The 55,575-nt window shown below is 73.4% G+C and carries 58 protein-coding genes (2 of these 58 only partly in view); 26 read left to right on the top strand and 32 right to left on the bottom strand.

Going from position 1 to position 55,575, the window contains the following annotated elements:
• From DZA62_RS19540 to DZA62_RS19530, 3 genes are all read right to left on the bottom strand, one after another.
• Positions 1-342: the 5' portion of a molybdopterin-dependent oxidoreductase gene (locus DZA62_RS19540; RefSeq protein WP_116950581.1), read on the bottom strand. The gene continues 258 nt to the left of window position 1, outside the view; 342 of the gene's 600 nt are visible here — the first part of the coding sequence; the start codon lies at positions 340-342; its stop codon lies beyond the left edge, outside the window.
• Positions 343-448: 106 nt separating this feature from the next.
• On the bottom strand, positions 449-1,477 hold the full coding sequence (locus DZA62_RS19535; protein WP_116950580.1) for a DNA polymerase IV: 1,029 nt from the start codon (positions 1,475-1,477) through the stop codon (positions 449-451).
• Between the two features lie 63 nt (positions 1,478-1,540).
• Positions 1,541-2,437: a hypothetical protein gene (locus tag DZA62_RS19530; protein WP_157987773.1), complete on the bottom strand. Its 897-nt coding sequence runs from the start codon at positions 2,435-2,437 to the stop codon at positions 1,541-1,543.
• A 108-nt stretch (positions 2,438-2,545) separates the two neighbouring features.
• Between DZA62_RS19530 and DZA62_RS19525 the strand changes: the two genes are divergently transcribed.
• The 10 genes from DZA62_RS19525 to DZA62_RS19480 all read left to right on the top strand — a co-directional run bounded on the left by DZA62_RS19525 (position 2,546) and on the right by DZA62_RS19480 (position 13,082).
• Complete coding sequence (locus DZA62_RS19525; protein ID WP_116950578.1) at positions 2,546-2,929, top strand: VOC family protein; 384 nt, start codon at positions 2,546-2,548, stop codon at positions 2,927-2,929.
• A 628-nt stretch (positions 2,930-3,557) separates the two neighbouring features.
• Positions 3,558-4,604 (top strand): LacI family DNA-binding transcriptional regulator, encoded by a 1,047-nt coding sequence (locus tag DZA62_RS19520; protein ID WP_116950617.1) that lies wholly within the window; start codon positions 3,558-3,560, stop codon positions 4,602-4,604.
• Between the two features lie 82 nt (positions 4,605-4,686).
• Complete coding sequence (locus DZA62_RS19515) at positions 4,687-5,991, top strand: extracellular solute-binding protein (RefSeq protein WP_116950577.1); 1,305 nt, start codon at positions 4,687-4,689, stop codon at positions 5,989-5,991.
• A gap of 12 nt (positions 5,992-6,003) precedes the next feature.
• Positions 6,004-6,966, top strand: coding sequence for a carbohydrate ABC transporter permease (locus DZA62_RS19510; protein WP_116950576.1), 963 nt, complete (start codon positions 6,004-6,006; stop codon positions 6,964-6,966).
• Positions 6,963-7,796, top strand: a complete 834-nt coding sequence (locus DZA62_RS19505) for a carbohydrate ABC transporter permease (protein ID WP_198663965.1) — start codon at positions 6,963-6,965, stop codon at positions 7,794-7,796. The genes DZA62_RS19510 and DZA62_RS19505 overlap by 4 nt, the downstream gene beginning before the upstream one ends.
• Positions 7,797-7,798: 2 nt before the next feature.
• Positions 7,799-8,872, top strand: a complete 1,074-nt coding sequence (locus DZA62_RS19500; protein WP_116950575.1) for a glycoside hydrolase family 130 protein — start codon at positions 7,799-7,801, stop codon at positions 8,870-8,872.
• Between the two features lie 17 nt (positions 8,873-8,889).
• The gene (locus tag DZA62_RS19495; protein ID WP_116950574.1) at positions 8,890-10,887 is read left to right on the top strand and encodes a hypothetical protein; all 1,998 of its coding nucleotides are present in this window, start codon (positions 8,890-8,892) and stop codon (positions 10,885-10,887) included.
• Positions 10,888-10,908: 21 nt separating this feature from the next.
• Entirely contained in the window at positions 10,909-11,370 is a 462-nt protein-coding gene (locus DZA62_RS19490) for a hypothetical protein (RefSeq protein WP_116950573.1), read from the top strand.
• Positions 11,371-11,938: 568 nt separating this feature from the next.
• Positions 11,939-12,358, top strand: a complete 420-nt coding sequence (locus DZA62_RS19485) for an MmcQ/YjbR family DNA-binding protein (RefSeq protein WP_116950572.1) — start codon at positions 11,939-11,941, stop codon at positions 12,356-12,358.
• Positions 12,342-13,082 (top strand): class I SAM-dependent methyltransferase, encoded by a 741-nt coding sequence (locus DZA62_RS19480; protein WP_116950571.1) that lies wholly within the window; start codon positions 12,342-12,344, stop codon positions 13,080-13,082. The genes DZA62_RS19485 and DZA62_RS19480 overlap by 17 nt, the downstream gene beginning before the upstream one ends.
• A 478-nt stretch (positions 13,083-13,560) precedes the next feature.
• On the opposite strand, the gene DZA62_RS19475 is transcribed toward DZA62_RS19480, so the two are convergent.
• Genes DZA62_RS19475 through argC form a run of 9 tightly spaced genes read right to left on the bottom strand, consistent with a single transcriptional unit; the run spans position 13,561 to position 21,602 of the window.
• Complete coding sequence (locus tag DZA62_RS19475) at positions 13,561-14,064, bottom strand: O-acetyl-ADP-ribose deacetylase (protein WP_116950570.1); 504 nt, start codon at positions 14,062-14,064, stop codon at positions 13,561-13,563.
• Positions 14,065-14,074: 10 nt separating this feature from the next.
• Positions 14,075-15,475, bottom strand: coding sequence for an argininosuccinate lyase (gene argH / locus DZA62_RS19470; RefSeq protein ID WP_116950569.1), 1,401 nt, complete (start codon positions 15,473-15,475; stop codon positions 14,075-14,077).
• Positions 15,476-15,485: 10 nt separating this feature from the next.
• Positions 15,486-15,785 carry an argininosuccinate synthase gene (locus tag DZA62_RS19465; RefSeq protein WP_116950568.1) on the bottom strand — a complete coding sequence of 100 codons (300 nt, stop codon included), beginning with the start codon at positions 15,783-15,785 and terminating at the stop codon, positions 15,486-15,488.
• Positions 15,782-16,297, bottom strand: coding sequence for an arginine repressor (locus DZA62_RS19460; RefSeq protein ID WP_198663964.1), 516 nt, complete (start codon positions 16,295-16,297; stop codon positions 15,782-15,784). Before DZA62_RS19460 ends, DZA62_RS19465 begins: the two co-directional genes overlap by 4 nt.
• Positions 16,294-17,226, bottom strand: coding sequence for an ornithine carbamoyltransferase (gene argF, locus DZA62_RS19455; protein ID WP_116950567.1), 933 nt, complete (start codon positions 17,224-17,226; stop codon positions 16,294-16,296). The genes DZA62_RS19460 and argF overlap by 4 nt, the downstream gene beginning before the upstream one ends.
• Positions 17,223-18,530, bottom strand: coding sequence for an acetylornithine transaminase (locus DZA62_RS19450; RefSeq protein ID WP_116950566.1), 1,308 nt, complete (start codon positions 18,528-18,530; stop codon positions 17,223-17,225). The genes argF and DZA62_RS19450 overlap by 4 nt, the downstream gene beginning before the upstream one ends.
• A complete protein-coding gene (argB, locus tag DZA62_RS19445) occupies positions 18,527-19,408 on the bottom strand; it encodes an acetylglutamate kinase (RefSeq protein WP_116950565.1) in 882 nt (293 codons plus the stop codon). Before argB ends, DZA62_RS19450 begins: the two co-directional genes overlap by 4 nt.
• Entirely contained in the window at positions 19,405-20,565 is a 1,161-nt protein-coding gene (gene argJ / locus DZA62_RS19440) for a bifunctional glutamate N-acetyltransferase/amino-acid acetyltransferase ArgJ (protein ID WP_116950564.1), read from the bottom strand. Before argJ ends, argB begins: the two co-directional genes overlap by 4 nt.
• A complete protein-coding gene (argC, locus tag DZA62_RS19435) occupies positions 20,562-21,602 on the bottom strand; it encodes an N-acetyl-gamma-glutamyl-phosphate reductase (protein WP_116950563.1) in 1,041 nt (346 codons plus the stop codon). Before argC ends, argJ begins: the two co-directional genes overlap by 4 nt.
• 61 nt (positions 21,603-21,663) lie before the next feature.
• Here argC and DZA62_RS19430 point away from each other — a divergent pair, with 61 nt between their 5' ends.
• The gene (locus DZA62_RS19430) at positions 21,664-22,641 is read left to right on the top strand and encodes a protein kinase family protein (RefSeq protein WP_198663963.1); all 978 of its coding nucleotides are present in this window, start codon (positions 21,664-21,666) and stop codon (positions 22,639-22,641) included.
• A gap of 108 nt (positions 22,642-22,749) precedes the next feature.
• Here DZA62_RS19430 and DZA62_RS19425 read toward each other — a convergent pair whose 3' ends face one another.
• From DZA62_RS19425 to DZA62_RS19405, 5 genes are all read right to left on the bottom strand, one after another.
• A complete protein-coding gene (locus tag DZA62_RS19425; protein ID WP_116950562.1) occupies positions 22,750-23,568 on the bottom strand; it encodes an SDR family NAD(P)-dependent oxidoreductase in 819 nt (272 codons plus the stop codon).
• On the bottom strand, positions 23,568-26,060 hold the full coding sequence (gene pheT, locus DZA62_RS19420) for a phenylalanine--tRNA ligase subunit beta (protein WP_116950561.1): 2,493 nt from the start codon (positions 26,058-26,060) through the stop codon (positions 23,568-23,570). The genes DZA62_RS19425 and pheT overlap by 1 nt, the downstream gene beginning before the upstream one ends.
• A complete protein-coding gene (pheS, locus tag DZA62_RS19415) occupies positions 26,060-27,178 on the bottom strand; it encodes a phenylalanine--tRNA ligase subunit alpha (protein WP_116950560.1) in 1,119 nt (372 codons plus the stop codon). The genes pheT and pheS overlap by 1 nt, the downstream gene beginning before the upstream one ends.
• Before the next feature lie 84 nt (positions 27,179-27,262).
• Entirely contained in the window at positions 27,263-27,802 is a 540-nt protein-coding gene (locus tag DZA62_RS19410) for an MOSC domain-containing protein (protein ID WP_116950559.1), read from the bottom strand.
• On the bottom strand, positions 27,802-28,317 hold the full coding sequence (locus DZA62_RS19405) for a PPOX class F420-dependent oxidoreductase (protein WP_116950558.1): 516 nt from the start codon (positions 28,315-28,317) through the stop codon (positions 27,802-27,804). Before DZA62_RS19405 ends, DZA62_RS19410 begins: the two co-directional genes overlap by 1 nt.
• A 35-nt stretch (positions 28,318-28,352) precedes the next feature.
• On the opposite strand from DZA62_RS19405, the gene DZA62_RS19400 reads away from it, so the two are divergent.
• A complete protein-coding gene (locus DZA62_RS19400; protein WP_116950557.1) occupies positions 28,353-29,198 on the top strand; it encodes a TIGR03619 family F420-dependent LLM class oxidoreductase in 846 nt (281 codons plus the stop codon).
• A 4-nt stretch (positions 29,199-29,202) separates the two neighbouring features.
• Here the strand turns inward: DZA62_RS19400 and vapC are convergent, their stop codons facing one another.
• The 6 genes from vapC to infC all read right to left on the bottom strand — a co-directional run bounded on the left by vapC (position 29,203) and on the right by infC (position 32,141).
• Complete coding sequence (gene vapC, locus DZA62_RS19395; RefSeq protein WP_116950556.1) at positions 29,203-29,601, bottom strand: type II toxin-antitoxin system VapC family toxin; 399 nt, start codon at positions 29,599-29,601, stop codon at positions 29,203-29,205.
• Positions 29,598-29,810 carry a type II toxin-antitoxin system VapB family antitoxin gene (locus DZA62_RS19390; RefSeq protein ID WP_116950555.1) on the bottom strand — a complete coding sequence of 71 codons (213 nt, stop codon included), beginning with the start codon at positions 29,808-29,810 and terminating at the stop codon, positions 29,598-29,600. The genes vapC and DZA62_RS19390 overlap by 4 nt, the downstream gene beginning before the upstream one ends.
• 15 nt (positions 29,811-29,825) lie before the next feature.
• Positions 29,826-30,635 (bottom strand): TrmH family RNA methyltransferase, encoded by an 810-nt coding sequence (locus DZA62_RS19385; protein ID WP_116950554.1) that lies wholly within the window; start codon positions 30,633-30,635, stop codon positions 29,826-29,828.
• Between the two features lie 133 nt (positions 30,636-30,768).
• Complete coding sequence (gene rplT, locus DZA62_RS19380) at positions 30,769-31,149, bottom strand: 50S ribosomal protein L20 (RefSeq protein WP_116950553.1); 381 nt, start codon at positions 31,147-31,149, stop codon at positions 30,769-30,771.
• Between the two features lie 58 nt (positions 31,150-31,207).
• Entirely contained in the window at positions 31,208-31,402 is a 195-nt protein-coding gene (gene rpmI / locus DZA62_RS19375) for a 50S ribosomal protein L35 (protein ID WP_116950552.1), read from the bottom strand.
• A 19-nt stretch (positions 31,403-31,421) separates the two neighbouring features.
• Positions 31,422-32,141 carry a translation initiation factor IF-3 gene (gene infC, locus DZA62_RS19370; RefSeq protein ID WP_198663962.1) on the bottom strand — a complete coding sequence of 240 codons (720 nt, stop codon included), beginning with the start codon at positions 32,139-32,141 and terminating at the stop codon, positions 31,422-31,424.
• Positions 32,142-32,366: 225 nt separating this feature from the next.
• On the opposite strand from infC, the gene DZA62_RS19365 reads away from it, so the two are divergent.
• On the top strand, positions 32,367-32,714 hold the full coding sequence (locus DZA62_RS19365; protein ID WP_116950550.1) for a DUF1844 domain-containing protein: 348 nt from the start codon (positions 32,367-32,369) through the stop codon (positions 32,712-32,714).
• 76 nt (positions 32,715-32,790) lie between these two features.
• Here DZA62_RS19365 and DZA62_RS19360 read toward each other — a convergent pair whose 3' ends face one another.
• The gene (locus tag DZA62_RS19360; RefSeq protein ID WP_157987772.1) at positions 32,791-33,396 is read right to left on the bottom strand and encodes an SseB family protein; all 606 of its coding nucleotides are present in this window, start codon (positions 33,394-33,396) and stop codon (positions 32,791-32,793) included.
• A 180-nt stretch (positions 33,397-33,576) separates the two neighbouring features.
• Here DZA62_RS19360 and pknB point away from each other — a divergent pair, with 180 nt between their 5' ends.
• The 3 genes from pknB (at position 33,577) to aroF (ending at position 37,764) form a co-directional block, all read left to right on the top strand.
• Positions 33,577-35,688, top strand: a complete 2,112-nt coding sequence (gene pknB / locus DZA62_RS19355; protein WP_116950548.1) for a Stk1 family PASTA domain-containing Ser/Thr kinase — start codon at positions 33,577-33,579, stop codon at positions 35,686-35,688.
• 28 nt (positions 35,689-35,716) lie between these two features.
• Positions 35,717-36,589: a deoxyribonuclease IV gene (locus tag DZA62_RS19350; RefSeq protein ID WP_116950547.1), complete on the top strand. Its 873-nt coding sequence runs from the start codon at positions 35,717-35,719 to the stop codon at positions 36,587-36,589.
• 119 nt (positions 36,590-36,708) lie between these two features.
• Positions 36,709-37,764, top strand: coding sequence for a 3-deoxy-7-phosphoheptulonate synthase (aroF, locus tag DZA62_RS19345; RefSeq protein WP_116950546.1), 1,056 nt, complete (start codon positions 36,709-36,711; stop codon positions 37,762-37,764).
• 10 nt (positions 37,765-37,774) lie between these two features.
• Here aroF and DZA62_RS19340 read toward each other — a convergent pair whose 3' ends face one another.
• The 5 genes from DZA62_RS19340 to DZA62_RS37635 form a co-directional block, all read right to left on the bottom strand.
• Complete coding sequence (locus DZA62_RS19340) at positions 37,775-38,680, bottom strand: sulfite exporter TauE/SafE family protein (protein ID WP_116950545.1); 906 nt, start codon at positions 38,678-38,680, stop codon at positions 37,775-37,777.
• A gap of 294 nt (positions 38,681-38,974) precedes the next feature.
• Positions 38,975-40,009, bottom strand: coding sequence for a threonine aldolase family protein (locus tag DZA62_RS19335; RefSeq protein WP_116950544.1), 1,035 nt, complete (start codon positions 40,007-40,009; stop codon positions 38,975-38,977).
• Between the two features lie 53 nt (positions 40,010-40,062).
• Positions 40,063-41,187, bottom strand: a complete 1,125-nt coding sequence (locus DZA62_RS19330; protein WP_116950543.1) for a YeiH family protein — start codon at positions 41,185-41,187, stop codon at positions 40,063-40,065.
• Entirely contained in the window at positions 41,184-41,327 is a 144-nt protein-coding gene (locus tag DZA62_RS36425; protein ID WP_198663961.1) for a hypothetical protein, read from the bottom strand. The genes DZA62_RS19330 and DZA62_RS36425 overlap by 4 nt, the downstream gene beginning before the upstream one ends.
• 98 nt (positions 41,328-41,425) lie before the next feature.
• Entirely contained in the window at positions 41,426-41,500 is a 75-nt protein-coding gene (locus tag DZA62_RS37635) for a putative leader peptide (RefSeq protein WP_408619179.1), read from the bottom strand.
• A gap of 324 nt (positions 41,501-41,824) precedes the next feature.
• Here DZA62_RS37635 and DZA62_RS19325 point away from each other — a divergent pair, with 324 nt between their 5' ends.
• From DZA62_RS19325 to DZA62_RS19300, 6 genes are all read left to right on the top strand, one after another.
• The gene (locus tag DZA62_RS19325; protein ID WP_157987771.1) at positions 41,825-42,361 is read left to right on the top strand and encodes a winged helix-turn-helix domain-containing protein; all 537 of its coding nucleotides are present in this window, start codon (positions 41,825-41,827) and stop codon (positions 42,359-42,361) included.
• A gap of 162 nt (positions 42,362-42,523) precedes the next feature.
• Complete coding sequence (locus DZA62_RS19320; RefSeq protein ID WP_116950541.1) at positions 42,524-43,561, top strand: sulfate ABC transporter substrate-binding protein; 1,038 nt, start codon at positions 42,524-42,526, stop codon at positions 43,559-43,561.
• 98 nt (positions 43,562-43,659) lie between these two features.
• Positions 43,660-44,403, top strand: a complete 744-nt coding sequence (cysT, locus tag DZA62_RS19315; RefSeq protein ID WP_408619177.1) for a sulfate ABC transporter permease subunit CysT — start codon at positions 43,660-43,662, stop codon at positions 44,401-44,403.
• The gene (locus DZA62_RS19310) at positions 44,396-45,223 is read left to right on the top strand and encodes a sulfate ABC transporter permease (protein ID WP_116950539.1); all 828 of its coding nucleotides are present in this window, start codon (positions 44,396-44,398) and stop codon (positions 45,221-45,223) included. Before cysT ends, DZA62_RS19310 begins: the two co-directional genes overlap by 8 nt.
• Positions 45,220-46,221 (top strand): sulfate/molybdate ABC transporter ATP-binding protein, encoded by a 1,002-nt coding sequence (locus tag DZA62_RS19305; protein WP_116950538.1) that lies wholly within the window; start codon positions 45,220-45,222, stop codon positions 46,219-46,221. Before DZA62_RS19310 ends, DZA62_RS19305 begins: the two co-directional genes overlap by 4 nt.
• Positions 46,218-46,742 (top strand): NAD(P)H-dependent oxidoreductase, encoded by a 525-nt coding sequence (locus DZA62_RS19300; protein WP_116950537.1) that lies wholly within the window; start codon positions 46,218-46,220, stop codon positions 46,740-46,742. Before DZA62_RS19305 ends, DZA62_RS19300 begins: the two co-directional genes overlap by 4 nt.
• Here the strand turns inward: DZA62_RS19300 and DZA62_RS19295 are convergent.
• Positions 46,699-49,548: an ATP-binding protein gene (locus tag DZA62_RS19295; protein WP_116950536.1), complete on the bottom strand. Its 2,850-nt coding sequence runs from the start codon at positions 49,546-49,548 to the stop codon at positions 46,699-46,701. The two genes, DZA62_RS19300 and DZA62_RS19295, sit on opposite strands and share 44 nt — an antisense overlap.
• Positions 49,549-49,664: 116 nt before the next feature.
• Here DZA62_RS19295 and DZA62_RS19290 point away from each other — a divergent pair, with 116 nt between their 5' ends.
• Together DZA62_RS19290 and DZA62_RS19285 are read left to right on the top strand one after the other, a co-directional pair.
• Positions 49,665-50,006, top strand: coding sequence for a VOC family protein (locus DZA62_RS19290; RefSeq protein WP_116950535.1), 342 nt, complete (start codon positions 49,665-49,667; stop codon positions 50,004-50,006).
• Between the two features lie 32 nt (positions 50,007-50,038).
• A complete protein-coding gene (locus DZA62_RS19285) occupies positions 50,039-50,638 on the top strand; it encodes a glyoxalase (RefSeq protein ID WP_116950534.1) in 600 nt (199 codons plus the stop codon).
• Here the strand turns inward: DZA62_RS19285 and DZA62_RS19280 are convergent.
• Positions 50,635-51,996, bottom strand: a complete 1,362-nt coding sequence (locus DZA62_RS19280; protein ID WP_198663960.1) for a class II 3-deoxy-7-phosphoheptulonate synthase — start codon at positions 51,994-51,996, stop codon at positions 50,635-50,637. The genes DZA62_RS19285 and DZA62_RS19280 overlap by 4 nt on opposite strands.
• 144 nt (positions 51,997-52,140) lie before the next feature.
• Between DZA62_RS19280 and DZA62_RS19275 the strand changes: the two genes are divergently transcribed.
• Positions 52,141-53,355 carry a pyrophosphate--fructose-6-phosphate 1-phosphotransferase gene (locus DZA62_RS19275; RefSeq protein ID WP_116950533.1) on the top strand — a complete coding sequence of 405 codons (1,215 nt, stop codon included), beginning with the start codon at positions 52,141-52,143 and terminating at the stop codon, positions 53,353-53,355.
• A gap of 113 nt (positions 53,356-53,468) precedes the next feature.
• Positions 53,469-55,535: an acyltransferase family protein gene (locus DZA62_RS19270; RefSeq protein ID WP_198663959.1), complete on the top strand. Its 2,067-nt coding sequence runs from the start codon at positions 53,469-53,471 to the stop codon at positions 55,533-55,535.
• Here DZA62_RS19270 and DZA62_RS19265 read toward each other — a convergent pair.
• On the bottom strand, positions 55,524-55,575 hold the 3' portion of the coding sequence (locus tag DZA62_RS19265) for a penicillin-binding transpeptidase domain-containing protein (RefSeq protein WP_198663958.1). It continues 2,024 nt past the right edge of the window; the window shows 52 of its 2,076 coding nt (coding positions 2,025-2,076); its start codon lies off the right edge, out of view; it ends in the stop codon at positions 55,524-55,526. The two genes, DZA62_RS19270 and DZA62_RS19265, sit on opposite strands and share 12 nt — an antisense overlap.

The raw sequence follows: 55,575 nt of genomic DNA, 5'->3' as shown, positions 1-55,575 counted from the left end.
CCCGTAGCTGTGCGCGAGGGCGTAGTCGGCCGTCGTCTCGACGTCCTCCATGAGCAGGTCGAGCGACACCCCGCGCCACGAGGTGCCCAGCTTGGACCACTTGGTGACGCAGTGGATGTCGACCGTCGGCTCCTCGGCCGGCAGTTCCTGCAGCTCGTCCCACGTCCACCGGTACTCCTGGCCGGTCTCGCTGGCGATGACGAACTCCCACCGGTCCAGCGGGATGTTCGGCGTCGGCCCGGCGGACAGGACCGGGAAGTCCTCGGTCAGGTACTGACCCGGCGGCAGCTGGACGTCGTCGTCGCGCCGTCTCCTCCGGAACCCCGGAGACACGATCCCCATCGTTCCACCCCGTTCCCTCGCGCCTGCAGTGCGCGCCCACCCCACCCTGCGGACATGGTCCTCTCACCTAGGTCAAGAGTCCAGAGCATTCGAGATGTCGAATGTGTCAACCACCGAACTCGGCACGAACACCCAGGAGCCGGACGGGCCGGCGATCGGTGAACCGGCCCAGCGCCACCAGCGCCGCCGCGGCGAGCACGTCGCCGTCGCTGGTGGGCTCGGGCAGCTTGTGGCCGTGCGTCGAGGTGAAGAACGGGGCGTAGCGGACCTTGACGACGACCCGGACGGCCGGCCGCCCCTCGGCGACGACCTCATCGGCGACCTCGCGCGCCAGCCGCACCACCTCGCGCTCGACCTCGTTCCAGTCCTCGACGTTGCGCTGGAACGTGAACTCCTTGCCGCGGGATCGCGCCTGCCACGGCTCGCCGGTGACCCGCGCTGACGCGACGCCGCGCGCGACGCGCACCAGCCACGGGCCGATGGTGGGGCCGAACCGCGCGGCGACGGTGTCGGGGTGCGTGGTGGCGAGGTCGCGGACGGTGCGGATGTCCATCTCGGCCAGCTTCCTGGCCGTCTTCGCGCCGACGCCCCACAGTGCGTCGGCCGGGCGGTCGCCGAGGACGTCGAACCAGGAGTCGTAGGTGAGCGTGGCGACGCCGGCCGGCTTGCCGAACCCGGTGGCCAGCTTGGCCTGCAGCTTGTTCTCGCCGATGCCGACGGTGCAGTCGAGCTCCGTGGCCTCGCGGACGCGGCGCTGGATGTGGCGGGCGACGCCCTCGGGGTCGGCGTCGCCCGCCTCGCCCGCGTCGATGAACGCCTCGTCCCAGCCCAGCACCTCGACCGTGCCGAACTCGCGCAGCGTCGCCATGACCTCCTCGGACACCGCCTCGTAGGCCGGCTTGTCGACCGGGAGGAAGACGGCGTCAGGGCAGCGCTTCAGCGCGGTGCGCAGCGGGAGGCCGGAGTGGACGCCGAACACGCGCGCCTCGTACGACGCGGTGGCCACGACGCCGCGCTTGGACGGGTCGCCGTCGCCGCCCACGACCACCGGCCGGCCGGCCAGCTCGGGACGGCGCAGCACCTCGACAGCAGCGATGAACTGGTCGAGGTCGACGTGCAGGACCCAACGGGACACAGCGTCATTGTGTCCGGCCGCGCCGACAACGTGCGGGACGGCGGGCGGACCGGGCGGCGCGGCTCAGCGGCCGGCGGGGTCGCTGGGGTCGTCGGCCGGGTGATCCTCGGGGTCGCCGGTGACGTCACTGGTGGGGTCGTCGGTCGCGGCGCGCCAGACCTCGCCCGGCGCCTGCTGCTCGTCGTCGTCGCGCTGGTCGTCGCGCTGCTCGTCGTGCGCCTCGGCGGCCGGGCGGGCCCCGCCTGCGACATCGGGCTCGGCGTCCGCGTCGGCGGGGCGGCCGGCCCTCGCGACGGCGGCGCCGTGGGCGTCGTACTCGACCTCGCCGGCGGGCTCGGCCGTGGCGTCGGCCGTCCCCGCGACCGGGAACCGCGAGGCGTCAGCGGGGTGGTCGTCGTGGCGGGCCGGCGCGCCGCCGAGGAAGTCGCGGATGCGCTGGCCGTACGCCGTTGCCTTGGAGGGGTCGACCGGGAAGGTGACGTCCTCGACGATGCGGGCGACGGTGTCGCGGACCTTCGTCGTGCCGGCGCTGGTGGCGGCGCCGCCGAGGAGGGAACCGACCTGGTCCTGGACCGACGTGATGGTGTCGCCGACGAACTCGCGGATGCCGGAGTCGTGGACCGGGCAGCGCGGCAGCGCCGACTTCACCGGGCGGACCAGCCGCTGCCGGCGTCGCCACGCCGGATCGTGCAGGTAGGACTGGCCTTCGACCGCGTACCGGCAGATCAGTCCCTCGACAGCCAGCGCGTCGAGGTCGTCGGACATGGCGGTGGTGGGGTGTTCGTCGAACCGCAGCGGCCACAGCCGCCCGTTGACCACCGCGGCGTTGTCGACCGCGCGGCCCTCGTCGTCGAGGACGGACGGCAGGTAGGCCCAGGTGTAAGCAGCGGTCAGCGGCAGCCGGGCCACCCGCTCGTCCTGGACGTCGCCCGGCTGGATGGTCCTGGGACTGTGCGCCATGGTCGGCTCCTTCATCGGCTCACGTCGGCTGCCTCGAATCTACGTCAGCCCGGGCTGCCGGGAACGGGTCTAGGCTCGTCGTAGGAGCACTCTGAGGGGGCGGTCGTCATGACCGGACAAGTCGTGCACTTCGAGATACCCGCCGACGACCTCGATCGGGCCCGCGAGTTCTACCGCGCCGCCTTCGGCTGGGACATCACCCCGATGCCGGAGGTCGACTACACCATGGTCTCCACCACTCCCACCGACGAGCGGGGCGCGCCGAAGGAGCCCGGCGCCATCAACGGTGGCATGTTCACCCGCGACGCCTCCCGGCCCGGGCCGATCGTGACGATCGGTGTGGACGACATGGACGAGGCGCTCGCGACCGTCGAGCGGCTCGGCGGCACCGTCGTGGTCCCGAAGGCCGAGGTCATGCAGATGGGGTTCGCGGCGTACTTCCGCGACAGCGAGGGCAACGTGATCGGCCTCTGGCAGGCCGGCGCTCGCTGACGTCATCGGCCGGCGTTCGCCGGCCGGGTGGTCGGGTGGCCGGCGGTTCACCTGCCCGGTGGGCGGCGGCCGGATGACCGGATGGCCGGTGTTCTGCGGCCGCTGGCGGAGACCGCCGGTACCGACGCCGACGGCGCACGCGCGTCCCGGGACCGAGCCGCGTTCTACGTACGAGGGTTCCGGCGTACGCCGCCGACGCACGGGGCGGCTCACCTGCCGACCGGCAGCCGATGCAGGTGACGGTCCGCCGAGCCGGGTCACGCGGTCGCATCACGAGGAGCACTTGCGCGTCGCCAGGGCGCGCAGATCTGGTGCGGACCGGCATCGGGCGGCGGCGTGATCATTCCGGTCCGAAGGCGCCGGAACGACCGCCACGGGCGACCAGGCAGCCAGGCGACCGCGCGACCGGGCAGCTGGGCAGCCGGCACGCGACCGGCCGGCTGGCCGGCGACCAGGCGGCCGACGAGCCGGCGGCGGGCACGCTGCCGGGCAACCGGGCGAGAGCGAGGAGGGCCAGCCCGGCGAGCGACCGGACGGCCTCGCGAACGGTGCGCTCTTGCGGGACTCACCTAAACCGGTATAGCCTCCGATCCTAAACCGGTTTAAACCGCCAATGGAGGCGCCGCCGATGCCCGCCGAACGACCCCGACCCACCATCGCCGACGTCGCGGAGAGAGCAGGCGTCAGCAAGGGGCTGGTGTCGTTCGCGCTGAACGGCAGGCCAGGAGTGTCGCCGCAGACGCGGGACCGGATCCTCGAGGTCGCCCGCGAGCTGGGCTGGCAGCCGAGCCTGCGGGCCCGGGCGCTGTCGGTGAACCGGGCGTTCGCGCTGGGGCTGGTCATCACCCGCGACCCGGAGATCATCACCGGCGACCCGTTCTACCCGTCGTTCATCGCCGGGGTGGAGCGCGAGCTCGCCCCGGCCGGGCAGGCGCTGGTGCTGAGCGTCGTCCCGGACGAGGAGGCCGAACTGGCCGCCTACCGGAAACTGGTCGCCGACCGCCGGGTGGACGGCGTCTTCATCACCGACCTGCGCCACGACGACGCCCGCATCGAGCTGGCCCGCGAGCTGAACGTCCCCGCGGTCACGCTCGGCCACCCCGAGACGCCGTCGCCGTTCCCGGCGGTGTCCATGGACGATCGCGCCGGCATCGAGGCCGCCGTCGACCACCTGGTCCGGCTCGGGCACCGGCGCATCGCGCACGTCGCCGGACCGGCCCGCATGCTGCACGGCAGCCGCCGCCGGCGGGCATTCGAGGACGCCATGGCGCGCGCCGGCCTGCCGGCCGACCTCGTCGTCGAGACGGACTTCCGGGCCGCCGACGGCGCCCGCGCGACCCGCGACCTGCTCGCCCCGCCCGACGCCCCGACCGCGATCGTCTACGCGAACGACCCGATGGCGATCGCCGGGCTCGGCTTCGCGCAGCGAACCGGGCTGCGTGTCCCCGACGACCTCTCGATCACCGGCTTCGACGGCAGCGACGTCGGTGAGCACCTCTTCCCCGCCCTCAGCACCGTGGCCACCGAGGCGGCCGGCTGGGGCGCCGTCGCCGCACGGGTGCTGCTGCGGTCGATCGCCGGAGAGGAGCCCGGCGACACCGACCTGCCGCCCGCGCGGTTCGTGCCCCGCGAATCGACCGCACCCGCCCCTCCGTCGCCTCCGGCGAACGGCTGAGGCGCTCCCTCGCGGCACCCGCCCGCACCGAACCCACACCGGGCCGCGCACTGACCGGCCCGGACGACAGAAGGAGACGACCGTGCAACGACGCACCCGAGTCACCGCCGCCGCGCTGACCGCGGCCGGCCTGCTCGCCGTCACCGCGTGCGGTGGCGACGACGACGCCTCCACCGGCGGGGGCGACGGTGGTGACGGCGGCCGCGGCGACATCACCATCTGGTACTCGAACAACGAGGCCGAGGTCGCGTGGGGCGAGCAGATGGTTCAGGCCTGGAACGCCGAGCACCCCGACGAGCAGATCGAGGCGCAGGAGATCCCGGCCGGCGCCAGCAGCGAGGAGGTCATCGGCGCCGCCATCACGGCCGGCAACGCGCCCTGCCTCATCTTCAACACCGCGCCGGTCGCGGTCCCGGACTTCGAGCGCCAGGGCGGTCTGGTGTCGCTGTCGAGCTTCGACGACGGCGACGACTACGTCGCGGCGCGCAGCGGCGACATCGCCGAGCAGTACCGGTCGGCGAACGGCGAGTACTTCCAGCTGCCGTGGAAGTCGAACCCGGTGATGATCTTCTACAACAAGGAGATGTTCGCCGCGGCCGGCCTCGACCCGGAGAACCCGCCGCTGGGCACCTACGACGAGTTCCTCGAGACCGCCCGCACGCTGGTGTCGTCCGGCGCCGCGCCGAAGGCCATCTGGCCGGCCCCGACCAGCGAGTTCTTCCAGAACTGGTTCGACTTCTACCCGCTCTACGCGGCCGAGACGGGCGGCGCTGCCTTGGTCGAGGACGGCTCGGCGACGTTCGCCGACGACGCCGGGCGGAGCGTCGCGGAGTTCTGGAAGTCGCTGTACGACGAGGGCCTGGCCAGCCGCGAGACCTATCAGGGCGACTCGTTCGCCGACGGCCAGGCCGCGATGGCCATCGTCGGCCCGTGGGCGATCAGCGTCTACGGCGAGAACATCGCCTGGGGCGCCGCCCCGGTCCCGACGTCCGCCGGCACCGCCGCCGACCAGACCTACACGTTCAGCGACGCCAAGAACATCGGTCTCTACACCGCCTGCGAGAACCAGGCGACGGCGTGGGACGTCCTGAAGTTCGCCACCGGCCAGGAGCAGGACGGCCTGCTGCTGGAGCTGACCGGTCAGATGCCGATGCGCCAGGACCTCCCCGGCACCTACCCGGACTACTTCGCCGCCAACCCGGCCTACGAGGCGTTCGGCGACCAGGCCGCCCGCACCGTCGAGGTCCCGAACATCCCGAACGCCGTCGCCGTGTGGCAGACGTTGCGCGACGCGTGGTCGCAGTCGGTGATCTTCGGCGAGGGCGACCTCCAGGAGTCCCTGCAGGGCGCCGCCGACGAGATCGACGGCCTGGCCGGCCAGTCCTGACGGCGGCCGGACATGACGGTCGTCGACACCGGCGCCCGGGCGGGCGGCGCCGCACCGCCGCCCGCCGGACGCCGCGGGCGCCCCCGCGACCGGCGGCGGCGCCTGCTGGGCCGGAACCCGTCCGGCCTGCTGTTCAGCACGCCGTACCTGGCGTACGTGCTGGTCGTCTTCGCGGTCCCGCTGGGCTTCGCGGTGTGGATCTCGTTCCACGACTACTTCTTCGCCGCGCCCGGCGCCGACGTCGACCGGCCGTTCGTCGGGCTGGACAACTACACCGACGTCCTGACCGACCCGGACGTCCGGCGCTCGTTCGTCAACATCGGCATCTTCCTGGTCATCAACGTGCCGCTGACGGTGGTGCTGTCGCTGGTGCTGGCGACGCTGCTCAACCAGGTGGTCCGCGGCCGGGTGTTCCTGCGGGTCAGCTTCTACGTCCCGTACGTGACGGCGTCCGTCGCGGTCGTGGGCGTCTGGCTGTTCCTGTTCAGCGGCGACGGGCTGGTCAACGAGGTGCTCGGGCCGCTCGCGCCGGACCCGCCGTGGCTGATCAACTCGTTCTGGGCGATGCCGTCGATCGCGTTCTTCGTCACCTGGAAACAGCTGGGCTTCTACATCCTGCTGTACCTGGCGGCGTTGCAGAACGTGCCGCGCGAGCTGTACGAGGCGGCCGCGACCGACGGCGCCGGGCGGCTGCGGACGTTCCGGTCGGTGACGGTTCCGGCGGTGCGGCCGGCGACGGTGCTGGTGGTGCTGCTGTCGACGATCATCGGCGCGAACCTGTTCACCGAGCCGTACCTGCTGACGGGCGGCGGCGGGCCGAACGGGGCGTCGGCGTCGCCGGTGCTGATCATGTACCAGCGCGGCATCGAGCAGGGCACGCCCGGCGTGGCCGCGGCCATCGGCGTCGTCCTGGTGCTGCTGGTGCTGCTGGTCGCGTGGCTGCAGCGGCGCTTCGTCGGGGGTGGTGAGTCGTGAGCCGCCGGTCGTCGGCGCTGCGCTACGTCGTGCTCGGCATCGGCGCGCTGGCCTTCCTGTTCCCCTTCTACTACATGGTGATCGGCTCGCTGCAGGCCGAACCGGACCCGACGCCGGGCGGCGCGTTCCCGGACCCGTCGAACCTGACGCTGGACAACTACGCCGCCATCGACGGGCGCATCGACCTGCTGCAGGGGCTGGTGAACTCCGGCATCTTCACCGGCGGGGTGATCCTCGGGACGGTCGTCTTCGGAGTGCTGGCCGGGTACGCGCTGGCGGTGCTGCAGTGGCGCGGCCGGGGCGCGACGTTCGCGCTGGCGCTGCTGGTGCAGGTGGTGCCGTTCCAGCTGCTGATGATCCCGCTGTACGTGCTGATCGCGCGCGACTACGGGCTGGCCGACAGCTACCTCGGGATGATCCTGCCGTTCGCGATCAACTCGACGGCGGTCATCGTGTTCCGGGCCTACTTCCTGCAGCTGCCGCGTGAGCTGTTCGACGCGGCCGCCGTCGACGGCGCCGGCGACCTGCGCACGCTGTGGAGCGTCGCGCTGCCGCTGGTCCGGCCGGTGCTGCTGACCGTCGTGCTGATCACGTTCATCGGGCCGTGGAACGAGTTCCTGTGGCCGTTCCTCATCACCAAGGACCAGTCGATGCAGCCGCTGGCGGTGTCGCTGGCCAACTACATCAGCAACGTGGCGGCCTCGGCGGCCAACCCGTTCGGCGCCGTGCTGGCCGGCGCCGTCGTGCTGGCGGCGCCCGCCGTCGTTCTGTTCATCGTCTTCCAGCGCTACTTCACCAGCACGAACATCGATTCCGGCGTGAAAGGCTAGGCATGCCCGTCTCCACCGCGATTCCGTACACGCTGACCCGGCTGGGCGTCGTCATGGCGCCCGAGGACGGCAACCCGCTCGAGGCCGAGGGGGTGCTCAACCCGGCGTCCGGCCGCGGCCCGGACGGCGTGCTGTACCTGCTCCCCCGGCTGGTCGCGGCGGGCAACGTGTCCCGGGTCGGCCTCGCCCGCGTGGTGACCGACGACGACGGCGTGCCGGTCGGCGTCGAGCGCGAGGGCGTCGTCCTCGAGCCGGACCGGGCCTGGGAGCACGGGGTGGCGCACGGCGGTGTCGAGGACCCGCGGGTGACGTTCGTCCCGGCGCTCGGGCTGCACGTCATGACGTATGTCGCGTACGGGCCACTCGGACCGCGAACCGCGCTCGCGGTGTCGGACGACCTGCGGACGTGGCGGCGGCTCGGCCCGGCGCTGTTCGCGTACGACGACGACCTCGACATCGACCTCAACCTGTTCCACAACAAGGACACCGTGTTCTTCCCGACGCCGGTGACGGCGCCGTCCGGGGTCGAGAGCCTGGCCGTGCTGCACCGGCCGATGTGGGATCTCGGCGAGATCCGTCCTGGTCAGGGCGTCGTGCTGCCGCGCGGCGTCACCGACGACCGGCACAGCATCTGGATCTCCTACGTCCCGCTGGCGGACGTGCTGGAGGACGTCGGCGCCCTCGTGCACTGGCGTGAACACCGGTTCCTCGCCGGGCCCGAGCACCCGTTCGAGGAGCTGAAGATCGGCGGCGGGCCGGCGCCGCTGCGCGTCCCCGAGGGCTGGCTGCTGCTGCACCACGGCGTCACCGGTGTGCTCGCGTCGGGCGTCGACCAGCAGCAACGGGTCAACTACGCCGCCGGCGCCCTGCTGCTCGACGCCGACGACCCGTCCGTCGTGCTGGCCCGGACGGCGCAGCCGCTGCTGGCGCCGGAGACCGACGACGAGCGCAGCGGCATCGTGCCCAACGTCGTCTTCCCGACCGCGATCGAGGAGATCGGCGGCGCGCACTTCGTCTTCTACGGCATGGCCGACAGCAAGATCGGCGTCGCCCGGCTGGACCGTACCGACCTCTGACCGAAGGGAGAGCCGCGATGAAGCGGACCTCGTGGACGGCGGCGCTGGCCGCACTGGCACTGGGCTCGGGCGGCCTCGCCGCCGCGGCCGCTCCGCAGACCGACGCGGCCGCGTCGCTGGCCAACACCGCGCACCTGGACTTCCTGCTCGACCACGCCTCCCCCGCCCCGGTCGGCGGGCACACGACGTACCGCCTGGCCGAGGAGCCGGAGCTGACCTTCCCGTGGACGTACGCCGACGCGCGGGCGAGCGGGACGTTCGAGCGGATCGGCGGCGGGTCGCTCGACCCGGCGACCGGGCACTGGTCCCAGGGCGCCTACAACGCCGACGACGTGTCCCGCGCGGCCGTCGTCTACCTGCGGCACTGGCAGCAGACCGGGTCGCAGGCCAGCCAGGAGAAGGCGTACGAACTGCTGCGATCGCTGGCCTACCTGCAGACGTCCAGCGGGCCCGACGCGGGCAACGTCGTGCTGTGGATCCAGCCCGACGGCGTGCTCAACCCGAGCGCGGAGCCGGTCGAGCTGCCCGACCCGTCGGACTCCGGGCCGAGCTACTGGCTGGCGCGGACGATCTGGGCGTTCGGCGAGGGGTACGCGGCGTTCGCCTCGGAGGACCCGGAGTTCGCGGCGTTCCTGCAGGACCGGCTCGGGCTGGCCGTCGACGCCGTCGAGCGGCAGGTGCTGACCCGGTACGGCGAGTACACCGTCGCCGACGGGCTGCGGGTGCCGTCGTGGCTGATCGTCGACGGCGCCGACGCGACGGCCGAGGCGGTGCTGGGACTGGCGGCGTACGTCGGGGCCGCGCCGTCGGATGCCGCGGCACGGGACGCGCTGCGGAAGCTGGCCGAGGGCGTCGCGGCGATGGGCGGCGACCCGGACGCGTGGCCGTACGGCGCGATCCTGCCGTGGGCGCAGTCGCGATCGATGTGGCACGCGTGGGGGTCGCAGATGCCGGCGTCGCTGGCCGCCGCGTCGACGGCACTGGGGGCGCCGAAGCTGGTGGCGCCCGCCGTCGTCGACTCGGCCCGGTTCGTGCCGACGCTGCTCACCGCGGGTGGCGCCGACAACGGCTGGATGCCGACGCCGACGGAGCGCGTGCAGATCGCCTACGGCGTCGACTCGCGGCTGCAGTCGCTGCTGGCCGTCGGCGCGGCGGCCGGCCGCCCGGCGTTCGACGAGCTGGCGGCACTGACGGCGAGCTGGTACTTCGGCGCGAACCCGGCGGGGTCACCGATGTACGACCCGGCCACCGGCGTGACGTACGACGGAGTGGCGGCCGATGGGACGATCAACCGGAACAGCGGCGCGGAGAGCACCATCCACGGGCAACTGTCGATGCTCGCGCTGGACGCTCACGCCGCGGTGCGCGACCGCGCCGCCGGGCTGACCGAGGTCGCGGCTCGGGACGGCCTGAAGCTGGTCGAGGCCGAGGCTGCGACGTCGACGACCGGGACCGTACGGGCGCCGTCGCAGGCGTGGACCGGTGAGTCACTGTGGAGCGGGTCGCTGCTGGCGCTCGACGCCGGCGACACCGCGACGTTCGATCTCGGGCCGTCGGACACGCCGCGGCTGGTGGAGCCGGTGTCGTGGCTGCCGCTCGGCGGGACGGCGCGGTCGTCGTGGACGGCGTCCGGGCGGACGGTCGGCGCGCTGGAGCACCGCGCCGGCGCGCAGGGGCTGACCGCGGTCCCGGGGGCGCTGCTGCCGCTGTCGCTGCGCCGCCCGGTGCCCGCGGGCGCGTCGTCGGTCGCCGTGACGGCGTCGCGCGGCGCGGTCGAGCTCGACGCGCTGCTGGTCCGGCCCGAGGTGTCCCGGCTCGCCCTGACCGGCGACGGCCTGGCGCGGGCCGAACTGCTCCATTCCGCGGCGGCGACGCCCCGGCGGGTCGCCGTCGACGGGCCCGGGACGGTGCGGGTGTACGACGACACCGGCCGGTTGCGGGCGGCGCGCGACCTGACCGGGCGGACGACGATCACGCTGCGGCCGGGCGACTTCGCCGTCGTGTCGGCCGGCTGAGCGTGTGCGAGGCCGGCAGGCATGCGGCCGAACCTCGAACGCGTCCCTGGCGAGGATGACGCCCTTGCCGCACGGATCCTTCGTGACCTGCCGGCGGTCATCGACGAGGCGGTGCTGGCGCGGCTCGGCCGCTCGGCCGTGCTGGCGCTGGGCCGCTACAGCGCGCGGCAGGTCGTCGTCGCGCTGCGCACCCGGTCCGCGGGGCAGCTCCGCGACGCACTGACGGCGGCCGCGGTGTGCGAGCAGCTGGGCCTGGCCGACCCGCGCGACACCATGGTGGGGCTCGCGCCGCACCTGCACGTCGCACGGGAGCTGGGCCTCGACGCGCCGCGGCTCTTCGCCGACGTCGCCGGCCGCCTTCCCGCGGGCGACGTCGCGACCCTCGTGCGCACGTTCGGCGGCCGCACCGACGTCAGGCTGCCGGGCTTCGGCTGGGTGCTCGTCGACACCCCGGACGGCCCGGACTTCGTGCCGGCACTGTGAGCGTGGCCGGGCGCAGATGGCAGGTTCGGCCGGGGTACGGTCCCCGCCCGGCTGGGAGGGAGTCCCACCCTACGGGCGGGCACCGACAACGGCGTCATCACGCGACGCCCGGGGGCCCGGCGGACGAGGCGGATGGGCGCCACGGTGACGTGCCACGGTTCGGGCGCCACGGTGACGCGCCACAGTCACGCGCCACAGTCACGCGCCACGGTCGGGCGCGACGACGTCTGTGCCGACAATCGTCGCGGCTGTGCCGGGCAGGCCGGCGCCCGTCTCCGGTGACGCGCCGGCTCACCTGTGCCGACTCAGGCGCGCCATCCGCCTCCGCACGTCCGTCGTCCGCGGCTGGGCGGCGACGTCGTCGTAGCGCTTGCCCTGGTCGGCGATCTCGATGTGGCCGCGCACCCGGTGCAGCCGAGTCCAGGGTCGTGGGCCGCACCACCTCGGCCGCCGCGCTCAGGCGCGCCGCGGCCAACGGCGGCTGCCTGCCCGGTGGCCGGCGCCTCGTCGACGACGCGGTCGAGCCGAGCCGGCCCGCCGGAGCCGGCCCGGCGCTAGGCTGCGCTCCATGGCTGACGACGATCGGCCAGCGACGGTCGCCGACGTGCACGAGGCGGCGCTGGGGATGCCCTACGCCACCGTCTACCCCGGCACCGAACACAGGCCCGTCTACCAGGTCGGAGGCAAGTCGTTCGTCTTCTTCCGCAACCCGCGGCCGGACGCCGTCGACCCGGAGACGGGTGAGCGGTACGACGACGTCATCGTGCTGTGGGTGGAGTCCGAGGCGGAGAAGGAGGCGCTGGTGCAGGACCCGCGCACGCCGTACTTCACGACGCCGCACTTCGACGGGCACCGCTCGGTGCTGGTGCGGGCCGGCCGGCTGGGCGAGCTGACCCGCGCCGAGCTGGCCGAGCAGATCCAGGACGCGTGGCTGGCCCGCGCCTCGAAGGCCCGGGTCACCGCCTGGCTGCGTGCCCGTGGACGGTAACCGCGCCGCCTGGGACGACGCGTCGCTCAAGCACGTCCGCGAGTACGACGACCTCCTCGAACAGGCGCGGACGGCCACGCTGCTGCCGGCCGAGCGTGAACTGCTGGGCCCGGCCTTGGCGTCGGCGCCGGAGGTCGTGCACCTGCAGAGCGGCCACGGCCTCGACGACGCCGCGCTGGTGCGAGCCGGCGCGCGGTCGGTCGTCGGGGTCGACTTCAGCGCGGTCGCCGTCACGGCGGCGCGGCAGCGGGCCGTCGACCTGGGGCTGCCGTGCCGGTACGTCGTCGGCGAACTGCCCGGCGCACCGCTGCGCGACGGCTGCGCCGACCTCGTCTACACCGGCAAGGGCGCGCTGATCTGGCTGCCCGACCTGCGCGTCTGGGCCCGCGACGTGGCCAGGCTGCTGCGTCCGGGCGGGTCGCTGTTCGTCTACGAGGCGCACCCGGCGGCGCCACTGTGGACGTGGGACGCCGACGAGCCGCGGGTCCGGCCGGACCGCGGCTACTTCGAGCGCAGCCACGTCAACGACAGCTTCCCGGCCCGCGGCGCGGTGGAGTCGCAGGCGACGCTCGGCGAGATCGTGACGGCGGTCGTCGCGGCCGGGCTGGACCTGCGTCACCTCGCCGAGTACCCCGACCCGTTCTGGCGTCCGGACGACGCAGACGCGGCGGCTTGGCGCGGGCGGCTGCCGAACGCGTTCTCGCTGCTGGCGGTCGCGCGGTGAGACCACGCACGAACAGGGCCTGCTCTCGCCAGCCCCGTCTCGCTCCCTGCGGCCCGCCGGCCACCTCAGCGCGACGACCTGGTACAGGGCGACACCCAGAACGGAGAACGTCCCCACGAGACCCGGCCAGAGATCCCTCAGGATCTGACCGACGACCTCGGTGTGCTCGCGCAGCTGCCGAAGCCTGGCCAGCATGGTCCGTTCGTCCCTGTTACCGCTGTTCACCGGGTTTCCTCTCTTGCGAGGGACCACCGGTGAACCGCTGTCACAGCCCGCCCGGTAGTCCATTCCTGGACCACGCCGGGGGGATTCCCGATGTAGTTAGCCTGTCAGGATGACACCTGGTCAAGATGTCGTCAATAGCGATACGCTGTCAGTGGCCGCGGGGAGGTGCTGTCACACCGACGATCCCGGCCAGACCCCGGCGCGCTTTCTCTCACTGGGTTTCCGCGCCGGGGTCTCTGCTGCCCTGCCGCGGTCAGGTCGCCAGGGCGGCGGTGAGCAGGTCGTACGTCGGTCGGTCGAAGGCGACCAGCCGAATCAGCTCCACCCGCGTGTCAGCGGCGCGGACGGTGTCGACGGCGACGCGGGCGGCCTGGTCGGGCGGGAAGCCGAAGATGCCGGTCGAGATGGCCGGGAACGCGACCGACCGTGCCCCGACCGAGTCCGCCACCTCCAGCGACCGGCGATAGCACGACGCCAGCACGGCCACCTCGTCGCGCGTCCCGCCCTTCCAGACCGGTCCGACCGTGTGGATGACGTGCCGCACCGGCGGGTCGAGGTCGAACGCCGGCGTGGCGACCGCGTCGCCGGGATGGCAGGGCGCCAGAGCCGCTCCGGCCTCTTTCAGCCTCGGTCCCGCGGCCCAGTGGATGGCGCCGTCGACTCCGCCACCGCCGCGCAGTGAGGAGTTCGCGGCATTGACGATCGCGTCGACCTGCTCGCGGGTGATGTCGCCGCGGACCACCTCGACCTGCGCCATGACGCCGAACCTAGCCCCAGGCGCGCCCCGTCGCCACGGCGGCCCGGACGGCGTCCAGCTGCTCACGCACCCGGTCCGGCGCCGTCCCGCCGCGCGCCGACCGCGACGCCAGCGAACCCGGCACCGACAGCACGGCCCGGACCGACGGCGTCAACGACGGCGAGATCGACTCCAGGTCGGAGTCGGACAGGTCCCACAGCTCGATGCCCCGCGACTCGCACACCCGCACGCACGCCCCCGCGATCTCGTGCGCCGACCGGAACGGCACGCCATCGCGCACCAACCACTCCGCGATGTCGGTGGCCAGCGAGAACCCCTGCGGGGCGAGCTCTTCGAGGCGCGAGGCGTTGAACCGCAGCGTCGCGACCATGCCGGTGAACGCGGGCAGCAGCACGGTCAGCGTGTCGACGGAGTCGAACACCGGCTCCTTGTCCTCCTGCAGGTCGCGGTTGTACGCGAGCGGCAGCGCCTTCAGCGTCGTCAGCAGCCCGGCGAGGTTGCCGACCAGCCGGCCGGCCTTGCCGCGAGCCAGTTCGGCGATGTCCGGGTTCTTCTTCTGCGGCATGATCGACGACCCCGTGGACCAGGCGTCGTCGAGGGTGACGAAGGAGAATTCCTTGGTCGCCCACAGGATGACCTCTTCGGCGATCCGCGACACGTCGACGCCGATCATGGCGAAGACGAAGGCGGCCTCGGCGACGAAGTCGCGTGAAGCCGTCCCGTCGATCGAGTTCTCGACCGACGACGAGAATCCCAGCTGAGCCGCGACGAACGACGGGTCCAGGCCCAGCGACGATCCCGCCAGGGCCCCCGAACCGTACGGCGACTCGTCCGTGCGCCGGTCCCAGTCGCGCAGCCGGTCGACGTCGCGCAGCAGCGCCCAGGCGTGCGCCAGCAGGTGGTGCGACAGCAGGACGGGCTGGGCGTGCTGCAGGTGGGTGCGGCCCGGCATGGCCACCCCGAACTGGGCGTCGGCCTGTGCGGCCAGCGCGTCCACCAGGTCGAGCAGCAGCCCGGTCACCGTCCGCGCCGACTCGCGCAGGTACATCCGGAACAGTGTCGCGACCTGGTCGTTGCGGGAGCGTCCGGCGCGCAGCTTGCCGCCGAGCTCCGGCCCGACGCGGTCGATCAGGCCCCGCTCGAGCGCGGTGTGCACGTCCTCGTCCGCCTCGGCCGGGACGAACTCGCCGGACGCGACGTCGGCGGCCAGCCGGTCCAGTCCCTCGCCCATCGCCGTCAGCTCAGCCGCCGTCAGCAGCCCGGCCTGCTGCAGGACCGCGGCGTGGGCCTTCGATCCGGCGATGTCGTACGGGGCCAGCCGCCAGTCGAACTGCGTCGACTTGGAGAGCAAGGCCAGGGCCTCCGATGGGCCTCCCTCGAACCGGCCGCCCCAGAGTGCACTGCTACTCACGAATCCTCCGTCATGCCACTTGTCGTTGTTGCCAGGTCTCGCCGCGTCGCAGCGGCACCCGCACGGTGCCGGACACCGGGCCGACGGCGCCAGCGGCCAGATCGCGATGGGCCGTGGCCAGGACGGCGGCACCGGCGGCCAGGAGCGACGTGCCCGTGTCGACGAGGCCGTGCGCGCGGGCCAGCTGCCCGGTCAGCAGCAGCGCTTCGGCCATGGTGACGGTCTCGCCGTCCAGCGCGACCGGCCGGCCCGCGTCGAACGTGACGGTGACCGCGACCTGGTCCGGCCAGGACGACGCGGCCGGCGTCATGGCGGCGGCGGGGGCACGTGGCCCTCGGCGAGAGCGAGGAACCATGCGGCGACCGCGGCCCCGCCCTCGGGATCGGTCGAGATGACGAGGACGGTGTCGTCGCCGGCGATGGTGCCCAGGATGTCCGCGCGCGCCGCGTGGTCGACCGCCGACGCCAGGTACTGGGCCGCGCCGGGCGGGGTCCGCAGCACCACCAGGTTGGCCGACGACCGCGCCGAGATCAGGATCTCCTCGCACACCCGGATCAGCCGGGCGTCGACGGCGGACTTCGATGCGGCCAGCGGCCGGGAGTCGCCGCCCTCGCCGGGCAGCGCGTACACCAGCCAGCCGTCGGCGTTGCGGATCTTCACCGCACCGAGCTCGTCGAGGTCGCGTGAGAGCGTCCCCTGGGTGACCTCGATGCCGTTCTCGGCCAGCCGCTCGGCCAGCTCCGTCTGCGACCTGATCGGGGTCTGCGCCAGGACCTCGGCGATGCGGCCGTGCCGGGCCGCGCGGGTGGCCGGCTGCGTCACGTCGTCGCCTCCTGCGCGAGCAACCAGGTCAGCAGCGCCTTCTGCGCGTGCAGCCGGTTCTCGGCCTCGTCCCACACGGCGCTGGCCGGGCCGTCGATGACGTCGGCGGCGATCTCCTTGCCCCGGTAGGCGGGCAGGCAGTGCAGGACGATCGCCTCGGGCGCGGCCGCCCGCACCGCGTCGCGGGTGAGCGCGAACGGGACGAACGGCGCCTCGCGGTCGCCCGCTTCCGATTCCTGTCCCATCGACACCCAGGTGTCGGTGGCAAGCACGTCGGCGCCGGCGAACGCGTCGGCGGGGTCGGTGACGTGCGCGACCGATCCGCCGGTGCGCGCCGCGACGGCCGCCGCCCGCTCCAGCACGGCGGCCGACGGCGCGTAGCCGGCCGGCGACGCGACCCGCACGTGCATGCCGACGAGTGCGCCCGCCAGCAGGTACGAGTGCGCCATGTTGTTCGCGCCGTCGCCGGCGTAGGTCAGCGTCAGCCCGGCCAGCGCGCCCTTGCGCTGGCGGACGGTCTGCAGGTCGGCCAGCAGCTGGCACGGGTGGTAGTCGTCGGTGAGCGCGTTGACGACGGGGACGGCGGACGCCGCGGCCATGTCGTCGATGCGCTGCTGCGCGAACGTCCGCCAGACGATCGCGGCGCACTGGCGGTCCAGCACCCGCGCGGTGTCGGCGATCGGCTCGCCGCGGCCCAGCTGCGACGTCTGCGCGTCGATGACCAGCGGGTACCCACCCAGCTCCGCGACACCGACGCTGAACGAGACACGCGTGCGGGTGGACGGCTTGTCGAAGATCACGGCGACCGCGCGCGGGCCGTCCAGCGGCCGGTGGGCGAAGCGGTCCGCCTTGAACTCGTCGGCGAGGTCGAGCACCTGCAGGTACTCGGCGGGCGACAGGTCGTCGTCGCGGAGGAAGTGCCGGGTCATCGGTTCTCCTTCGGGGCGGTCCCGACGGCGTCGAGCAGTGACGGCAGCGCCGCCAGGAACTCGTCGGCCTGCGCGATGTCGAGGATCAGCGGCGGTGCGAGCCGGATCGTATCGGGCGTGACGGCGTTGACGATGATGCCCGCGCCGAGCGCCGCGGAGGCTACGGAAGCCGCTACTGTGACATTCGCGCCCTCAGCTGAGAAGCGTGCTTCGGACGGTGGCGCCGCCAGCTCGATGCCGAGCAGCAGCCCGCGACCTCGCACGCCGCGGACCAGCGGGTGACCCAGCGCCAGCACCTCGGCACGCAGGTGTGCGCCGACGGCTCGGGCGTTGTCCAGCAGGCCGTCGCGCTCGACGGCGTGCAGCACGGCCAGCCCGGCGGCGGACGCGACCGGGTTGCCGCCGAAGGTGGTGCCGTGCGCACCGGGTCCGAGCAGGTCGGCGGCCCGGCCGAGGCCGATGCAGGCGCCGATCGGGAAGCCTCCGCCCAGGCCCTTCGCGACGGTGACGACGTCGGGCACGATGCCCTCGGCGGTGTGCGCGAACCAGTCGCCGCAGCGGCCGATGCCCGTCTGGATCTCGTCGACGACCAGCAGTGTCCCGGCCCGCTCGGTGATCTCGCGGGCCGCCGCCAGGTAGCCGGCCGGCGCCGGGACGACGCCGCCCTCCCCCTGCACGGGCTCGAGGAACACCGCCGCGGTGTCGCCGTCGACGGCCGCGGCCAGCGCCTCGGCGTCGCCGTAGGGCACGAACGTCACCCCGGCGGGCAGCGGCTCGAACGGCTGCCGGATGGCGGGCTTGCCGGTCAGCGCCAGCGCGCCCATCGTCCGGCCGTGGAACCCGCCCTCGGCCGCGACGACGTTCGGCCGGCCGGTCCGCCGGGCGATCTTGAACGCGGCCTCGTTCGCCTCGGCGCCGGAGTTGGCGAAGAACACCCGGCCGCCCCCGGCCGGCACGTCGAGCAGCGCGAGCAGCCGCTCGGCCAGCGCGATCTGCGGCGCGGTGGCGAAGAAGTTCGACACGTGCCCGAGCGTGGCCAGCTGCGCGGTGACGGCGGACACCAGCAGCGGGTGCGCGTGACCCAGCGAGTTCACCGCCAGCCCGCCGAGCAGGTCGAGGTAGCGGCGCCCGTCGGCGTCCCACACGTAGCAGCCCTCGCCGCGGACGAGGACGCGCTGCGGGCTGCCGAACGTGTTCATCAGCGACTGGCCGTAGCGCGCGGTCCAGGCGGCGTTGTTGCTGGCCGCGAACGCGTCCTCGCTGAGCCCGGGGACCAGCGCGGAGACCTCGGCTTGGTACGTCATGAGGGGATCACCATCGTTCCCACGCCTTCATCGGTGAACACTTCCAGCAAGAGCGAGTTCGGGACCCGGCCGTCGATGATCGTCGCCTCCGGCACCCCGCCCTCCACCGCGCGCAGGCACGCCTGCATCTTCGGGATCATGCCGGACGACAACGACGGCAGCAGCGTCGTCAGCTCGCCGGCGGTGATCTCCTGGACGATGTCGTCGTCGACCGGAAAGTTCCGGTACAGCCCTTCCACGTCGGTCAGCACGACCAGCTTCTCGGCGCCCAGCTCGACCGCCAGCGCGGCCGCGGCGGTGTCGGCGTTGACGTTGTGGACGACACCGTCGGCGTCGGGCGCGACCGACGACACGACGGGGATGCGCCCGGCGTCGATGAGATCGCGGACGGCGTCGGCGTTGACCTCGGCGACGTCGCCCACCAGCCCGATGTCGACCGGCTCGCCGTCGACGACCGCCGAGTGCCGCCGCGCCGTGAACAGGCCCGCGTCCTCGCCCGACAGCCCGACCGCGAGCGGGCCGTGCGTGTTCATCAGCCCGACGATCTCGCGGCCGACCTGGCCGACCAGCACCATGCGGACGACGTCCATCGCCTCGGGCGTGGTGACCCGCAGGCCGCCGCGGAACTCGCTCTCGATGCCGAGGCGGTCCAGCATGGCGCTGATCTGCGGCCCGCCGCCGTGCACGACCACCGGCTTCAGCCCGGCCAGCCGGAGGAAGACGATGTCGTCGGCGAACGCCCGCTTGAGGTCGTCGTCGATCATCGCGTTGCCGCCGTACTTCACGACGACGATCCTGCCGTGGAACCGCTTCAGCCACGGCAGCGCCTCGACCAGCACGCCGGCCTTGGCGAGCGCTCCGTTCGCGATGGCCGTCATGTCGAGTACGCCGAGTTCTCGTGCACGTAGTCGTGCGTGAGGTCGCTGGTCAGGATCGTCGCGGCGGACGAGCCCGCGTTCAGCTCGACGAGTACGTGCACGTCGCGTCCCGACAGGTCGACCGACGACGAGGGCTCGCCGAACTGCGTCCCGCCGGCCCGGCAGACCTTCACCCCGTTCATCGAGATGTCGATCTTCTCCGGCTCGAACGCCGCCTGCGTGGTGCCGACGGCGGCCAGCACCCGGCCCCAGTTCGGGTCGTTGCCGAAGACCGCGGCCTTGAACAGGTTGCTGCGGGCGACGGCGCGGGCGACCTCGACGGCGTCGTCCTCGCCGGCCGCGCCGGTGACCTCGATGGCGATGTCGTGGTGCGCGCCCTCGGCGTCGTGCCAGAGCTGCTTCGCGAGGTCGGCGCAGACGGCGGTGACCGCCTCGGTGAGCTCCGCGGCCGTCGGCGAGACGCCGGACGCGCCGCTGGCCAGCAGCGCGACGGTGTCGTTGGTGGACATGCAGCCGTCGGTGTCGAGCCGGTCGAAGGTGGACCTCGTGGCGGCGCGCAGCGCGGCGTCGAGCGTCGCGGCATCGGCGACGGCGTCGGTGGTGATGACGACCAGCATGGTGGCCAGCGCGGGCGCCAGCATGCCGGCGCCCTTGGCCATGCCGCCGACGACCCAGCCGTCCGCGCCGGTGGCGACCGCCTGCTTCGCCACGGTGTCGGTGGTCATGATCGCCTCGGCCGCGGCGGGGCCGCCGTCGGGCGACAGCGCGACATGGGCGGCGCGGATACCCTTCTCGAGGATCGGCCGGTCCAGCGGCTGGCCGATCAGCCCGGTGGAGCAGACGGCGACGTCGAAGGCCTGGCCGCCGGTCAGCTCCGCGACCAGTTCGGCGCTGGCGTGCGTGGTCTGGAACCCCTCGGGGCCGTTGTAGCAGTTGGCGCCGCCGGAGTTCAAAATGACCGCCCGCAGTGTCCCATCAATGATGGTCCGCTCGCTCCACAGCACCGGGTTGGCCTTGCACCGGTTCGACGTGAACACGGCGGCGGCACTGTGCTGCGGTCCATCGTTGACGACGAGCGCGACGTCGGACTTGCCGCTGGGCTTCAGACCGGCGACGACGCCGGCGGCCCGGAAGCCGGCCGCTGCGGTGACGCTCACGGCGCCACCCCCGTCGTCGGCAGGCCGAGTGTCTCAGGCAGCCCGAGCGCGAGGTTGGCCGACTGGACGGCCGCGCCCGCAGTGCCCTTGGTGAGGTTGTCGATGGCGGCGACCGCGACCAGCCGGCCCGCGGCCTCGTCGATCGTCACCTGGACGTGCGCGGTGTTGGCGCCGAGGACGGCGGCCGTGGTGGGCCACTGTCCCTCCGGCAGCAGGTGGACGAACGGCTCGTCGGCGTAGGCGCGCTCCCACGCGGCCCGCACGCCGGCGGCGTCGCCGGTGAGCTTCGCCGTCACCGTCGCGAGGATGCCACGGCTCATCGGGACCAGGGTCGGCGTGAACGAGAGCGTCACCGGCGCGCCACCGGCCAGCTGGAGGTTCTGCTGGATCTCCGGGATGTGCCGGTGCACCCCGCCGACGGCGTACGGGCTGGCCGCGCCGAGGATCTCGCTGGCCAGCAGGTGCGGCTTGAGCGACTTGCCGGCGCCGGACGGGCCGCAGGCCAGCACCGCGACGATGTCGTCGGGCGCCACGACGCCGGCGGCGAGGCCGGGCGCCAGCGCGAGCGTCACGGCGGTGACGTTGCAGCCGGGGACCGCGATCCGCCTGGCGCCCGGCAGCGCGTCGCGCTGTTTGTGCCCGTCGGCGTGGACCAGCTCCGGCAGACCGTACGGCCAGCTGCCGGCGTGCTCGGTGCCGTAGAACGTCTGCCACGCCGCGGCGTCGGTGAGGCGGTGGTCGGCGCCGCAGTCCAGCACGAGCACGTCGTCGGGCAGCTGCGCGGCGATCTCGGCCGACGCGCCGTGCGGCAGCGCCAGGATCACCACGTCGTGCCCGGCCAGCGTCTCGGCCGTCGTCGGCTCCAGGATCCGGTCGGCCAGTTCGATCAGCTGCGGGTGGTGGGCGGTGAGACGGTCGCCCGCCTTCGAGTGCGCCGTCACCGTCCCCACGCCGAGTTCGGGGTGCGCGAGCAGCAGGCGCAGCAGCTCGCCGCCCGCATAGCCGCTCGCTCCCGCGATCGCCACAGTCGCTCCCATGCGAATGAGTATGCAGAGTTCCGCAAATTCATGCAACGTGGTTGCCGTCACGCTAATTCACGTGCGCCGGGTCGCGGGCGTCGGCGAGCATGGCGTGATGCCGCCCGTCACCGCGTCCGGAGTCCGCGCGACCTGGGAGTCGCTGCCCGCAGGCGTCCGCGCCGGCGTCGACGACATGCTCGGCTCGCCGGTGGTCGAGGCTGTCAACCAGCCGGGCGGCTTCTCCCCCGGCCTGGCCGCGCGGGTGCGCTGCGCCGACGGCAGCCGCGCGTTCGTCAAGGCGGTCGGCACGCCGCTCAATCCGGACTCGCCGGACATCCACCGGCGCGAGGCGGTCGTGGCGGCAGCCCTGCCCGCCGCGGCGCGGGTCCCGCGGCTGCGCGGCAGCTACGACGACGGCGACTGGGTCGCGCTGGTCTTCGACGAGGTCGACGGACGCATGCCGCACGAGCCGTGGCGGCCCGACGAGTTGGCGCTGGTGGTCGGCGCGGTGACGGAGCTGTCGCGGTCGCTGACGCCGTGCCCGGTGCCGTCGCCGCGGCTCGCGCGCGACGAGATGAGCGAGCCGATGCTGGGCTATCGGTCGCTGGCGGCCGACGCGCCCGGCGATCTGGATCCGTGGGAGCGCCGGCACCTCGACCGGCTGGCCGACCTGGCCGCGTCGGCGCTCGACGTCGTCGATGGCGACACCCTGGTCCACTACGACCTGCGGGCGGACAACGTGCTGCTCTCGGCGTCGGGTGTGTGGTTCGTGGACTGGCCGTGGGCGTTCCGCGGCGCCGCCTGGATCGACTCGCTCATGCTGCTGAAGAACGCCGCGTTCCACGGTCACGACCCCGAGCCCTACTTGGCCGATCACCCGCTGCTGGCGCAGGTCGACCCATGGCACGTCACGGCGGTGCTGACCGGGTTCGCGGGCTTCTTCGGCGCGACCGGCCGGCGGCCGGCCCCGCCCGGGCTGCCGACGGTGCGGGCGTTCCAGCGGGCGCAGCACGCGACCACGCTCGCGTGGGTGCGCCGACGCACCGGCTGGGACTGACCGACCCGACCCTCCCCGTTGATCTTGGAGAAGTTCGGCACTCGTGGGCCGGAATGTCCGGTAGATCCCCGAACAACTCCACGATCAACGGGGGTCGGCGGGCGGGTGTCAGCGCAGCGGGTCGTCGGGGCCGGCGGTGGGCAGCCGGAGCGTCCGGGCGTCGTGCGCCAGGATGTCGTCGCGCAAGGTCAGCAGCGAGCCGGGGGTGTCGGAACCGGCCCGGAAGAACCGTCCGCCGAGGTCGTCCAGAACGCCGTCGCCGATGGCGGCGACCAGGTCGACCACGGCCTCGGGCGCCGTCCACTCCGTCCGGCCCTCGTGCATCGGCATGGCCGTCGTCATCTCGGTCTCGACGTGGCCGGGCGCGAGGTCGAACGCGCGCACTCCTCGCGACCGGTACTGCAGGTCGAGCAGCCCGGTGAACCGGGCCAGCGCGCCCTTCGAGACGGCGTACCCCGTGTAGATCTCCGCCGCCCGGTAGCCCAGACCGCTGTTCATGTTGACGATGCGCCCGCCGCCGCCGGCGAGCATGACCGGCAGCGCCGCATGCGTGACCAGCAGTGGGCCGCGCACGTTGACCTCGACGACGCGCCAGCTGTCCTCGACGTCGGTGTCGAGGAACGACCGCTCGACCGTCTCGATGACGCCCGCGTTGTTGACCAGCAGATCGATGCGGTCGAGGCTGCCCGCCACCGCCTTCACCATCTCGACGACGTCGGCGTGGTCGGTGACGTCGGCCGTGACGCCGACCGCCGCCACACCGTGCGAGCGGCACTGCGCGACGACCTCGTCCAGACGGTCGCGGTGGCGGGCGACCAGGCCGACGGAGACGCCGCGTTCGGCCAGCCCGACGGCGATGGCGCGGCCGATTCCGCGGCTGGCGCCGGTGATCAGCGCCGTCCGTGCCGCAGGCGTGCCGCCGGCCATCAGGTACCGCGCAGGACCGCGCCGGTGCGCTCGGCGGCCGCGGCCACGGCGGCGTCGCGGGCGGCCGTGGTCTCCTCGACGGTGAGCGTGCGGTCGGGTGCGCGGAACCGCAGCGCGTAGGCCAGCGACTTCTTCCCCTCACCGACCTGCGCGCCGGTGAACACGTCGAACAGCCGCACCGACTCCAGCAGCTCGCCTGCGGCGGACCGCAGCGCGTCCTCGACGTCGGCGGCCGGGACGGCGAGGTCGACGACGAGCGCGACGTCCTGGGTGGCGATCGGGAACGTCGAGACCGACGGTGCCGGCACGGGCTCCTCGGTCACTCCGCCGGGGAAGACGCGGTCGAGTTCCAGCTCCATCGCGCTGGTGCGGGCCGGCAGCCCGAGCGTCGCGACGACCCGCGGGTGCAGCTCGCCGGCGTGCCCGACCAGCGTCTCGCCGACGTACAACGCGGCGCAGCGCCCCGGGTGCCAGGGCGCGTGCTCGTCGCGCTCGGCCCGCAGTGTGACTCCCGCGGCCCGGGCGACGACCCGTGCGGCCTCGACGGCGTCGGCCCAGCCCGCCGGGCGGCCCGCGCCCCACCAGCCGGCCGGCTCGCGCTCGCCGGCCAGGGCGACGGCGATGCGTCGCGGCTGCGACGGCACCGCGGCGAGCAGCGCGGCCAGTTCGTCGTCGGTGGGCCGGCGGTCGACCGGCAGCCGCGGCGGCACGGGCAGCGGCCCGGGCTCCGGCCGGTAGACCAGCCCGGCCTCGTAGACGGCGACGTCGGTAGTGCCGCGGCCGACGTTGCGGCGCAGCGTGGCCAGCAGGCCGGGCAGCAGCGTGGTGCGCAGCAGCGGCTGCTCCTCGGAGATCGGGTTGGCCAGCCGCAGCGCGACCCGCCGCGCGTCGTCGGCCGGGAAGCCGAGCGCGTCGAAGTCGGCCTCGCCGACGAACGGGTACGACGGCGCCTCGACGTAGCCGGCCGCCGCGACGGCACGCTCGACCCGGCGGCGCAGCCGCTGCGCCGCCGTGATGCCGCGTCCGGCCGGGGCGACCGGCAGCACCGACGGCACCGCGTCGTAGCCGTGCAGCCGGGCCACCTCCTCGACCAGGTCGTACGGGTCGGTGAGGTCGGGCCTCCAGGTGGGTGGAGCGACGGCGATCCGTTCTCCGCCGGCGTCGGAGACGCGCGCGCCCACGGCCGTGAGCAGCGACGTCACCTCGTCGGCCGGGCAGTCGACGCCGACGACCCGGGCGGGCAGGCCGGCCGGGATCTCGATGACCGCGGGCTCGGGCACCGACCCGGCCACCGTCAGCCCGGGCTCCTGCGTGGCGCCGCCCAGCGACACCAGCAGGTCGACCACCCGCTGCGCCGCCACCGCGGGCAGGGCGGGGTCGACGCCTCGCTCGAACCGCTTGGACGCCTCGCTGGGCAGCTTGTGCCGGCGCGCAGTGCGGGCGATGCCGGTGGGCTCGAAGTGCGCCGCCTCGACGACGACTGCCGTGGTCGCGTCGCTGAGCTCGGTCGACCCGCCGCCCATGACGCCGGCCAGGCCGATCGGCCCGGAGTCGTCGGTGATCAGCAGGTCGTCGGGGTCGAGCGCGCGGACCGTGCCGTCGAGCGTCGTCAGCTTCTCCCCCGCCACCGCCCGCCGGACGACGATGGCGCCGCGCAGCGCGTCGCGGTCGTAGCCGTGGATCGGCTGGCCCAGCTCGAGCATGACGTAGTTGGTGATGTCGACGGCCAGCGAGATGGGCCGCATGCCGGCCAGCTGGACGCGTCGCTGCAGCCAGCGCGGGCTCGGGGCGGACGGGTCGAAGCCGGTGACCGTGCGGGCGGCGAACACCGGGCACCGCTCGGTGTCCTCGACCCGCACCGGGTAGCCGTCGTCGCCGGTGGTGTCGACGTCGTCGCGCACGCCCGGGTCGGTGAATGCGACTCCATAGGCGGTAGCCGCCTCGCGGGCCACGCCGCGGACGGACAGGCAGTAACCGCGGTCGGGCGTGACGGCGATGTCGAGGACGTCGTCGCGCAGCCTCAGCAGCTCGATCGCGTCGTCGCCCGGCTCCGCCTCGCCGGGCTGCAGCACCAGGATGCCGGCGTGGTCGTCGCCGATGCCCAGCTCGCGGACCGAGCAGATCATGCCGTCGGACACGTGCCCGTACGTCTTGCGCGCGGTGATGGCGAAGCCGCCGGGCAGCACCGCGCCGGGCAGCGACACCACGACGAGGTCGCCGGCGGCGAAGTTGTGCGCGCCGCAGACGATGCCGCGCGGCTCGGCCTCACCGACGTCGACCGAGCACCAGCGGATGGTCTTGCCGTTCTTCTGCGGCTCGCTGGTGAACTCGAGCACCCGCCCGGCCACCAGCGGGCCGCTGATGTCGGCGCCCGCCTCGTCGACGGTCTCGACCTCGAGGCCGGCCCGGATCAGGCGGGTCGCGACCTCGCGCGGGCTGACGTCGGCGGGCAGCGCCGCGAAGTCGCGCAGCCAGCTCAGGGGGACGCGCATCAGATCTCCATCCCGAAGGCCGCGGCGAACCGGACGTCGCCCTCGACCATGTCGTGCATGTCCTCGACGCCGTGCCGGAACATCAGCGTGCGCTCCAGGCCCATGCCGAACGCGAAGCCGGTGTACCGCTCGGGGTCGATGCCGCAGGCGATCAGCACCCGCGGGTTGACCATGCCGCAGCCGCCCCACTCGATCCAGCCCTCGGAGCCGCAGGTGCGGCACGGGTGGTCGGGATCGCCCACCGACGCGCCGCGGCAGACGAAGCACTGCAGGTCCATCTCGGCGCTGGGCTCGGTGAACGGGAAGTACGACGGGCGCAGCCGGGTGGTGATGCCGTCGCCGAACATCGACGACGCGAAGTGGTCGAGCGTGCCCTTGAGGTGTGCCATGGTCAGGCCCTCGTCGACGGCCAGCCCCTCGACCTGGCTGAACACCGGCGTGTGCGTGGCGTCGAGCTCGTCGGTACGGAACGTGCGGCCGGGACAGATGACGTAGATGGGCGGTGTGCGCGACAACATGGTGCGCGCCTGCACCGGCGACGTGTGCGTGCGCAGCACCAGCCCGGAGTCCTCGGAACCCCCCGCCTCGACCCAGAAGGTGTCCTGCATGGTGCGCGCCGGGTGGTCCGGGCCGATGTTGAGCGCGTCGAAGTTGAGCCACTCGGCCTCGACCTCGGGGCCCTCGGCGACCTCCCAGCCCATGGCGACGAAGACGTCGGCGACCCGCTCCTGGATGGTCGTCAGCGGGTGCCTGGCGCCCCGCGGCGCGCGGTCCCACGGCAGCGTGACGTCGACGGCCTCGTCGACCAGCACCCGCTCGTCGCGCTCGGCCTCGAGCACGGCCTGGCGCTCGGCCAGCGCGGCGCCGACGTCGCGGCGGGCGGTGCCGACGCGCTGACCGGCCTCCTTGCGTGCCTGGGGCGGCAGCGCGCCGATCTCGCGATTGGCCAGCGCCAGCGGCGACCGATCGCCGGTGTGCGCGAGCCGGGCCTCCTTCAGCGCGTCGAGATCGCCGGCCTCGGCGAAGGCGGCGAGGGCATCGGACACCATCGCCGCCACCTGGTCGGCGTCGAGCGGGGTCACCTGGACTGGGTCGTAGTCGCTGTTGGGCGCGGACATCTTCCTCGTCTACTCACGCGTGGTCGCAACCCCGCGAGTCTACGACCCGCGAGACCGTGCGTGCGCCCGGGTTCCGTGCGGTGGTCAGACGGGGACGAGCGGGCTGTGCGGTTGCGGCGGCGCCTCGACGACGATCGCGTCGCCCGGCCGCACCTCGCCGCCCACCAGCACGATCGCCATGACGCCGGCCTTGCGGACGATCTCGCCACCGGTGTCGCGCCCGACGACCTGCTTCAGCAGGCCGGGCTGGAAGTCGTCGATCTGGTAGCACGGGTTGCGCAGCCCGGTGACCTCGACGACGGCGTCGGCGCCCAGCCGCAGCCGGGTCCCCGTCGGCAGGCCGAGCAGGTCGACGCCGCGGGTGGTGACGTTCTCGCCGAGCTGGCCGGCGTCGACGTCGAACCCGGCGGCGGCCAGCTCGGCGTGCAGTTCGGCGTGGACGAGATGCACCTGGCGCAGGTTCGGCCGGCTGGGGTCGCGTCGCACCCGGGAGCGGTGCTTCACCGTCGCCCCGGAGTGCGCGTCGCCCTCGACGCCGAGCCCGGCCAGCAGCGTGATCGCCGGCCGGTTCGGCTTGCCGAAACTGTGCGTGGCGCTGGAGCTGACCGCCGTGACCTCCGCCATCAATGCTCGTGGTCGTCGTGACCGTGGCCGTGGCCGTGGCCGTTCTGCTCCTCGTCCGGGACGAGGTGTGGCGGGAATCCGCCGGTCGCGATGGGGCCCCACCGCTGCGGCGTGATGCGCAGCAGCGACTTGCCCTGCCGGTGCATGGCCTCGCGGTAGCCGTCCCAGTCCTCGTGCTCGCCGGCGACGTTGCGGTAGTACTCGATCAGCGGCTCGACGGAGTCGGGCAGGTCGATGATCTCGGCCGGCCCGTCGACCTGCACCCACGCGCCGCCGAAGTCGTCGGACAGCACGACGATGCTGGCGTGCGGGCGGTGCCGGACGTTGCTCGCCTTCGCTCGATCCGGGTACGTGGAGACGACGATGCGGCCGGAGTCGTCGACGCCGCAGGTGACCGGCGAGGCCTGCGGGCCACCGTCGGCACGGGTGGTGATGACGATGCCGTGGTGGCGCGGCCGGACGAACTCGAGCAGCCCGGCGAGATCGACGGTGGTGTTCGTGGCGATGTTCGGCATGAGGCCACCTTAAGCGGCATGCGTAGTCTCGACGCATGCTCACCGACCTCACCGAGACCGACCTGCGGGTCGTCCTGCCCGACGAGTCGCCGGCCATGGAACCCGGCCGGCTGACCGACCTCGCGACCCAGGCCGAACGGCTCGGCTACGGCGCCGTCCTGCTGCCCGACCACCTGCTGCCGCCGGCTCCGTACGGTGCGGAGTTCGGCGGCGTCTACGAGCCGCTGACCACGCTGGCGTTCCTCGCGGCCGCGACCGAGCGGATCCAGCTCGGCATGTCGGTGCTGGTGCTGCCGCTGCGCGACCCGTTCCTCGTCGCCAAGCAGGCGGCGACGGTGCACCGGCTGTCCGGCGGGCGGCTGACGCTCGCCGTCGGGGCCGGGTGGGTGCGGTCCGAGTTCGACGCCGTCGGCGCCGACTACGCCGGACGCGGCGGCTACGTCGAGGACGCCGTGCGGTTGATGCGCGCGCTGTTCTCCGGGGCGACCTCGTACGACGGCCCTCGCTTCGGGTTCGAGCGCGGCGTGTTCGAGCCGCGGCCGCTGACCCCGTTGCCGATCGCGGTGGGCGGCACCACCGACGCCGCGCTGCGCCGGGCGGCGGCGGTGGCCGACGAGTGGCACGCGTTCGCCCTCGACGCGGGCGGGTTCGCGTCGCGGCTGGCTACCCTGCGGGAGCTGCGCGCCGCCGGGCCGCTGGCCGGGCAGCCGCTGCGGGCGAGCACCCGCATCGAGTGGGCCGGCGGGCGGAACGAGCTGGCCGCGGCCGTGGAGTCCGTGCACCGGCTCGCCGCGGCCGGTGCCGACTCCGTCGCCGTCTGGTTCGGCGACCATGACGGCTTCGGCGAGCGGATGGAGGAGTTCACGGCCGCGTTCGGGTGACGGGTCACACCGGGTGGGCGCGCAACGGCAAGCAGGCGGCGATGGCGTCGTAGTCGGCGTCCTTGTGCAGCAGCGCGACGTCGTGCCGCAGCGCGATGGCCGCAATCAGGCAGTCGACGAGACTGCGCACGGTCCGGCCCTGACGGCGCACCGCCAGGTAGATCGCCGATGCCTGCCTGAAGTCCAGCCTCGGGTCGACACCCAGTACTGGCAGTCCGTTCGTGAGCCTCTCCAGCGCGTCCGCGCGCGCGGGCGTGTCGGCGCCTGCGAGCAGCTCCATGATCACCGGCTCGGTCGTGCACACCTCGGCGCCTCGCTGGATCAGGGCCGTGAGCTCCCTGGCCGCCGGCGTATCAGCTGCCCGGAGGTAGTCGATCCAGGCCGACGTGTCGACGAGGATCATCCGGTCGCAGTGGAATCGGCCGACCGCAGCTCGTCCAGATCGGCGCCCCAACCGACGCCGCGCAGCCCCAGCAGGAAGTCCTTCGTCAACGGCACGCCGACGAGGCGGCGCAGCGCGAGATCGACCGCCTCACGCTTGGTCGCGACTCCGTATCGCCGCATCACCTCGCCGACGAGTTCGTCGTCGAGTTCGATGTTGGTGCGCGTCATACACCAATGATACACCTAGCGACCGGCGCGGCGGCGGGCGCGAGCGGAGCCGTACAGGCAGACGGCGGCGGCGGTGGCGAGGTTGAGGCTCTCGGCGCGGCCATAGATCGGGACCCGGACGACGTGGTCGGCGAGCGCGGCGACGTCGTCCGGCAGGCCCCACGCCTCATTGCCGAACAGCCACGCCACCGGGCCGGCCAGCAGGCCGTCGTCCTCGGCGCCGTCGAGGTCGAGCGAGCCGGCGCCGTCGGCCGCCAGCACCGTCAGCCCGCGCTCGCGCAGCGCCGCCACCGCGTCCGCCGCCGGCACGCCGGACACCACCGGCAGATGGAAGACGCTGCCCGCCGACGCCCGCACGGCCTTGCCGCCCTGCGGGTCGGCCGAGCCGTGCGTGAGCACGACGGCGTCGGCACCGGCCGCGTCGGCGCACCGGATGACCGTGCCGGCGTTGCCGGGGTCGCGGGCCTCGGCGAGGACGGCGACCAGCCGCGGCGCCCCGGCCAGCGCGCCCGCGAGGTCCATCGTCAGCGACCGGCACACCGCGACCAGCCCCTGCGGCGTCACCGTCTCCGACAGGGCGGCCAGCGCGGCGTCGTCGGCCGCGTGCACCGCGACGCCGGCCTTCTCGGCGGCCGCGACGATCGGCGCCCACCGGGCCGCCGCCGTCGCCGTCGCGAACAGCTCCACCGTCCGGCCCGGCCCGGCCGCGACCGCCTCGCGCACCGCCTGCGGCCCCTCGGCGAGGAAGAGCCCCGCCTTCTCGCGGGCGGGGCGGCGCAGCAGCTTGTGCGCCTCACGCACCCGCCCGGACCGTTCGGTCAGCATCGGGTCTCCAGGATCTTCCGGTGATCATGATCCCTGGCGGTCACCCTGCGACCGCCAGAGCACATCATCACCGGACAGACGAAGACCGGGCCTGCCGACGCAGGCCCGGTCTCGACGGACGAACGGACGACGCTCAGGCCGCCGGCGCGTTGCGGTCCGCGGGCAGCGCGGCGCGCGCGACCTCGACCAGGGCCTTGAACGCACCCGGGTCGTTCACCGCGATGTCGGCCAGCATCTTGCGGTCGACATCGACCTCGGCCAGCCGCAGGCCCTGGATGAAGCGGTTGTACGTCAGGCCCTCGGCACGGGAGGCCGCGTTGATGCGCGTGATCCACAGCTGCCGGAAGTCGCCCTTGCGCTGCTTACGGTCGCGGTAGGCGTAGACGAGCGAGTGAGTGACCTGCTCCTTCGCCTTCCGGTACATCCGGGAGCGCTGACCCCGGTAGCCGCTGGCCCGCTCGAGGGTCTCACGGCGCTTCTTGTGGGCGTTGGCCGCCCGCTTCACGCGTGCCACTGGTACTCCTTGCTGAATTCGGCCGATGGGGCCGAAGGATGAACTGGACGGTCGCCGCTTACTTGCCGAGCAGCTTCTTGATGCGAGCCTGGTCCGGCTTGGCCACCTCGGTGGTGCCGGCGAGCTTCCGCGTCAGGGTGGACGGCTTGTGCTCCAGGTAGTGGCGGCGGTTCGCCTTCTGGCGCAGCACCTTCCCGCTCCCGGTGATCCGGAACCGCTTGCTCGTGCCGCTGTGCGTCTTGTTCTTCGGCATGGCGCCGTCTGTCTCCTCGTCAGTCTTCGTTGTCAGGGGTGGGCCGGTCGATCTCCGGCCGCTGGGCCTTCTCGGCCTCGGCGGCCGCACGGCCCGCAGCACGCTCGGCGCGCTCGGCCTCTTCGTCGACTTCCCGCTGGTGCTGCCGCTCGACCTTCGCCGCTTCCTTCTCGGCCTTGGCGTCGGCCTTCTTCTTGTGCGGCCCCAACACCATGATCATGTTGCGGCCGTCCTGCTTCGGCGACGACTCGACGAAGCCAAGCTCGGTGACGTCCTCGGCCAGCCGCTGCAGCAGCCGGAAGCCCAGTTCCGGTCGCGACTGCTCACGGCCGCGGAACATGATGGTGACCTTGACCTTGTCACCCTCGGCCAGGAAGCGCTCGACAGCGCGCTTCTTGGTCTCGTAGTCGTGCTTGTCGATCTTGGGTCGGAGCTTCTGCTCCTTGATCAGGACGTGCGACTGGTTCCGGCGAGCCGCGCGCTCCTTCATGGCGGACTCGTACTTGAACTTGCCGTAGTCCATGAGCTTGGCCACCGGCGGCCGGGCGCCGGGCGCGACCTCGACCAGGTCGAGGTCGGCCTCCGCCGCAAGCCGGAGCGCGTCCTCGATGCGGACGATGCCCACCTGCTCACCGTTGGGGCCGACGAGCCGGACCTCCGAAACGCGGATCCGGTCGTTGATGCGGGGCTCTGCGCTGATGCCTTCCTCCTGAATTCGACGGGGTGGTACCTCGACCACGCCGCGGAAACACGAATGGCCTCCGCGAACGTGCACGCAGAGGCCAACCCATCGGCGTCGCGGTACATTCCTGAACCACGACTACAAGGGCGCCCAGTGGACGCCCTGACCAGGGAACCCGACGATCTGGTGCGATCGTTGCGGGTGGGAGAGGTCTCCGCTTGCTGGCCGCCTCACCCGAGGGTTCGAGTCAGACGGTCCGGTCGGTGTGAGAGCCTACCATGAATGAGCACGCCTGATCACATCGCCGCCCAAGCCGGTCGCGACATCGCCGACGTCCCCGCCGTCGAGGTCATCTCCACGGCCGCCGTCCACCTCATGAGCGCCGCCGCCGTTCATCTCGGCCTGGCCGAAGACCTGCCCGACCACCGCGACCTCGACGAGGCGCGGTCACTGATCGAGGCGCTGGCCGGCCTGATCACCGCCGCCGCCCCCTCGCTGGGCACGCACCACGCCGGGCCCTTGAAGGACGGGCTCAAGACGCTGCAGCTCGCCTTCCGCGAGGCGTCGCCCATGCCCGACGCCGTCGGCGAGGGGCCCGGCGAGAAGTACACCGGACCCGTCTACTCCTAGCCCGCTCCCATGATCATCAATGATCCAACCCACTCTGGGTGGTTGGATCATTGATGATCATGGGAGCCCGGCGGCGTCAGCCGATGAAGGCGCGGCGCACCCGGCGCCGGACGCGGCGCCAGACGCGGCCGCCCGTGCTGCGGATGCGAGCCGCTCCCCCACCAGCCTCGGAACGGGCCGCCGCCCTGACCGCCGGCTCGGCTCCCTCGACGCCGGGCCAGGGACCGAGCGGACGCCAGCCGGAGGCCAGGGACCGCAGGTCGGCGGCGTCGACGGCGAACATGATGGGACCGGCGAGGTCGATGACGAGGGCGTCGGCACCGTCGGCGAGGGCGGCCTCGGCGGCGCTGCGGGTGGGCACCGGCGACGGGCGGGCGGCCGGATTCCAGCGTTGCATCGACTCGACGCAGGTGAACGCGAGCAGTCCGCGACGGCCGTCGCGGCCGGTGGTGAGGACCGTCGCCATGGCGGTCTCCTTCTCCGCGCCGGTGGCGTCGACCGACTCGGGGACCGCGACGACGGGGATCAGCAGCCGGCCGGCGGCCAGTGCGGCGAGCACGTCGGCGGAACCACCCTCACCCCGCTCGTACGCGGCCAGCGCGGCCACGATGCGGGGGTCGGCCGAGCCGCCGTCGTCGCCGAAAGGCGTGGACGGCACGCGGCGTCGGGGCACAGCGGTCACGGGCCGCGACCATAGCCCGCTCGTGGCCGAAGCGCCATCCGAGCGCGGGTATTGGCCCCCGCCAATGACCCCAAGGCCGACATTTCGGACCTACGCCCACGAGCGACGACGTAACGGGCGGGGCGTACCGGCGGACCGTGTCGATCGGCCGAGGCCCTCCGGTGAACGTACACTCCCCCCGTGGACCTCTCCGTCTCCGACGCACCGGTGGGCCGTCTCCTCGACGGACGCTACCGGATCGAGGCGCTCCTGGCGCGCGGCGGGATGGCCACGGTCTTCAAGGCCACAGACACCCGTCTGGACCGCGCCGTCGCACTGAAGATCATGCACGCGGAACTGGCCGCCGACGACGAGTTCGTGGCCCGTTTCATCAACGAGGCCCGCGCCGTCGCGCAGCTGTCCGACCCGAACGTCGTCAACGTGTTCGACCAGGGCGAGGACGACGGCGCGGTGTATCTGGCCATGGAGTACATCCACGGCCGCACGCTGCGCGACGTCCTGCACGAACGGGGCCGGCTGGGCGCCGACCTCGCGCTCGAGGTCGCCGAGTCGGTGCTGTCGGCGCTGGCCGCCGCGCACCGCGCCGGCATCGTCCACCGCGACGTGAAGCCCGAGAACGTGCTGGTCGGCAACGACGGACGGGTCAAGGTCGCCGACTTCGGGCTGGCCCGGGCCAACAGCAGCTCGTCGAAGACCACCCGTGGCCTGCTGGGCACCGTCAGCTACATCTCTCCCGAGCAGGCGCTCGGCGAGCGGGCCACGCCACGCTCGGACGTGTACTCCGCCGGCATCATGCTCTATGAGCTGCTCACCGGGAAGACCCCACACGAGGGGCCCACCGACTTCGTGGTGGTGCGCAGCCACATCGACGACGACGTCCCGCCGCCGTCCGAGACGGTGCCGCTGCCGCGCGCCGTCGACAAGCTCGTACTGACGGCGACGGCGCGCGAGGCGCGGCTGCGCTACGCCGACGCCAGCGTGTTCCTCACCGCGATCCGGTCCACCCGGACGGCCATCGCCGGCACCTCGCTGCCCGAGCCCGAGGACGACCCCGAGCTCACCGAGGTGCACGCCGAGCCGCGCGACTCCGCCGGCGTCACGCTCGACGAGGCGCTGGCCGGCACCGTGCTGGCCGGGCAGGTCGGCCGCGTCGAGCCCGACGAGCGGACCGAGCCGGACGACGACGAGACCGGCGACGACACGCCGCCCGTCGACGACCGGCGGGAGCGCGAGGACAGCCTGCCGAGCTCGACGCGCCGCATCGACGCGCCGCTGTCGATCCGGTTCGCCGAGGACGACACCGACACCGAAGCCGCGCCGGCCCCCGGCTCGCGCGCCGCCCGGCAGGCCGAGGCCCGCGCCCGCGCCTCCAGCCACCGCCGCACCGAACAGACGCGCAGCCGCCGCGGCCTGTACCTGTTCCTGTTCGTCCTGCTGCTGGCCATCGGCGTCGCCACCGCGGCGTGGTGGTACGGGTCCGGCCGGTGGGAGTCGACGCCGTCGCTGCTCGGCCTCAGCTCCGAGCAGGCCGAGGTGCGGGCCGACGAGTCCGGGTTCACCGCGGTCAACGGCGGCGAGGAGTACTCCGAGACCGTCGAGGCCGGCCAGGTCCTGAGCACCGACCCCGCACCCGGCGAGCGGCTTCTCGGCGGCAGCGAGATCACCTACGTGCTGTCGCTCGGGCCGGAGCGCTACGAGGTCCCGGAACTGGTCGGACGCACCGTCGACGAGGCGAACGAGCTGGCCGAGCCGCTGGCCATGACCGTCCGCGTCGACGAGGAGGTCTACCACGACGAGGTCGAGGCCGGCCGCGTCCTGACCCAGAGCGTCGAGCCCGGCGAGCAGGTCCGCCGCGACACCGAGATCGCCGTCACCGTCAGCCGCGGCCCGCAGCCACTGGAGATCCAGGACTTCACCGGCCGGTCCGCCGAAGAGGCGCGGGCGGCGCTCACCGACGCCGGTTTCCAGGTCAACACCGAGGAGCAGAACTCCGAGGACGTCGAAGCGGGCGTCGTCATCTCGCAGAACCCAGCCGAGGGCACCGGTTTCCGTAACGACGAGATCACGATCGTCGTCTCGACCGGACCGGAATTGATCGAGGTTCCGAATGTGCGCGGCGAAAGAGTGGAAAGGGCCGAGGAAATCCTCCGCGAGGCGGGCTTCGAGGTCGAGGTCGAGGACCTGTTCCCCGAGTTCGGCAACAACGGCCGCAACGACCGGGTCCAGAATCAGGACCCCGGCGCCGGGGAGATGCGCCCGCCCGGCACCGTCGTGAAGATCATCCACTTCTGACCCGGCTCCGGCCGACCCGAGGACGCTCGTGACCGCTGCGCTCGCCCTGCTGGGCACCCACCTCCCCGTCGCCGGAAAGCTGGCCACGCTGCCCGAACGCGCCGCCGCCATGGGCGCGTCGTCGGTGCAGGTGTTCCTCGGCAACCCGCGCGGCTGGGCGATGACGCCCGGCGACCCGGACACCGACGCCGCCTTCCGCACCGCCGCGGACGAGCGCGGCATCACCGTCCTCGTGCACGCCGCCTACCTGGTGAACCTCGGCAGCCCGGTCCCGGAGACCGCGCGCCGTTCGGCCGCGTCGCTGGCCCACTCCCTGCGCCGGGCCCGCGACGTCGGCGCCGTGGGCGTCGTCGTGCACACCGGCTCGTGCGTCACGGCGGGCAGCCGCGACGACGCGTTGCGGCAGGTCCGCGAGCTGCTGCTGCCGCTGCTGGACGAGCTGGACGGCGCGCCCGGCGGGCCGGAGCTGCTGCTCGAGCCCACCGCCGGCCAGGGCCAGTCGCTGTGCGCGACGGTCGACGACCTCGGGCCGTACCTCGATGCGCTGGACCACCACCCGCGGGCCCGGGTCTGCCTCGACACCTGCCACCTCTACGCCGCGGGCCACGACCTCGCGGCGCCGGGCGGCATGACGGCGATGCTGGACCGGTTCGCCGACGTCGCCGGCGCCGACCGGCTGGCGGCCGTGCACGCGAACGACTCGATGGACGGCTGCGGCTCGTTCCGCGACCGCCACCAGCGCATCGGCAACGGGCACATCGGCGCCGCCGCGTTCGGCGAGCTGCTGCACCACAAATCGGTCGCCGGACTGCCCGTCGTGCTGGAGACGCCGGGCGGTCCACCGGCTTATGCCGAAGATCTTTCGTTGCTGAAGGAATTACAGCCGAGTTCCCGGAAATAGCAACATCAGAGGTCAAGTGACCTGATTGTGACCAACTGTCTTACTCCCCGGACAACCCCGCCGAACCAGCGTTTCGGTGCCCTACTTTCGAGACTGGGGACGAGGCTGGAGGTTGCGTCATGGTGGTCGTGATGTCGCCCGATGCGACGCCGGAACAGATCGACGCCGTCGTGGTGCGAGTGCGCACCACGGGCGGCGAGGCATTCGTCAGCCGCGGGGTGCAGCGCACCATCATCGGCCTGGTCGGCGACGTCGACGACTTCCGCGCTCTCAATCTGCGCAGCCTGCCCGGCGTGGCCGACGTCATCGCCATCTCCACGCCGTACAAGCTGGTGAGCGTCGACCACCAGCCGGCCCGCAGCACCGTCGTCGTCGGCACGGGCACCGGTGCGCGCCCGGTCATGATCGGCCCCGACGCCTTCACGCTCATCGCCGGTCCGTGCGCCGTCGAGTCGCTGGAGCAGACGCTCGAGGCGGCCGAGATGGCCAAGGCGGCCGGCGCCACCATGCTGCGCGGCGGCGCGTTCAAGCCGCGGGCGGCGCCGCGCGAGTTCCAGGGCCTGGGCAAGGTCGGCCTGCACATCCTGGCCGAGGTCCGCGAGGTCACCGGCCTGCCGGTCGTCACCGAGGTCATCGACCCGGGCGACGTCGACCTCGTCAGCGGGTACGCCGACATGCTCCAGGTGGGCGCCCGCAACATGCAGAACACCGCGCTGCTGCAGGCCGTCGGACGGGCCGGCAAGCCGGTGCTGCTCAAGCGCGGCATCCAGGCCACGGTCGACGAGTGGCTGATGGCCGCCGAGTACGTCGCCCAGCGCGGCAACCTCGACATCGTCCTGTGCGAGCGCGGCATCCGCACGTTCGAGACCGCCACGGCGACGACGCTCGACATCGCGGCCGTGCCGATCGTCCAGCGCCTCTCACACCTGCCGGTCATCGTCGACCCATCCCACTCGGCCGGGCGGCGCGACCTCGTCCTGCCGCTGTCCCGGGCGGCCATCGCGGTCGGCGCCGACGGCATCCTCGTCGACGTCCACCCCGACCCCGAGGCGGCGTTGTGCGACGGTCCGCAGGCGCTGGCCGGCGCCGACGTCCGCGAGTTGGCGTCGACGCTGCGACGGCTCATCCCGGCGGCGGGACGCCGGCTCGGCGACCCCTCCCCCGTCGGGCTCTGAGCCCGGCGCGTCAGCCGACGCGCGCGAGTTCCGGTTCGAGCTCGGCCGCCCGCTGCTGCCGCAGGTGCGCGCGGATCGAGTAGGCCAGCGCGGCCGCCCACACGAGCGCGACCACCACGTACGCCACGGCGCGCACCCCGCCGGGCGCGTCGACCCAGTCGCTGCGCAGGATGGTCCGGCCGTTCGTCAGCACGATCATGCCGCCGACCGCCGAGCCGAGCACCCGCGGCGGGACGATGCGCACCAGCCACGCGGCGATCGGCGCGGCGATCACACCGCCGGCCAGCAGCACGCCCACCCACGCGAAGTCGATGTTCTCCGTGCCCAGCCCGATGAGGAAGCCGACGCTCGCGGCCACGGCCACGATGAACTCGCTGGTGTCGATCGAGCCGATCACCTTGCGCGGCTCCATGCGGCCGCTGGCCAGGATCGCCGGCGTCCCGACCGGACCCCAGCCTCCGCCGCCGGTCGAGTCGACGAACCCGGCGACCAGCCCGAGCGGCGTGAGGAACCGGCGGCCGAGCGGCTTCGGGTCGCGGCGCACAGGCAGCCCGCGCAGCGTGAACCGGACCAGCAGGTAGATGCCGAGCGACAGCAGGATCAGGGACATCACCGGCGCGGCGGCCTCGGTGGACAGGCTGGACAGGAACGTCGCCCCGGCGAACGCGCCGACGGCGCCCGGGACCCCGATCTTCGCGACGACCTTCCAGTCGACGTTGCCGAACCGCCAGTGCGACAGCCCGGACACCAGCGTCGTGCCGATCTCGGCCAGGTGGACGGTGGCCGAGGCTGCCGCCGGGTTCGCCGTCACGGCGAGGAGCAGCGTGCTGGAGGTGACGCCGTAGGCCATGCCGAGACTGCCGTCGACGAGCTGGGCGGCGAAACCCACCAGGCCCAGCAGGACGAGGGTACGCACCCGGCCGCCTCCCAACCACCTAACCCGTCAGAACTATAGGAATAGTCACCTAGGTCGGGATTGTGGTCAACAGATGGACGCGGACGTCTCGCTCTACGGACGGGCCGCGATCGCCGGGGCGCTGGCGACCGTCGCTGAGGCCAGTTCCGCCACCCCAGCCAAGTTGATCTTGGAGTTCTTCGGAGATCTATCGGACATTCCATCCCACGATCGCCGAACAACTCCAAGATCAACTTGGTTTGGGGCGGGGTTTGTGGACGGAACGGACGAACGACGAGCCGGCCGGGCGCGGCGTCAGCCGCGCACCAGACCGGCCAGGACGCCGGCCGCTCGCTTGGCGTCCTCCGGGCTGACGTCCAGATGCGTGATGAGCCGCACCAGGCCGGGGCCGACCGTGCCGGTCAGCACGCCCTCGGCCGCCGCTCGCCGCACGAGGTCGGCGGCGCGGTCGCCCACGGAGAGCAGGACGACGTTGGTCTCGACGGCGGTCAGGTCGACGGCGGAGGGGTCGGCGTCGGCGACGGCCTCGGCGATCAGCCGGGCGTGCGCGTGGTCGTCGGCCAGGCGCTCGACGTGGTGGTCGAGGGCGTACAGGCCGGCCGCCGCCAGCACCCCGGCCTGCCGCCAGCCAGCGCCGAGCCGCTTGCGCCACACCCGCGCCTCCGCGATCGCCGCCACCGAGCCGACGAGCACCGAACCGACGGGCGCGCCCAGGCCCTTCGACAGGCAGACGGAGACGGTGTCGAACAGCCGGCCGTAGTCGGCCAGCGCGACGCCGGTCGCGACGTGCGCGTTCCAGAGCCGGGCGCCGTCGAGGTGCAGGCGCACCCCGACGGGGTCGACCAGCGCCCGAAGGGCCTGCAGATCGGCCAGCGGCTGCACCGTGCCGCCGGCGAAGTTGTGCGTGTTCTCGACCGCGACCGCCGCCGTCGACACCAGGTACGGGCCGGCGTCGGGCGTCATCAGGCGGCGGACGGCGTCGAGGTCGACGTGGCCGCGGGGGTCGGACCAGGTACGCGTGGTGACGCCGTGCCAGACGGCGTGCGCCCCGAGCTCGGCACGGACGATGTGCGCCCGCTCCTCGCACAGCAGTTCCTGCCCCGGCGCGACCAGCGACCGCACGCCCAGCACGTTGGCCAGCGACCCGCTGACGGTGAACAGCCCGGCCTCGTGCCCGAGCGACCCGGCCACCCGCTCCTCGAGCACGTGCACCGTGGGGTCCTCGTCGTAGACGTCGTCGCCGGTCTCGGCGCCGGACATCGCGGCCAGCATGGCGGCGGTGGGCCGAGTGACGGTGTCGCTGCGCAGGTCGATCGGGCCAGAGGTCATGAGGCCGACCCTAGTCCGGGCGCCACGAGACGCCCGGACAGGGGCGGCCGCCGTCAGAACTCGAACCCGGCGAACAGCACCGACGCAATGCCCAGCGCGACGACCAGGTTGAACACCGTCGCCGCCGCGAAGACGCCGACCGGACGCCAGCCGGCCTGGCGCAGCGCGCCGACCCGGAACTCCAGCCCGATGCTCACGAAGGCGAAGACGAAGAACCACGTCCGCAGGTCGTTCGCCACGGCGATGGTCTCCGGCCCGGTCGAGGCCGACGCGTTGTTCAGGTAGATCGTCGCGATGACCGACGCGGCGACGAAACCGAGCACGAACTTGGGGAACCGCCGCCACAGCTCGATCGCCTGCGGCCGCGGCGAGCCCGCCGTCCGCTCCACCCGGAACGCGAAGTACGCCGTCAGCGCCACCGCCACGATCCCCATCAGCGCGTTCTGCGTCACCTTGACGATGCTGGCGATCTGCAGCGCCTCCTCGCCGGCCAGCGCGCCGGCCGCGGTCACGGCGGCGGTGGTGTCGATGTTGCCGCCGATCCAGGCGCCGGCCACCGCCGCGTCCAGGCCGAAGGCGTCGGCCAGGGCGGGCAGCACGAAGATCGACGGCAGCGCGAACAGGATGACCAGGCTGGCGGTGTAGGCCAGCTGTTCCTTGCGCGCCTGGACGGCACCCGCGGCGGTGATCGCTGCGCTCACCCCGCAGATCGACACGGCCGACGCCAGCAGCGCCCGCAGCTTGTCGTCCAGCCCGAGCCGCCCGGCCAGCCACCACGTGAACAGAAACACGGCGCTGACCAGCAGCAACGCCTGCGCGACGGCCCGGCCCGCGGAGTCGACGATCAGCGAGAGGTTGATCGACGCGCCGAGCAGGACCAGCCCGGTCTTGATGAAGAACTCGGTCCGGAAGCCGCCGGACAGCCGGTCGCGGACGCCGAGCACGCTCAGCAGCAGGTTGCCGAGCAGGCCCACGGCGATCGCGTACACCGGGTACTCGACCGCCGCGCCGATCTCCTCCAGCGCGGTGCCCTCCGTCCAGCCGGGCACGTTCTCGGCCAGCGCCCACGCCAGCACGCCGAGCAGCAGCACCACGACCAGGCCGATGCCGGCGTGGCTCCACACCGGCGGCCGGATGTCGGCGGGGGCGGCCGCGGCGTCCGGCTCGGCCGCCGTCACGGGATCACGTCCGCGGTGATGACCCCGGCCAGGATCAGGATCAGCAGCGCCAGGCCGGCGATGGTCGCCGCCCAGTCCTCGTTGAGCGCGATCCGGCGGGCGCGCTCGACGCCCGGGGTCGCGGTGTCGCCGTCACTCATCTGGAGTCCTTCGTGTGGTCGCGGACCGGCTCCGGGCAGGCGGCAGCGGCCGGCCGCCCGGGCCGGTGAAGAGGGAGGAAGGCGGGGTGAACCGGCGATCAACGACAGAGGCTGCTGGCGACGCGCATCAGATCGACGGCGCGTCGCTGGGTCAGCAGCGGGCAGATCGGCATGCCGGGGATCCTGCGCACCGCGGCACCGCCCCGGCAAGCACCGTCCCAACATGTGGATGGCCGTCTCATCCCACGACCGAGTTCCACGATGCGGATGCCCGATTGATTTCCCATCGTTTACCTAGGAAATTGGATGACGTGCCCAGGCTGCTGCTCACCCAGCGACGCGCCGTCGATCTGATGCGCGTCGCCAGCCAGCTCTGTCACTGACCCGGGCATCCCGCGGCCGAACGCGCCCGCTCCCCGTCGCCCATCCCGCGATCCCGTCCGCCCCGGCCTCACCCCGGCCACCCCTCCCCGGAGTCACACATGTCTCTTACCGCCGTGTCCCCTCTTCATCCCATCGGGACGGCCGAACCGTCCCCGCTCGGCCTGGTCGTCTTCGTCGAGGTCGACGAGGCGCTGGCCGGCCGGTCCGGCACCACCGTCGTCGAGCTGGCCGAGCTGCTGCGCGAGTTCGCCCAGGAACTGCTGCCCACCGCCGAGACGTCGGCCGCGATCGCGCTGCGCTCCCCCAGCCACGCCGGCGCCCAGCTGCGCGCCGTCAAGGCCGCCATCGCGGAACCGGAGCGCGAGCCGCAGGCCGGGTCGGGCTTCCAGCTCGACCACGCCGCCCGCACCGCCGTCGTCGACGGCAGGGCGGTGACGCTGACGCACCGCGAGTTCGAGCTGCTCGCCTACCTGATCGAGAACCGCCGCCGCGCGGTCACCCGGCCCGAGCTGATCGACCACGTCTGGCCGCTGGGCACCCGGGCGGGCAGCCGCACCGTCGACGTCCACATCCGGCGGCTGCGAGTGAAGCTGGGTCCGCACGGGCGGCGGATCCACACGCTCCGCGGGCACGGCTACCGCCTGGACTGATCAGCACCGCTGATCAGTAGCGTCCCGGCATGTGAGCACTGACTGCTCGAAATATGAGACGGCCTCTATTGGCCACTAAACCACCGTGATTACTATGACTGGCCGTTCCACCATCATCCGGACACTCGACCCCGCCTGCGGGCGGAGGGGGGCAAGGCACCCATGAGCACCCGTTCCAGAGCAGCAGCGACCGCGCTCGTTCTCGTCGGCGGCCTGGCGCTCGCGGCCTGTGGGGGCGACGACGCCGACGACGCGTCCGGCGGCGGCGAGGAGACGACGCTGTCGATCGTGGGCTTCGCGGTCCCCGAGGCCGCCAACGTCGCGATCGCCGAGGAGTGGAACCAGACCGACGAGGGCGCCGGCGTGCGCTTCCGCAGCTCCTACGGCGCATCCGGCGACCAGAGCCGAGCGGTGGAGTCCGGCCTCGACGCCGACTACGTCCACTTCTCCGTCACCAGCGACGTCACCCGGCTGGTCGACGCCGGTCTCGTGGCCGACACCTGGGACGACGGCCCGACGAAGGGCGTGGTGTCGTCGTCGGTGGTCGTGCTCGCGGTCCGGCCCGGCAACCCGGAGAACATCCAGGGCTGGGACGACATCGTCAAGCCGGGCATCGAGATCGTCACGCCGAACCCGGCGTCGTCCGGCGCGGCGCGCTGGAACGCGCTGGCGGCGTGGGGGCACGTCTCGGCGAACGGCGGCACCGACGCCGAGGCCGAGGAGTTCGTCCGCCAGGTCTTCGCCAACGTCGTCTCGCTGCCCAACAGCGGCCGTGACGCCACCACCAGCTTCCTCGGCGGCACCGGCGACGTGCTGCTCGCCTACGAGAACGAGACGATCCTGGCCACCCAGAACGGCGAGGAGCTGGACTGGGTGCTCCCGGACACCACGATCCTCATCGAGAACCCGGGCGCGGTGCTGGAGGACGCCGATCCGAAGGCCCAGGAGTGGCTCGACTACGTGCTCAGCGAGGACGGCCAGCGGCAGTTCGCGCTGAAGGGCTTCCGCCCGGTCATCGACGGCGTCGACACCAGCGGCGTCGAGGGCGCGCTCGACCCGGACGACCCGTTCCCGGCGCCGGAGCACCTGCTGACCGTCGAGAACGACTTCGAGAGCTGGAGCGCGCTGTCGGACAGGTTCTTCGACGAGGACAGCGGCATCATCACCGGGATCATCGCCGAGTCCGGGAAGGCGGAGTGAGCGAAGCCGCGGCCGGCACCGTCCGGCGACGGCGCCCGCCGGCCACCACGGCCGGCGGGCGGCTGACCCGCGTCTCCGGGCTGGGCCTGGGCGTGGCGATGCTCTGGTTCAGCCTGCTGGTGCTGATCCCGCTGGCGGCGGTCGTCGCGACGGCCGTCGCCGGCGGCTGGGACGGGTTCTGGCGGGCGGTCACGAACGACCAGACGGCGGCCGCGATCCAGCTCACTGTCGGGACCGCGTTGCTGGTCACGGTCGTCAACGTGGTGATGGGGACGCTGATCGCGTGGGTGCTGGTCCGCGACCGGTTCGCCGGCCAGCGCGCGCTCGAGGTGCTGATCGACGTGCCGTTCGCGCTGCCGACGATCGTCGCCGGGCTGGTGCTGCTGTCGCTGTACGGGCCGGACAGCCCGCTCGGCCTCGACGTCGCCAACAGCCGGGCCGCGGTGTTCCTGGCGTTCCTGTTCGTGACGCTGCCGTTCGTCGTCCGGACGGTGCAGCCGGTGCTGGCCGAGCTGGACCGCGAGGTCGAGGAGGCGGCGGCGTCGCTCGGCGCGTCGCGGTTCACCACCTTCCGCCGGATCATCCTGCCGGCGCTGGCCCCGGCGATCGCGGCCGGCGCGGCGCTCTCGTTCGCCCGCGGCGTCAGCGAGTACGGCTCGCTGGTGCTGCTGTCGGGCAACCTGCCGATGCAGACGGAGGTGACGTCGGTGCGCATCCTCAGCAGCATCGAGAACGACAACCTCGACAACGCCGCGGCAGTGGCGACCGTGCTGCTGGCCATCTCGTTCGCGGTGATCGTCGCGCTCGACGTCATCCAGCGCCGGGTGGGCCGCCGTGGCTGAGCGGCAGCGGCTGCGGACCCGCGGGCCGGGCCGGTTCGTCACCCGCGCGATCGTGACGGCTTACCTGTTCCTGCTGGTCGCCTGGCCACTCTGGCTGGTCGCGCAGAACACGTTCGCCGACGGTTTCGACAACCTGCGCGGCATCCTCGACGACCCGGACGTCGTGCACGCGCTGCAGCTGACCGTCGTCGTCGCGGTCGTCGCCGTCGTCATCAACACGGTGTTCGGGGTCGGCATCTCGATCCTCATCGTGCGCTACCGGTTCCCGGGCCGGCGGCTGCTGAACGCGCTCCTGGACGTGCCGCTGTCGGTGTCGCCGATCGTGGTCGGGCTGGCGCTGGTGCTGGTCTACGGCGGCCGCTCGGGCTGGTTCGGGCCGGGGCTGGAGGACGCCGGGCTGCAGGTGATCTTCGCGACGCCGGGGATCATCCTGGCGACGACGTTCGTGGCGTTGCCGCTGGTCATCCGCGAGGTCGTCCCCGTCCTGGAGGAGATCGGCACCGAGCAGGAGCAGGCGGCGCAGAGCCTCGGCGCGACGGCCGCCCAGACGTTCCGGCGCATCACGCTGCCGGCCATCCGCTGGGGCGTCACGTACGGCGTCGTGCTCAGCCTGGCCCGGTCGCTCGGCGAGTTCGGCGCCGTCAAGGTCGTCTCCGGCAACGTCCTCGGCGAGACCCGCACCGCCACGCTCGTCGTCGAGGAGAAGTACCTGAACTTCGACCAGGGCGGCGCCTACGCGACCGCGTTCCTGCTCGCGCTGGTCGCCGTCGCCTGCATCGTCGTCGTCTCCATCATCCGGCCGAAGGAAGAACCCCGTTGAGCATCGAGATCACCGGCGTGACCAAGCGCTTCGGCGACTTCGTGGCGCTCGAGGACGTGTCCGTCAGCATCCCGTCCGGGCAGCTCACCGCGCTGCTCGGCCCGTCGGGCGGCGGCAAGTCGACGCTGCTGCGGATCATCGCCGGGCTGGAGTACGCCGACGCCGGCACGGTCGGCATCGAAGGCCTGGACGCCACCCACCTGCCGGCCCGCAAGCGCGGCGTCGGCTTCGTCTTCCAGCACTACGCCGCGTTCAAGCACCTCAGCGTGCGCCGGAACATCGCGTTCGGGCTGGAGATCCGCAAGCGGCCCAAGGACGAGATCCGCCACCGGGTGGACGAGCTGCTCGCGCTCGTGCACCTGGAGCAGTTCGCCGAACGGCTGCCGGCGCAGCTCTCCGGCGGTCAGCGGCAGCGGATGGCGCTGGCGCGCGCGCTCGCCGTCGAGCCGAAGGTGCTGTTGCTGGACGAGCCGTTCGGTGCGCTGGACGCCAAGGTTCGCAAGGAGCTGCGCGAGTGGCTGCGCCGCCTGCACGACGAGGTGCACGTCACCACCGTCTTCGTCACGCACGACCAGGAGGAGGCGCTGGAGGTCGCGGACGAGATCGTCGTGATCAACGAGGGCCGGGTCGAGCAGATCGGCAGCCCCGACCAGCTCTACGACGAGCCCGCCAACGACTTCGTCATGCGCTTCCTCGGCCCGGTCACGCAGCTGGGGGATCTGCTGGTCCGCCCGCACGACGTCACGCTGACGACCGGCGCGGACGACCCCGACGCCGTCGCCGGCCGGGTCGCGCGCGTCGTCCGGGTCGGCTTCGAGGTGCGGGTCGAGGTCAGCACGGGCGAGCAGGTCGTGCTCGCCACCATGACCCGGACGGAGTTCCTCCGCCTGGGCGTCGACGCCGGGACGACGGTGTCCGTGCGGGTGGTACCCGGCGCGCCGGTCGTCCCCGTGTCAGGTTCGTCGGTTCGGTCCGGACTGGAGGTACCCGCGAGATGAGCATCGTGACAGTGGTCGGCAACCCGAGGGCGGGGTCGCGCACGCTGGGCGTGGCGACGGCCGTGGCGACGGCCGTGGCCGCCCGCTCCGGCACCGGCGAGGGGCGGGTGCTCGACCTCGCCGGATTCGGCGGTCAGTGGCTCGGACCGCTGGCGCCGGACGGCGAGGAGGCGCTGGCCGCGGCGGCGGACGCGTCGGTGCTGGTCGTCGCCACGCCGACGTACAAGGCCAGCTACACGGGGCTGCTCAAGGCGTTCCTCGACCGGCTGCCCGGCGGCGCGCTGCGCGGGACCGTCGCGGTGCCGGTGACGGTGGCCGCGGCGCCCACGCACCGCTTCGTCGCCGACCTGCAGCTGCGCCCCGTCCTCGCCGAGCTGGGCGCCAGCCTGCCGGTGCCGTCGTTCGTCGTCGAGGAGCGCGAGCTGCCCGACCTGTTGCCGCTGGCCGAGCGCTGGGCCGCCGACCACGGCGCCGTCCTCACCGCGACGGCCGGGGCGCTGGCCGCGGCCGAGGCGGCCTGACGGTGGCGAGGCCGAGGCCGGCGAGCGTGCCGGCCCCGGTCGAGGCGGCGTCGCCGCCGGCCAGGAGCAGCGTCCGGGCCTGCTGATACGGGCAGCCGGCGGCCTCGAACGCGGCGGCCGTGGCGAGCAGGCGGTCGCGGTCGTCGTCGAGGAGCGCGAACGCCCGCTCGACGATGGCGCCGGCGACGGGGTTGCCGTCGACCACGGGGCGGGCGGCCGCGAGCCGTCCGGCCGCGTCGGGACGACCGGCCAGCACGGCGGACTCGGCCGCGAGGGCGACGTGCCAGTGCAACAGAATCCCGGTGCGCCACGGCGCCGGCCCGTCGCTTCCGGCGTCGAGCCCCTCCAGCGCACGGGTGGCCTGTCCCTGGTGCAGCAGGGCAACGGCGTCGAGGGTGGGGCTGTAGCCCGCGCGGTCGTCGTGGGTGACGCCCAGCTGGTCGAGGACCGCGAGCCAGTCGGCCCGGGCGGCGTCGTCACCGCGCAGGGCGTGGACCATCGCGACGGCGGCGGCGACCGGGCCGAAGCCGCGGGCCGCCGGGCGGCCCGCCCGGGTCCAGGAGTCGAGGAAGCGGCCGCTGGCGGCGACGGCCTCGGCGGCGTGGCCGGCGAGGGCGTCGGCCACGATCAGCTGCGAGGTCGCGAGGTGCCCGACCTCGGCCAGCGGCGGCAGGTCACGCAGCCGCCGCCCCCACTGGCGCGCGGCCTGCAGGTCGCCTGCGCCGATGCCGGCCGCTGTGGCGATGAGCAGGGCGTCGATCAGCTCGTCGGCGCTGTCGGGGGTGAGTGGCACGGTGTCGAGCAGGTCGACGCGGCGGCGCGCGGTGGCAGCGGCGGCGAAGGTGTCGCCGGCCCGCCGGTGCGCCGCGGTCAGTGCCTGGAGGGCGGCGCACTCCGCCAGCGGGTCGTCGAGGCGGCGGGCCAGTTCGACGGCCTGCTCGGCGCGGGCGGTCAGCTCCGCCGCCGACGTCGCGGACCCGGCCGGACCGCCCGGGCCGGCGAAGAACGCGTAGCCGAGGGCGAGGCAGTCGGCGAGCGCCACCGCCGCCTGGGCCGCCGGGTCGTCGCCGGCCAGCTCGCGCGCCCGGGCGAGCAAAGCGGCCGGCTCGTCGCGCGGCGGCGGCTCGGCGAAGGTCCCGGCCTTGCGGACGTGGGTGGTGACGGCCGTGGCGAGGTCGCGGGCGGCGCCGGCGGCGTCGCCGGCCTGCCGGGCCTGCTCCGCGGCCGCCTGCCAGAGGCGGTAGGCGTCGCCGCCGCGCATGCGGCACGCGGCCACGTTGGCGGCGCCTCGCAGGGCGGAGCCCGCCGCCGCGGGGTCGTCGGCGAGGGCGGCCGCCTGTTCGTAGCGCTGCTGGGACTCGCCGGCCAGGTTGCGGGTGAACGCCGGCCCCGCCAGCGCCAGCGCCAGCCGGTGGGCCTCGGCGCGGTATGCGGGCCGGCCGGCCGCCCAGCCGAGCGCGGCGCGGAGGTCGTCGGCGACCGCGTCGAACGCGACCCGCCAGGCGGCGCCGGGCGCGGGATCGTCGCCCAGCTCCGTCGCCGTGGTCAAGCACCACCGCAGCTGCCGGGCCCGGGTCGGCTCGTCCTCGCCGGCCGCGGCGAGCCGTTCGGCGCCGTACTGGCGGATGGTCTCCGCCGCCCGGTACCGGGTTCCTCCGGCCGACGCCGTGACGCTCAGCAGGTGCTGGTCGGCGAGGCGGGCCAGCCCGTCGACGACCTGGCCGGACTCCAGCGGATCGAACCCGGCGATCGTCTCGGCGGCCGCAGCGGTGAACGGCGAGACGAACACCGAGACGCGCCGCAGCAGCGCCAGGTCGGGTTCGGGCAGCAACGCCTGGCTCCAGTCCAGCACGGCCCGCACCGAGCGGTGGCGGTCGTCGGCCCGATAGCCGCCGACCAGCAGCCGCAGGTGGTCGGAGAGCCCCGCGACCAGGCCGTCGAACCCCAGGGCCGGCAGGCGGGCAGCGGCCAGCTCGATGGCCAGCGCCACCCCGTCGAGCTTGCGGCACACGTCGGCGACCTGGTCCAGGTGCGCGGACTCGACCGTCCAGCCCACCGCCTCGGCCCGGTCGACGAACAGGGCGACCGCGTCGGACGCGCCGTCGAGCGACAGCGGCGGCACCGAATAGACCCGTTCGAACGGCACCGAGAGCCGGGCCCGGCTGGTGGTCAGCACGTGCACCGACGGACAGCGCACCAGCAGCCGTTCGACGAACGGGGCGACACCGCCGGGCAGGTGCTCGCAGTTGTCCAGCACCAGCAGCGCACGCCGGTCGGCCAGGGCCGCCGTCACCGACTCGTCGATGCCGCGGCCCTGGTGCTCGCCGACGCCGAGGGCGGCCGCCACGGCGGTGCCGACCATCGATGGGTCGGTGACCGGCACGAGGTCGGCGAACCACACGCCGTCGGCGAAGTCGCCGGCGAGGTCGGCGGCGACGGCCAGCGCCAGCCGGGTCTTGCCGACCCCGCCCGGGCCGACGGCGCTGACCTGACGATGCGCGCGGACCGCTTCGCCCAGCGCGCGGCGTTCCCCGGCCCGGCCGATGAACGGGTTCAGGGGCGCCGGGAGCCCGGCCAGCGACTGGCTGGTCCGCTCTTGGCGGGCGGACTCGGCCGCGAGCCCGGCGAGCGCCCGGCGATCGGGCGCGTCGAGCTTGCGCAGCAGCGACGACACGTGGGTCTCGACCGTGCGCACCGAGATGACCAGCTGCGCGGCGATCTCGGCGTTGCTGCGGTGCTCGCCGACCAGCGCCAGGATCTCGGCCTCGCGAGCCGAGATGGACGTGGTGGCTACCCGCTTCGACACTCCGCCCAGTATTCCGTACGGCCTCCGTGGACGGACCCGTGCTGGGCACGGATGTCGGCGCTGCCGGTCCGGCGGGAGACTGACGCCGTCAGGTCCGCTCCACCGAGGAGGCAGCCGTGAGCCACGGCATCAAGACCATCATCGTCCCGGTCCGGGACCTCGGCCGGGCCCGGGAGCTCTACGGGGCCGTCCTGGGCGTGCTCCCCTACGCCGACGAGCCCTACTACGTCGGGTTCCGGGTCGGGGAGCAGGAGATCGGGCTGGACCCGAACGGCCACGGCCACGGAATGACCGGCCCGGTCGGCTACTGCCACGTGAGCGATGCCGCCGCGGCCCTGCGCCGGGCCATCGAGGCGGGCTGGCGCACCCGCCAGGAGGTCAAGGACGTCGGCGGCGGGCAGCTGGCCGCCGTCGTCGAGGACCCCAGCGGTAACGTCCTCGGCTTCCTCCAGCGCTGACATCCACCGGCACCGAACAGAAGGATTCCCTCATGACCACCATCGAGCACCTCACCCTCGAGACCGCCGACCCCGCGGCCGCGGCCGGCTTCTACGCCTCCCTCGGCCTGGGCGAGCGTGTCCGGGCCCGGGCCGCCGACGCGCCGTCGACCGGCTTCGGCGGGTTCACCCTGTCGCTCGTCGCGTCCCAGCCCGGCACCGTCGACGCGCTCGTCGCCGCCGCGGTCGAGGCGGGCGCCACGGTGCTGAAACCCGCCTCGAAGTCGCTGTGGGGCTACGGCGGCGTCGTCGCGGCTCCGGACGGGACCATCCTGACGGTCGCGTCCTCGTCGAAGAAGGACACCGCCCCGGCCACCCGGCGGGTCGACGACCTCGTGCTCCAGCTGGGCGTCGACGACGTGGCCGCGAGCAGGCAGTTCTACGCCGGCCGCGGCCTCACCGTCGCGAAGAGCTTCGGCCGGAAGTACGTCGAGTTCGACACCGGCGCCGTCACGCTGACCCTCAACCGGCGCAAGGCCCTGGCCAAGGTCGCCGGCGTCGACCCGGACGGTTCCGGAGCGCACGGCGTCGTCATCGGCGGCGCGGACGGCGCCTTCACCGACCCGGACGGGTTCGTCTGGGAGAGCGTCTAGTTCGACGACTCGAGCAGCTCGGCGACGAGGAAGGCCAGCTCCAGCGACTGGGTGCGGTTCAGCCGCGGGTCGCAGACGGTCTCGTAGCGGCTGCCCAGGCCGTCCTCGGCGATGGGGTCGCCGCCGCCGACGCACTCGGTGACGTCGTCGCCGGTGAGCTCGACGTGGATGCCGCCCGGGTGGGTCCCCAGCGCGCGGTGCACCTCGAAGAAGCCGCGGACCTCGTCGACGACGTCGTCGAAGCGGCGGGTCTTGTGGCCGCTGGGCGCCTCGTAGGTGTTGCCGTGCATCGGGTCGCAGATCCACGACGCGACGAGGCCGTCGGCGCTCGCCTTCTGGATCAGCGCCGGCAGGGCGTCGCGGATCTTCCCCGCGCCCATGCGCGTGACGAACGTGAGCCGGCCGGGCTCGCGCTCCGGGTCGAGCTTGTTCGCCAGCGCCAGCAGTTCGTCGGGCGTCGTCGTGGGGCCGACCTTGACGCCGATGGGGTTGCGGATGCGCGCCGCGAACTCCAGGTGCGCGCCGTCGAGCTGCCGGGTCCGCTCGCCGATCCAGACGAAGTGCCCGGACACGTCGTACGGCGCGCCGGTGCGGGAGTCGACCCGGGTCAGCGCCAGTTCGTAGTCGAGCAGCAGCGCCTCGTGGCTGGAGTACAGCTCGACCGTGCGCAGCTGGTCGGTGTCGATCTCGATGGCCCGCATGAACGACAGCGCCTGGTCCAGCCGCCCTGCCAGCCGCTCGTAGCGCTGGCCGGCCGGCGAGGTGCGGACGAAGTCGGTGTTCCAGGCGTGCACCTGGTGCAGGTCGGCGAACCCGCCGCCGACGAACGCGCGGGTGAGGTTCAGCGTGGCCGACGACGCGTGGTAGGCGCGCACCATGCGGTGCGGGTCCGGCACCCGCGCCGACGGCGTGAACTCGAAGTCGTTGACGATGTCGCCGCGGAACGCCGGCAGAGTGACGTCGTCGCGGGTCTCGGTGGACTTCGACCGTGGCTTGGCGTACTGCCCGGCGAGCCGCCCGATCTTCACGACCGGGACGCTGGCGGCGTAGGTGAGCACGACGGCCATCTGCAGCAGCGTCTTCAGCTTGTTGCGGACGTTGTCGGCGCTCACGCCGGCGAACGTCTCGGCGCAGTCGCCGCCCTGCAGGACGAACGCCTCGCCGCGGGAGACGGCGGCCAGCCGCTCGCGCAGCAGGTCGCACTCGCCGGCGAACACCAGCGGCGGCATGGCGCGCAGCTGCGCGACGGCGTCCTGGACGGCGGCGGGGTCGGGCCATTCGGGCTGCTGACCGGCCGGCAGCGCGCCGACCGCCTCCGTCAGTTCCGTGTACAGCGCAAGGTCCTCCGGGGAGTTCACGCCTTACAGGGTAGGCCGCTCCCCCGCGAACCCGCCCCGGTAGCCCACACCCCGGACAGGCAGACGAGGCACACCCCAGGAGTCTCAGGAAGCGGCGATAGGGTGTCAGGCGATCCGTCCCACTCCGACAGAAGGTCACCTCATATGCCCGAGAGCACACCTGTGCGCAAGGTCGCCATGCTCACGGCCGGCGGCCTGGCCCCGTGCCTGTCGTCGGCCGTCGGCGGCCTGATCGAGCGGTACACCGAGATCGCGCCCGAGGTCGAGATCATCGCCTACCTCGACGGCTACGCGGGCCTGCTGACCGGCCGCTCGATCACCATCACGCCCGAGATGCGGGCCACGGCGTCGCGGCTGCACCGGTTCGGCGGCTCACCCATCGGCAACAGCCGGGTCAAGCTGACCAACGTCGCCGACTGCGTCAAGCGCGGGCTGGTCCAGGAGGGCCAGGACCCGCTGCACGTGGCGGCCGAGCAGCTCACCCGCGACGGCGTCGACGTACTGCACACCATCGGCGGCGACGACACCAACACGACGGCGGCCGACCTCGCCGCGTTCCTCGGCACCAACGACTACGAGCTGACCGTGGTCGGGCTGCCGAAGACCGTCGACAACGACATCGTGCCGGTGCGGCAGAGCCTTGGCGCCTGGACGGCCGCCGAGCAGGGCTCGATCTACGCCCGCAACATCATCGCCGAGCACTCGTCCAACCCGCGCATGCTGATCGTGCACGAGGTCATGGGCCGGCACTGCGGCTGGCTGACGGGGGCCACGGCGCGCGCCTACCGCAAGTGGCTGGCCGCCCAGGAGTGGGCGCCGGAGCTGGGCGTCGACCCGCGTCGCTGGGACGTCCACGCCGTCTACGTGCCGGAGCAGAAGCTCGACCTCGACGCCGAGGCCGGCCGGCTGCGCTCGCTCATGGACGCGCTCGGCTGCGTCAACATCTTCCTGTCCGAGGGCGCCGGCGTCGAGGCCATCGTCGCCGAGCTCGAGGCGGCCGGCGAAGAGGTCCCACGCGACCCGTTCGGCCACGTCAAGATCGACAAGATCAACCCCGGCGCCTGGTTCGCCGACCAGTTCGCCGCCCGCGTCGGCGCCGAGAAGGTCATGGTGCAGAAGAGCGGCTACTTCAGCCGGTCCGCCGCCGCCAACTCCGACGACCTGCGGCTGATCAAGAGCTGCACCGACCTCGCCGTCGAGTGCGCGCTGCGGCACGAGGGCGGGCTCATCGGACACGACGAGGAGCGCGGCGGCCGGCTGCGCGCCATCGAGTTCGACCGCATCAAGGGCGGCAAGGAGTTCGACCCGTCCACGCCGTGGTTCGCCGACCTGCTCGGCGCGATCGGGCAGCCGGCCTGACCTCGCTCGGCCAGCACCACCCCACGGCCGCGGCGAACGCACCCGTTCGTCGCGGCCGCGGATGGGTACGCCCTCACGGTGACTCGACAGCCGCCGGGAGGAGTGCCTCCGACGTGACGGACCGTCCCCGGTTCCGGCCCGACGTCGAGGGCCTGCGCGCTGTCGCGGTACTGCTGGTGCTCGCCTACCACGCCGGCCTGCCACTGGTCGGCGGCGGATTCGTCGGCGTCGACGTCTTCTTCGTCATCTCCGGTTTCCTCATCACCGGGCTGATCCTGCGCGAGGTCGAATCGACCGGCCGGCTGCGGCTGGGCCGGTTCTACGCGCGCCGGATCCGCCGGCTGCTCCCGGCGACGGCGGTCGTGCTCGCTGCGACCGCCGCGCTGACGATGCTGCTGCTGCCGCCGCTGCGCTGGCCGTCCGTGGCCGGCGACATCACGGCAGCGGCGACGTACGTGGTCAACTGGCGGCTCGCGGCGGACTCGGTGGACTACCTGGCCGCCGGCGACGCCCCCAGCCCCGTGCAGCACTTCTGGTCCCTCGCCGTCGAGGAGCAGTTCTACCTGCTCTGGCCGGTGCTGATCATCGCCCTGGTGTGGTGGCGGCGGCGCCGCCGCGGCACGCCGTCCCTGCGGCGGACGTTGCTGGCCGGGCTCGCGGTGGTCGCCGTCCCGTCGTTCGCGTGGTCGGTGCACCTGACCACCGCGTCGCCCGGCGCGGCGTACTTCGCGACGACGACGCGGGTGTGGGAGCTGGCGGCCGGTGCGGCGCTGGCGATCGGTGCGCGCCGGCTGGAGCGGCTGCCGCGCTGGGTGGCCGGCGCGCTGGCCGGCGGCGGGCTCGCGGCGATCGGCTGGGCGGCGCTGACCTATGACGCGACGACGGCGTTCCCCGGCACCGCGGCGCTCGTGCCGGTGCTGGGGACGGCCGCGGTGATCGCGGCGGGCGTGGCAACGGTGCGAACGGCGCCGGGGCGGCTGCTCGGGAGCGCACCGATGCGGTGGGTGGGCGGGCTGTCGTACTCGCTGTATCTGTGGCACTGGCCGCTGCTGATGGCGGCGAGCGCGGTGTGGGGCGCGCTGTCGCCGGCACAGGGCACGCTGGTGGTCGCGGCGGCGTTCGTCCCCGCCTGGCTGACGCACCGGCTGGTCGAGGCGCCGATCCACCACGCCCGCGTGCTCGCCGTCCGGCCCGGCCGGACGGTCGCCGTCGGGGTGGCGGCGACGGCGACGGCGCTGCTGGCCGCTCTCGTCACCGTCAAGGCGGTGCCGGAGTACGCGACGGCCGACGAGGCGCCCGGCGCCGCCGTCCTCGCACCGGACCCGGCCGGCGACCCCGACGGCATGCCCGTCGACCAGGTGCCGGCGCTGACCCCGGACCCGATCGACGTCCCCGAGGACAACCCGGACATCTACCCCGACGGCTGCCAGCAGAACGCCGAGGACGCCGACCTCGCCAGCTGCGCCTACGGCGACCTCGACTCCGACCGCGTCATCGCGCTGGCCGGCGACTCGCACGCCGCCCAGTGGCAGCCGGCGCTCGACGTGCTGGGCGAGAGGTACGGCTGGCGGATCGAGACCTACACGAAATCGTCGTGCGGGTTCTTCGCCGCCGAGGTCACCACCGCGGCCGGGGTGCCGTACACCTCGTGCCGCGAGTGGAACGAGGCGCTGCTGGACCGGCTGACCGGGCCGGACAAGCCGGACCTCGTGGTGACGTCCGGCAGCAACTCCTACCGGGTGTGGGAGGACGGCCGCGAGCTGGGCGACGACGCCAGCGCCGACCGCCTGGCCGACGGGCTGCGCGACAGCTGGCAGGCGGTGCGGGCGGCCGGCGTGGAGCTGGTGGTGCTGGAGAACACGCCGTGGCTCGACCAGGACCCGGCCGAGTGCGTCAGCGCCCACCCGGACCAGCTGACCGAGTGCGCCCGGCCGCGCGCCGACGCCGTCGAGAAGGCCGGCGACGAGCAGCACGTCGCCGCCCGCGAGCTGGGCGGCGTCGACGTCGTCGACCTCAACCGGGCCATCTGCCCGACCGACGAGTGCCCCGCGGTCATCGGCAACGTGGTGGTCTGGCGCGACGACCACCACCTCACCGCGACGTACGCCCGCAGCCTGGCCTCGCACCTGGACGCCGAGCTGCGGCCGTACCTCGCCGCTGCCCGCCGGTCAGCCGCCTAGGAAGGCTTCCAGCAGCGGGCCGGCGGTGCGCGAGCCGGAC

The sequence above is a fragment of the Jiangella endophytica genome (assembly GCF_003427025.1).
Taxonomy (GTDB): domain Bacteria; phylum Actinomycetota; class Actinomycetes; order Jiangellales; family Jiangellaceae; genus Jiangella; species Jiangella endophytica.
The sequence above is the reverse complement of the archived record's forward strand: the minus strand, read 5'-3'. Positions and strand labels throughout refer to the sequence as shown.

What these genes read in the sequence shown, in the direction of transcription:
- argC (WP_116950563.1), bottom strand. Translation starts at nt 21,602, where the DNA reads ATGGGAGCGACTGTGGCGATCGCGGGAGCGAGCGGCTATGCGGGCGGC.
- cysT (WP_408619177.1), top strand. Translation starts at nt 43,660, where the DNA reads ATGCTCTGGTTCAGCCTGCTGGTGCTGATCCCGCTGGCGGCGGTCGTC.
- pheS (WP_116950560.1), bottom strand. Translation starts at nt 27,178, where the DNA reads ATGTCCGCGCCCAACAGCGACTACGACCCAGTCCAGGTGACCCCGCTC.
- DZA62_RS19490 (WP_116950573.1), top strand. Translation starts at nt 10,909, where the DNA reads ATGCGGCCGAACCTCGAACGCGTCCCTGGCGAGGATGACGCCCTTGCC.
- DZA62_RS19400 (WP_116950557.1), top strand. Translation starts at nt 28,353, where the DNA reads ATGCTCACCGACCTCACCGAGACCGACCTGCGGGTCGTCCTGCCCGAC.
- DZA62_RS19525 (WP_116950578.1), top strand. Translation starts at nt 2,546, where the DNA reads ATGACCGGACAAGTCGTGCACTTCGAGATACCCGCCGACGACCTCGAT.
- pheT (WP_116950561.1), bottom strand. Translation starts at nt 26,060, where the DNA reads ATGCGCGTCCCCCTGAGCTGGCTGCGCGACTTCGCGGCGCTGCCCGCC.
- aroF (WP_116950546.1), top strand. Translation starts at nt 36,709, where the DNA reads ATGGTGGTCGTGATGTCGCCCGATGCGACGCCGGAACAGATCGACGCC.
- DZA62_RS19385 (WP_116950554.1), bottom strand. Translation starts at nt 30,635, where the DNA reads ATGCTGACCGAACGGTCCGGGCGGGTGCGTGAGGCGCACAAGCTGCTG.
- DZA62_RS19390 (WP_116950555.1), bottom strand. Translation starts at nt 29,810, where the DNA reads ATGACGCGCACCAACATCGAACTCGACGACGAACTCGTCGGCGAGGTG.
- argF (WP_116950567.1), bottom strand. Translation starts at nt 17,226, where the DNA reads ATGACCCGGCACTTCCTCCGCGACGACGACCTGTCGCCCGCCGAGTAC.
- argB (WP_116950565.1), bottom strand. Translation starts at nt 19,408, where the DNA reads ATGACGGCCATCGCGAACGGAGCGCTCGCCAAGGCCGGCGTGCTGGTC.
- DZA62_RS19475 (WP_116950570.1), bottom strand. Translation starts at nt 14,064, where the DNA reads ATGGCGCAGGTCGAGGTGGTCCGCGGCGACATCACCCGCGAGCAGGTC.
- DZA62_RS19300 (WP_116950537.1), top strand. Translation starts at nt 46,218, where the DNA reads ATGAGCATCGTGACAGTGGTCGGCAACCCGAGGGCGGGGTCGCGCACG.
- DZA62_RS19335 (WP_116950544.1), bottom strand. Translation starts at nt 40,009, where the DNA reads ATGACCTCTGGCCCGATCGACCTGCGCAGCGACACCGTCACTCGGCCC.
- DZA62_RS19450 (WP_116950566.1), bottom strand. Translation starts at nt 18,530, where the DNA reads ATGACGTACCAAGCCGAGGTCTCCGCGCTGGTCCCCGGGCTCAGCGAG.
- vapC (WP_116950556.1), bottom strand. Translation starts at nt 29,601, where the DNA reads ATGATCCTCGTCGACACGTCGGCCTGGATCGACTACCTCCGGGCAGCT.
- DZA62_RS19285 (WP_116950534.1), top strand. Translation starts at nt 50,039, where the DNA reads ATGACCACCATCGAGCACCTCACCCTCGAGACCGCCGACCCCGCGGCC.
- DZA62_RS19465 (WP_116950568.1), bottom strand. Translation starts at nt 15,785, where the DNA reads ATGACGCCGGCCGCGTCGTCCTGGCCGGACCAGGTCGCGGTCACCGTC.
- DZA62_RS19485 (WP_116950572.1), top strand. Translation starts at nt 11,939, where the DNA reads ATGGCTGACGACGATCGGCCAGCGACGGTCGCCGACGTGCACGAGGCG.
- DZA62_RS19530 (WP_157987773.1), bottom strand. Translation starts at nt 2,437, where the DNA reads ATGGCGCACAGTCCCAGGACCATCCAGCCGGGCGACGTCCAGGACGAG.
- DZA62_RS19320 (WP_116950541.1), top strand. Translation starts at nt 42,524, where the DNA reads ATGAGCACCCGTTCCAGAGCAGCAGCGACCGCGCTCGTTCTCGTCGGC.
- DZA62_RS19405 (WP_116950558.1), bottom strand. Translation starts at nt 28,317, where the DNA reads ATGCCGAACATCGCCACGAACACCACCGTCGATCTCGCCGGGCTGCTC.
- DZA62_RS19495 (WP_116950574.1), top strand. Translation starts at nt 8,890, where the DNA reads ATGAAGCGGACCTCGTGGACGGCGGCGCTGGCCGCACTGGCACTGGGC.
- DZA62_RS19410 (WP_116950559.1), bottom strand. Translation starts at nt 27,802, where the DNA reads ATGGCGGAGGTCACGGCGGTCAGCTCCAGCGCCACGCACAGTTTCGGC.
- DZA62_RS19365 (WP_116950550.1), top strand. Translation starts at nt 32,367, where the DNA reads ATGAGCACGCCTGATCACATCGCCGCCCAAGCCGGTCGCGACATCGCC.
- rpmI (WP_116950552.1), bottom strand. Translation starts at nt 31,402, where the DNA reads ATGCCGAAGAACAAGACGCACAGCGGCACGAGCAAGCGGTTCCGGATC.
- DZA62_RS19275 (WP_116950533.1), top strand. Translation starts at nt 52,141, where the DNA reads ATGCCCGAGAGCACACCTGTGCGCAAGGTCGCCATGCTCACGGCCGGC.
- DZA62_RS19425 (WP_116950562.1), bottom strand. Translation starts at nt 23,568, where the DNA reads ATGGCCGGCGGCACGCCTGCGGCACGGACGGCGCTGATCACCGGCGCC.
- DZA62_RS19520 (WP_116950617.1), top strand. Translation starts at nt 3,558, where the DNA reads ATGCCCGCCGAACGACCCCGACCCACCATCGCCGACGTCGCGGAGAGA.
- DZA62_RS19510 (WP_116950576.1), top strand. Translation starts at nt 6,004, where the DNA reads ATGACGGTCGTCGACACCGGCGCCCGGGCGGGCGGCGCCGCACCGCCG.
- DZA62_RS19500 (WP_116950575.1), top strand. Translation starts at nt 7,799, where the DNA reads ATGCCCGTCTCCACCGCGATTCCGTACACGCTGACCCGGCTGGGCGTC.
- DZA62_RS36425 (WP_198663961.1), bottom strand. Translation starts at nt 41,327, where the DNA reads ATGAGTGACGGCGACACCGCGACCCCGGGCGTCGAGCGCGCCCGCCGG.